The sequence below is a fragment of the Pseudomonas sp. G5001 genome (assembly GCF_013385475.1).
In the GTDB taxonomy this organism is placed as follows: domain Bacteria; phylum Pseudomonadota; class Gammaproteobacteria; order Pseudomonadales; family Pseudomonadaceae; genus Aquipseudomonas.
The window spans coordinates 1-56829 of record NZ_JACAPZ010000001.1 but is presented as its reverse complement, the minus strand read 5'-3'; the positions used below and the strand labels follow the sequence as shown (position 1 = coordinate 56829).

Sequence of the window (56829 nt, the reverse complement as noted above, 5' to 3'; positions counted from 1 at the left end):
TCGAAGTAGCTCAAGGCCTTGTTGAGGTCGCGTGCGGGGTTTTTACTGTCGTAGAAGTACTCGCCCAACTCGTATTGCGCCTGCGCATCCCCGCCATCGGCCTGTTTCTGGCACGCGCTCAGGGCCTCGGCCTGGCTTTCCGGCTGGGTATTGAGGGTGCAACGACCCATCGCTGGGATTAACAACGAGTTGCCGCCTGCCTGGGCATACGCCAGCAGCGGCTGAAGGAGCAACAGGCAGCCCAGAACCAGGGTGCGGCCGGTGCGTTTCATGGGAATCGACTTACCTCTGACGGGGCGCGGGACCCACGGGGGGATCCAATAAGCGCGCATTATGAAATAAGCAGGCACCTGCTTACAAAGTCTTTACTCGTTTTTCTGCTGCGTGGGCAAGTTATCTGCCGGATTGCAGGTGAATTCTCGAAAAAAGACGGAAATGCCTGTAAGCAAAGTAGCAAATCTGACGCCGCCAGGGGCGGCGCCTGATTTTTGATCCGCTTATTTCAAGGCGGCGAAGGCGCGTTCGGCAGCATCGAGGGTCAGTTTCAGCTCGGCATCGCCATGGGCGATCGAGGTGAAGCCGGCCTCAAAGGCGCTCGGTGCCAGGTACACGCCACCTTCCAGCATCAGATGGAAGAAGCGCTTGAACAGGTCGGCATCGCTGCCCATCACATCGTCGAAGGTGACGATGTCGTCGGCGCCGCTGAAGTACAGGCCGAACATGCCGCCCGCCTGGGTGGTCACGAACGGAATGCCGGCGGCATCGGCGCGCTGTTGCAGGCCGTCCAGCAGGCGAGTGGTGTAGTCGGTCAGCTCGGCGTGGAAGCCCGGGCGGCTGATCAGGCGCAGGGTGGTCAGGCCGGCGGCCATGGCCAGCGGGTTACCCGACAGGGTGCCTGCCTGGTACACCGGGCCCAGCGGCGCGATGTGTTGCATGATTTCGCGCTTGCCGCCGAAGCAGCCCACCGGCATGCCGCCGCCGATGATCTTGCCGAAGGTGCTCAGGTCCGGCGTGACGCCGTAGTAAGCCTGGGCGCCGCCGAGGGCAACGCGGAAGCCGGTCATCACTTCATCAAAAATCAGCACTACGCCGTGCTTGTCGCACTGTTCCCGCAGGCCTTCCAGGAAGCCCGGCGCCGGCGGCACGCAGTTCATGTTGCCGGCCACCGGCTCGACGATGATGCACGCCACTTCCTGGCCGACTTCGCTGAGCATCTGCTCGACGGCAGCGATGTCGTTGAACGGCAGGGTCAGGGTGTGTTTGGCGAACGCGGCCGGCACCCCGGCGGAGCTCGGTACGCCCTGGGTCAGCGCACCGGAACCGGCCTTGACCAGCAGGCTGTCGGAGTGGCCGTGGTAGCAGCCTTCGAACTTGATGATGCTGTCGCGGCCGGTAAACCCACGGGCCAGGCGAATCGCGCTCATGGTGGCTTCGGTGCCGGAGCTGACCATCCGCACCATCTCCATGGAGGGCACGATGGAGCACACCAGGTCAGCCATCTCGGTTTCCATGGCGGTCGGTGCGCCATAGGACAGGCCGTGTTGCAGCTGCTGGCGCACCGCGTCCAGTACTTCCGGATGGCTGTGGCCGAGGATCATCGGGCCCCACGAACCCACGTAGTCGACGTAGCGCTTGTCATCTTCGTCGGTGACGTAGGCGCCTTCGGCATGCTTGAAGAACAGTGGGGTGCCGCCAACGCTCTTGAACGCTCGCACGGGAGAGTTCACACCGCCGGGGATGTGTTTCTGGGCATTGGCAAACAGGGTTTCGGAACGGGACATGATCGTGTTCTCTGAATTCAAGATTTTAGAAGATCGTTGAAAGCGCGGGCGCGGCGCGTGACTTCCTGGGGGCTGTCGGCACCAAACAGGCCGTGGACCACTGCCAGCAAGTCGGCACCGTGGGCCACCAGCGGCTCGGCGTTTTCCAGGGTGATGCCGCCGATCACGCAGATCGGCAGGTGCAACCGCGCGCGGGCCTGGGCCAGCAGTTCAACGGTGGCTGCCGGCGCGCCGGGCTTGGTGTTGGAATTGAAGAAGCGGCCGAAGGCTACATAACTGGCACCTTCGCGGGCAGCCTGCTCGGCCAGTTCGATCTGGCTGTGGCAGGTGGAGCCGATGATCGCCTTGGAACCGAGCAGCGCACGGGCCGGGGTCAGCGGGCCGTCGGTCTGGCCCAGATGCACGCCGACGCCGAGGCGTGCGGCCAGTTCGGCGTCATCGTTGATGATCAGTTGGGTCTTGTAGCGCGAGCACAGCTCCCGCAGTTTTTCGGCTTCCCGCAGGCGGCGCGCTTCGTCGCTGCTTTTATCGCGGTATTGCAGCAGGGTCACGCCACCGTCCAACGCCGCTTCGACGTAGGCCAGGAACTTGCCGGCCAACAGTTGGCTGTCGGTAATGGCATAAAGGCCACGTAGTTTCATCGGGCAGGCCTCTTGGTGTTACGAGCAGAAATCCAACGGCAGACGACGAGGCACGAATTGCCCCTGGCCGAGTTGTTCAGCGTCACGCAGGGTGCGCCAAGTGTAGTTGAGGGCCGATTGCACCGCGCTGACCAACCCTTCGCCTTGTGCCAACCGACCGGCCAGCGCGCTGGCCAGGGTGCAGCCCGAACCGTGGTAGCTGCCGGGCAGGCGCTGGCAGGTAAAGGTCTGGTGCGTGCCGTCGCGGCTGTAGAGGCGGTTGTGCACTTCGTGCTCGTCGCCATGGCCGCCGGTGATCAGCAGGTGCTTGATGAACGGCAGCAGTTTCGCTGCGCATTCGTCCGCCGTGCCCTCGGGCAATTCGGCGAGGATGCGTGCTTCAGGCAGGTTGGGGGTGGCGATCATCGACAGCGGCAACAGCCGCTCGCGCATGGCGTAGCCGACCTCGTCCTTGCCCAGGCTGCCGCCGCCGCCGGCACGCAGCACCGGGTCGCAGACCACCGGCAAATGCGGGTGCGCCTTGAGCAGTTCGACCACGGTGTCGACCATCTCCAGGGAACCGAGCATGCCCAGTTTCACCGCGGCCACTTCGGAGTCACCGAGCACGGCGTTGGCCTGGGCCAGCACCCACTCGCGATCCAGCACGCGGAAATCGCTGACGTTGACGGTGTTCTGCACAGTCAGCGCGGTGACGGCCGGGGCCGCATGACAGCCCTGGGCGAGCAGGGCTTCGATATCTGCCTGCAAGCCGGCGCCACCACTGGGATCATGGCCGGAGAGACAGAGGACAACGGGGCGAGAGCTGTAGATATTCATGGTGCGCGAGCTTACCACCAAACGCTTTTTGGGTGGCTGTCGGGCGATGGTTGAATTTTTAGCGGAGGCGAAGGTGGAGATGGCTGTTTGCTATCATCGTGAAATGCAGGTCAAATGCCCTGTAATGCCCGCTCTAGAGCCTTTCAAAAAATTATTTCAATGGTGTCTTTTGGCCTGTAATGGCTATGCTAGAGTGGATTCAAACCAATAACTGTATCGCCGGTTTACGTCTGCTCAAAAGGAATGGAGGCTTTTGACATAACCGGACAGGTCACGCTGGGGCTCTATGCGCTATTTGCTGATGTTACTGTTGACCGGGCTGCCGATGCTGGCCGGCGCAGTCGAGTTCAACGAGACCACCACGCGGTTGCCCCTGGGCCAAGTGATGCAAGTCCTTGAGGACCCCAGTGGCGCCCTGACCATTGGCGATATCAGCTCGCCGGTCCTCGCCAGTCGTTTCAAGACCCACGACAAAGCCACATTGAATGCCGGCTATTCGCGCTCGGTGTTCTGGCTCAAGGTCGATTTGCATTACCGCGCACAGCGCCCGGATGCCCCGCGCCGCTGGCTGCTGGAACTGGCTTACCCGCCGCTGAACCAACTGGAGCTGTACGAGCCTGACAGTGTCGGCAACTATCGACTGGTGTCGCGCACCGGCAGCATCCTGCCGTTTTCCAGCCGCGAAATCCGCCAGAGCAACTACCTGTTCAAGCTCGACTTCGTCCCTGGCCAGCAGGAAACCCTGTACCTGCGCCTGCAAAGCCAGGGCTCGATCCAGGCACCGCTGACCCTCTGGTCCACCACCGCGTACCTCGAAGAACAGCCATTGCGCCTGTACGTGCTGGGTGTGATCTACGGCGTGTTGCTCGGCATGCTGATCTACAACCTGTTCATCTACCTGAGCGTGCGCGACACCAGCTACCTCTATTACATCCTCTATATCGCCTCGTTCGGCCTGTATCAGCTGTCGGTGAACGGCGTGGCCGTGCAGTATTTCTGGCCGAATAACCCGTGGTGGGCGAACGCGGCGGTGCCCTTCCTGATCGGTTCGGCGGCGCTGTTCGGCAGCCTCTTTGCCCGCAGTTTCCTGCACACCGCGCTTTACAGTCGCTGGATCAACCGGCTGTTGCTGGCCCTGGCGGTCAGCGGCGGGGTGGTGATGGTGCTGGCATTGTTCACCAGTTATGCGCTGGCGCTACGCCTGGCCACCGCCCTGGCGCTGGTCTTTACCGTGACCATCTTCGTCGCGGCCATCAAGGCCTGGTATTGCGGCCAGCGCATGGCGCGCTACTTCATCATCGCCTGGACCGCGTTCCTGCTGGGCGGTGTAGTCAATACGATGATGGTGCTGGGCTACCTGCCCAATGTGTTCCTCACGATGTACGCCAGCCAGATCGGCTCGGCACTGGAAGTGGCCTTGCTGTCCCTGGCGCTGGCCGACCGGATCAATTCGATGCGCGAGCAACAGGCGCAAATCCTGTTCGACGCCAGCCAGAAACTCGAAGTGCTCAACACGCAACTGGCCCACAGCAACCAGCTCAAGGATGAATTCCTCGCCACCTTGACCCACGAGCTGCGCACGCCGATGAACGGTGTGATCGGCTCCCTGGAATTGATGCAGACCGAGCCGCTGCCAGGCGACCTCGCGCAGTACCATCAAACCGCCTCCGGTGCGGCCCGCGAGATGATGCGCATGGTCAACGGCATCCTCACCCTCACCGAATTGCAGGCCGGGCGCCTCAGCCCGCAACCCCAAGTGTTCAGCCTGCGTGGGCTGCTCGACACCTTGCGCCAGCAGTTCGCGGCCAGCGCCCAGAACAAAGGGTTGGCGTTCTCCATTGATCTGGCAGAAGACCTGCCGGACCGCATCAACGGTGATCCCGGCAAGCTGGCGCAGTGCCTGGATTGCCTGTTGGACAATGCCTTCAAGTTCACCCACGAGGGCTCGGTGCGTGTGCGGGTGGTCGGTGTGCCCCAGGCGGACGGAACGCTGCGCCTGACCTTCATTGTCACTGACACCGGCATCGGCTTCGCCTACCTCGATGAGGCGACCCTGTATCAGCGCTTCTTCCAGCTCGATGGCTCGACCACTCGTCAATACGGCGGCATGGGCATCGGCCTGGCGATCTGCCGGCAATTGATCGAGTTGCTCGGTGGGCGCCTCACCCACAATTCCGAGCCGCGGCGCGGCAGTCGCTTCCAGCTGGAACTTGCAGTCAGCCCCGTCCAGCCAGAACCGGCTGCCGTGCGGCGAGTACCGCAGGCGCAACGCACGCCGCAGGAGTGCACGGTGCTGCTGGTGGACGACAACAGCGTGGCGCAACTGGTGGTGCGCGGCATGTTGCTCAAGCTCGGTTATCGGGTGAAAACCGTCGACAATGGGCCGGCCGCCCTGGCGTTGCTGCAGAGCCAAACCTTCGACGCAGTGTTGCTGGATGTGCCCGAGGGCGGCTTTTCGCTGTGCTGCCAGATCCGTGCGTTGCCCGGCTGTGGTGAGCTGCCGGTGATCGCCTTGAGCACCTCGTTACAAGCCCCGGAACGCGAGCGCTGCCACGGCGTGGGTATCACCGACCGAGTGGCCAAGCCGGTACGTTTCGAGGCCCTGCAACGGGTGCTGCAACTGCGGTTGTTGCATATGGTTGAGGGTGAAAGCGCCGCAAATTAGGCGTTTATGCCACTTTTTTAACCCGGGTGACGGTGCTTAACTGAAATTCAGGCCTCAATGAACGTGGCCTTTTTTCAGGAGGCCCGTCATGCACCTGCACCAGTTCGCCGAAACCCACGACGTCACCAACCAGCCACCGTCCCTGGACGGCACCAACCTGTACCGTATCGACTTGCCGCTGCAAGACTGGTCCCGGCGCTTCGGCGCCGGCTGGGCCGAGCAGCGCATCGACATCTATGGTGCGCTGGCGGGCGGGCCGCTGATGGAAGCCGGGTTCCTGGCCAACCAGAACAAACCGGTGTTCAACAGCCATGACCGGTTTGGCCATCGCATCGACCTGGTGGAGTTTCATCCGGCCTACCACGAGCTGATGCGCACCGCCGTCGAACACGGCCTGCCGTCGTTGCCGTGGGCCCATCCGCAATCCGGCGCCCATGTGGCCCGCGCGGCGATGACCTACCTGCACAGCCAGGCCGAAGCCGGCACCGGCTGCCCGCTGACCATGACGTTCGCCTGCGTCCCGGCCCTGCGCCTGCAGCCAGACCTGGCTGAAACCTGGCTGCCGAAAATCCTCGCCACCGAATACGACCCGCGCAACGTCGGCATCGCCCACAAGGCCGGCGCCACCATCGGCATGGCCATGACCGAGAAACAGGGTGGCACCGACGTGCGCGCCAACACCACCCGCGCTTACCCGGTGGGCGCTGGCGGCCCGGGCCAGGCGTATGAGCTGGTGGGGCACAAGTGGTTCTGCTCCGCGCCGATGTGCGATGGCTTCCTCACCCTGGCCCAGACCGACAAGGGCCTGACCTGTTTCCTGCTGCCCCGGCACCGCCCGGATGACACCCGCAACGAGTTCTACATCCAGCGCCTGAAAAACAAGCTCGGCAACTGCTCCAACGCTTCCAGCGAAGTGGAGTTTCGTGGCGCGCTGGCCTGGATGATCGGCGAAGAAGGGCGCGGCGTACCGACCATCATCGAGATGGTGGCGATGACCCGCTTCGATTGCATGGTCGGCTCCAGCGCCCTGATGCGCCAGGCGCTGACCCAGGCCAGCCATCATTGCGCTCACCGCCTGGTAGGTGGCCGGGTGCTCAGCGAGCAACCGTTGATGCAGAACGTACTGGCCGACCTGGCCCTGGAAAGCGAGGCGTCCCTGGCCTTGAGCATGCGCATGGGGCGCGCGCTGGACCATCTGGATAACGAACAGGAGGCCAAATTCGCCCGGCTGGTGACGGCGGTGGGCAAGTACTGGATCTGCAAGCGCGCGCCCGCGATGATCAACGAAGCCGCCGAGTGCATGGGCGGTGCGGGGTATGTCGAGGACAGTATCCTGCCGCGCTTGTACCGTGAGGCGCCGGTCAACTCGACGTGGGAAGGTTCCGGCAATGTGCAGTGCCTGGATGTGCTGCGGGCCCTGTCCAAAGAACCGGGCGTATTGGAGGCGCTGTTTGTCGAGCTGGGGGATGGTCATGGCCACAAGCACCTGGCGCGGCATATCGAGCAGTTGAAGTCGGCGTTCATGGACACCCAGGACATCCAATACCGTGCCCGGCAATTGACCGAGGACATTGCGGTGGCGTTGCAGGCCAAGCTGCTGCTGGAGGCGGGCAATGCCAGTGTGAGTGATGGCTTTATCGCCAGCCGACTGGGCGAGTCGTCGGGCCGGGTCTATGGCACCTTGCCGCGCGGTGTGGATGTGGAGGCCATCGTCGCCCGGTCGACACCTCAAATCCTCTGAATGAATGCGGGCAAAAATGTGGGAGCGGGCTTGCTCGCGAAGGCGGTGGATCAGCCAATACATGTGCTGACTGACCTAGCGCTTTCGCGAGCAAGTCGAATCGTCGCACCGCCGCTCCCACATTATTGATCGCATTCCAATTCCGGTGTTCCAGTGCGCCAGGGATACAGGCAAGATGAAGGCCTGCAAGTCAGAACACAGGATGCTTACCGTGACCGAAGCTTTTGTTGTCGTTCAAACCGCCGAAGAAGCCGTGGATCGGCTGGCGGCTCTCCATGAGCGTGCTACCGGCGCGCTCAATCAAGCCCTCAAGCGCTACCTCAAAGACCGCGTCGAACCCGACGCTGAACAACGTGCGATGTTTCGCTACCCGGAACTGCGCCTGACCTACCTGGTGCAGGGCGAAGTCCCACAGACCACCCGGGCGTATGCCAAGGTTCAGTTGCCGGGGACCTACAGCGTCACCGTCACCCATCCGTCGGCCTTCCGCAAATACCTGCTGGAGCAACTGGTGCCGTTGATGCACGACTTCACCGTGACGGTGGAAGTGGGCGTCAGCCAGCAGAACATTCCCTACCCGTACGTGGTGGAGCAGGGTGACGAACTGGCCGGCTCCGGTGTAACTGCCGCCACGCTGGCGCGGGTGTTCCCGAGTACCGACCTGTCTGCCGCCACCGATGGCATCGCCGACGGCCTATACGACTGGGAAAACACCGACCCGCTGCCATTGGCGTTGTTCGATGCCGCCCGCGTCGACTTCTCCCTGCGCCGGCTGGTGCACTACACCGGCAGCGACTGGCGCCATGTGCAGCCGTGGATTTTGCTGACCAACTACCACCGCTACGTTGACCAGTTCATCGTGCATGGCCTGGAACAGTTGCGCAGCGACCCGCGCTTTATCCGCATGGTGCTGCCGGGCAATGTGATCATCGACAAGAGCATGGACCACGGCGAAGCGTCTGCCATTGCTGCCGGCGTGGTCTGGCACCGCTACCAGATGCCGGCCTACCACTTGCAGGCCAGCGACGGCCATGGTGTGACCCTGGTGAACATCGGCGTCGGCCCGTCCAATGCCAAGAACATCACCGACCACCTCGCCGTATTGCGTCCGCATTGCTGGCTGATGATTGGTCACTGCGGCGGGCTGCGCCAATCCCAGACCATCGGTGACTATGTGCTGGCTCACGCCTACATGCGTCGCGACGGGATTCTCGACCGGGTAGTGCCGCCGAACATTCCGATCCCGGCCCTGGCCGAAGTGCAGATGGCCTTGCAGCAAGCCGCGGCCAACGTCACCGGCGAGAAAGGCGAAGAGCTGAAAAAACGCCTGCGCACCGGCACCGTGCTGACCTACGACGACCGCAACTGGGAGCTGCGCTGGGCCCAGGAGCGTCCGCTGATCAACCTGTCCCGCGCCGTGGCCGTGGATATGGAAAGCGGCACCATCGCCGCCCAGGGCTACCGCCTGCGGGTGCCGTACGGCACGTTGCTGTGTGTGTCGGATAAACCGCTGCACAGCGAGATCAAGCTGCCGGGATCGGCCAACGCGTTCTATGAGCGTGCGGTCAGCCAGCACTTGAAGATCGGCATCGAGGCGGTGGATCTGTTGCGCACCGAACTCAACTCGCTGCACTCGCGCAAACTGCGCAGCTTCGACGAGCCGCCGTTCCGCTAAACGGTTGGGATGGTTATTTAACGGTCAGGCCACTAGCATTGTCGGTCCTGACCGTTAGATGTTCCTTTGCCATGTCCCGTCCTGCCCGTCCTGTTTCCCGCCGCCCCGGTGTGAAAAGTCCGCAAACCTCGTCAGCCCCGCGTCGTGTCGCCAAGGCGCCACCGGCCGATCCCAAGTTGATCCTGTTCAATAAACCCTTCGATGTGCTGACCCAGTTCAGCGATGAAGGCGGGCGGGCGACCCTCAAGGATTTCATCGACATCCCCGGCATTTACCCGGCCGGGCGCCTGGACCGTGACAGTGAAGGCCTGTTGCTGCTGACCAACGACGGCCAATTGCAGGCGCGCATCGCGGACCCCAAGCACAAGCTGGCGAAAACCTATTGGGTGCAGGTGGAAGGCGAACCGACCGAGGAACAGCTGCAACGCCTGCGCGACGGTGTGGAGCTCAACGACGGCATGACCCTGCCCGCCGAAGCCCGGCAACTGGACGAGCCACAACTATGGCCACGTAACCCGCCGGTGCGGTTTCGCAAAAGCGTGCCGACCCATTGGCTGGAGTTGGTGATTCGTGAAGGGCGTAACCGCCAGGTGCGGCGCATGACGGCCGCCGTAGGCTTGCCGACGTTGCGTCTGGTGCGGGTGCGGATTGGTGACTGGTCAATCGACGGCCTGGACCAAGGCCAATGGAAAGAAGTGCCGGCGCGCTTATAAGGCGCCGGACTCGATCAGGCCGATCACCACGCTCTTGATGATGAACGCGGCAACGCCCAGGCCCAGCACGAAGAACAGGATCATCGAGCCAAAGCGCCCGGCCTTGGATTTCTTCGCCAGGTCCCAGACGATAAAGCCCATGAAAATGATCAGGATGCTGACCAGGCCGGTCATCATCCATTCTTCAAACACGGCGGGATCAATCGAGTTCATCGGGTCGTTTCCGGCTGGGGCAGGGCGCCGATTATACGCCAGGGCAATCGGCGCGACATTGACCTGCGTCGGTCTGCCGCAGACTTACCACCCTGCGGGAACACAGTCAAAATGTGGGAGCGGGCTTGCTCGCGAATGCGGTGGATCAGTCAGCACATTCGGTGCCTGGCACACCGCATTCGCGAGCAAGCCCGCTCCCACATTTGTTCCGCGCTGGTCTTAAGTGCGCAGGTGGGTCAGCGGCAGCTCGGTGCTGTTGAGCACCTGGTTCAGCACAAAGCTTGAACGCACGCTGGTGACGCCTTCGATGCGGGTCAGGTGGCCCAGCAGCAGCTTCTGGTAGTGATCCATGTCTGGCACCACCACTTTCAGCTGATAGTCGGCGTCCATCCCGGTCACCAGGCTGCATTCCAGCACTTGCGGCAAGGTGCGGATGGCCGCTTCGAAGTTCTCGAAACGTTCGGGGGTGTGTCGGTCCATGCCGATCAGCACGTAGGCCGTGAGACTCAGGCCGAGCATCTTGCGGTCGAGCAAGGCGACCTGGCGGGCGATGTAGCCGTCGTCTTCGAGTTGCTTGACCCGGCGTGAGCACGGCGAAGGCGACAGGCCGATGCGCTCGGCCAACTCCTGGTTGGAGATCCTCGCGTCGCGCTGCAATTCCGCCAAAATACTCAGGTCGTATCGGTCAAGTTTGCTCATGGGGCTGGCCTTTGTCGTAACTATTGCGGTGAATTATCTATCCAGGGTTAAAAATTGCGCAAGCACTGTTTATTGACGCAATCTTCGCAATCATCTGCCCGAGGCCGAGGCGTAGAGTTATCAACAGAATCACTGCCCGGACATACAGTCCACTGCAGCCCGCCAATAAGGCCGGCTGCGGCCGCCAACCCCACAGGGTTGCCCCGGCCCCCGGGCTGCACACTGTCCACAAGACGGCGTGAGGTGAGCCAACGTCAAAAGCGTTGAGCCAGGACGAAGTTCTCAAGGGGCGACCGACGGGTCGCCCCTTTTTATTGCCTGCGAAAATACTTCTCGTGACTGATAACCTCTCGCAGAACCGGGCCCCGGTTTACCAGTCTTACGTGTAGGCCCTAATCCGCAGTGAGGAATAGCATGAAGCGCATCTGGCGTTTGGCAGGTGTTGGTTTGCTGATGATGAGCGTTGGTGCGCAAGTGATGGCCGACGACCCGCCACGCCAGGAAGGCGGTGGTCAGCATGAAAGAGGCCCGGAAGGGCATCCAGGCAATAATCAGCCTCGGCCGCAGAACAACCAACCGCGACCACAAAATAATCAACCGCGTCCTGAAGCCCCTCGGCCCGAGAACAATCAGCCGCGTCCGCAGAATCAGCATTTCGAAAACAATCAGCCACGGCCGCAGAACCAGAATGTCGAGCGCCCGAATGGGGGTGGCCAGTGGCAAGGTCGTCCACAAGGCAACCAGCAGCAACCGCCGCACCCGGCGCCGCAGCCGGCCAATAACCTGCCGATCCAGGGTCGCCCGGATACCGTGCGCCAGACCCAGGAACCGCGTCAGGGCAATTACCAGGACATCCCGCGTCGCAACGACGGCAACCAGCATTGGCAGGCCGGCAATGGCGGCCAGGGTGGCCCGGGCCGGCCCGGCTTCAACGGGGGTAACGGCGGTGGCAATAACCACCCCAACGATCACCGCTGGCCAGGTCGCCCCGACGGGCACGGCAATGGCTGGGGGCCCGGCCCGCAATACCGTCCGGGTTATATCGTCGATCGCTTCCCCGACCGCAATTACCGCGTGCCGTATCGCGGCCAGGACTACTTCTTCTCGGGTGGCTACTGGTATCGCCCACAAGGCCCGCGCTATGTCGTCGTGACGCCGCCTTACGGGATTCGCGTGCAATACCTGCCCGACTACGCGCGGGAAGTGTGGGTGGGCAGTGCGCTGTTCTTCCTCGCCGCCGGTGCCTATTACACCTACGAAGAAAGCAGCCAGCAGTACGTTGTGGTGCAGCCGCCACCCGCCGCGCCAGCGCCGCAACCCGTGCCCCAGGGCAATGGTTATGACGTGGTGGCTTACCCGGCCAACGGCCAGTCACCGGCGCAGGTCCAGCAGGACGGTTACGACTGCTATCGCTGGGCGGTGCAGCAAAGTGGCTTTGACCCAAGGACCGTCACCTACGCCCCCGACCCGGCCGTGGTGCAAACCTACCGCCAGGCCCAGGGCAACTGCCTGAGCAGTCGCGGGTATCAGGTGCAGTACTAGGCCTTCGCGCCCTTGACCACTTCCTGCGGGTCGGCGTGCACCAGCACTTCGGCTCGCGGGTAGGCTTTGTGGATGGCATCGGCGGCTTGATCGCTGATGCCGTGGGCCACGGACAAACTCAATTCCCCCGGTAACTCCAGGTGCAACTGCACGAACCAGTGGCTGCCGGAAATCCGCGTGCGCAGGTCATGGGCACCCAATACACCGGGCACGCTGCACGCCAGTTCCAGCATGTGCTGGCTGACATCCGGCGGCAGTTCCTCGTCCATCAGCACCGAAAAACTTTCCCGGGCGATCTGGATGGCGCTCCACAAAATGTAGGCCGCGATGCCCAGCCCGAACCAGGCGTCCACCTGATGAAAACCAAACGCCGCCAGCACCAGCGCCACCAGGATGCTGCCGTTGAGCATCATGTCTGAGCGATAGTGCAGCGAGTCGGCGCGGATGGCGTTGGAGCCGGTTTCGCGGATCACCCGGTATTGCAGGATCAGCAGCGCCGCCGTCAACGCCAGGGACAGAACGATCACGCCAATACTCAGCCATGGCGCGCCCACAGGTTCCGGATGCTGCAAACGCTGGAACGCCTGGAAGGCGATCAACACCGCACTGCCGGCGATGAACAACGCCTGGGCCATGCCCGACAGGGATTCCGCCTTGCCGTGGCCATACCGGTGATCGTCATCGGCCGGGCGCAACGCGTAGTGCACGGCCAGCAAGTTGAGCAACGAGGTAACGCCGTCGAGCAGCGAGTCGGTCAACCCGGCGAGCATGCTCACCGAGCCGCTGAGCCACCAGGCGATGGCCTTGGTCACAATCAGCACACAGGCCACGCCGACGGAAGCGCGGGTGGCCAGGCGCAACAGCCGGGCGTGTTCGGGACTGGTGGTCATGGGGCGGGTCAGTCCTTAAGCGGCGGGTTGCAGGCCCAGGGTGGCGAGTTGTTGCACGCTGCCCTTGAACTGGATCATGCGCGGGTCGTCCAGCGGCAGATTGCGCCCGGTTTCTTTCTGGATGATGGTTTGCAGCTTGGCGTTATCGACCTTGCCGTCGGCGCCGATGGCTTGCTGGAGTTTTTCCGGAGCTACCTGGGCGGTTTTGCCCGGCTCGAAGTAGATCGCGCCGGTGGCGAAGTCGACACCAAAGGCGATCAGGCCCGGGATCACGTAGAACAGCAGGCCGACCGCATCGAGCACGGCAATTGCCGGGTCGATCTTGCCGTCGATCTGGCCCCGGCGGTCGGGGTAGAAAATCGAGCCGCAGGCCGTCAACTGGCTCAGCAGGGTGACGGCCAGAACACCGCCGATGACACGGGAAGCAACACGCATGGGACTCTCCTTGAACATAATGAAAGTGACTATAAGCCAGTCTACAAGGCGACGATGATCAAATGTGGGAGCTGGCTTGCCTGCGATGGCGGTGGTCCAGTGTCAGGTGTGTTGGCTGAACACCGCTATCGCAGGCAAGCCCGCTCCCACCGTTGACCGCATTCCAGTCAGTACGGGGCCGTGTCGTTGAGACCACCACCGACACCCGGCAGTTCGCCGTTATACTCGCCGCTCTGCTTTGGAGCCAGTATGAATTCGTTGCCAATCGATGATGTTTTACCTGCCCTGCGTGACGCCCTGGCGACGCGCCATGAAGCCGTGCTCGAAGCACCGCCCGGCGCCGGTAAAACCACACGGGTGCCATTGGCGCTGTTGAATGAACCCTGGCTGGCCGGGCAAACCATCCTGATGCTCGAGCCCCGCCGCCTGGCCGCCCGTGCAGCGGCAGAAAGGCTGGCCAGCGAGTTGGGAGAAAAGGTCGGCGAAACCGTCGGCTACCGCATTCGCCTGGACAGTAAGGTCGGCCCCAACACCCGTATTGAAGTAGTCACCGAAGGCATCCTCACCCGTCGCCTGCAGGATGACCCGGCACTCGACGGCGTGGGTTTGTTGATCTTCGACGAGTTCCACGAACGCAGCCTGGACGCCGATCTGGCGCTGGCCCTTAGTCTCAATGGTCGAGACCTGTTTCGCGACGAGCAGCCACTGAAGATCCTGCTGATGTCCGCCACCCTGGAAGGCGAGCGCCTGGCCGGGTTGCTGGACGACGCGCCGATCCTGCGCAGCGAAGGGCGCATGTACCCGGTGCAGATGCGCTGGGGCCGGCCATTCCAGCCCGGCGAATTTATCGAGCCACGGTTGGTGCAGACCATCCTTGAAGCCCTGCATGATGAAGCCGGCAGCGTGCTGGTGTTCCTGCCGGGGCAGGCCGAGATTCGTCGGGTTAATCAGCAATTGGCTGACGCGCTGGGCGATAACCCCGATGTGCTGCTATGCCCGCTGCACGGCGAACTGGACCTGGCCGCCCAGCGCGCCGCCATCGACCCGGCGCCCGCCGGCAAGCGCAAAGTGGTGCTGGCCACCAACATTGCCGAGACCAGCCTGACCATCAACGGCGTGCGCGTGGTGATCGACGCCGGGTTGGCGCGGGTCCCGCGTTTCGACCCGGGCAGCGGCATGACCCGTCTCGAAACCCAGCGCATCTCCCGCGCCAGCGCCACCCAGCGTGCCGGCCGGGCAGGGCGACTGGAGTCGGGGGTGTGTTATCGGTTGTGGTCCGAGGACCAGCATGAAGGGCTGGCGGCGTATTCCAGCGCGGAAATTCTCTCGGCGGATCTTTCCGGTTTGGCCCTGCAATTGGGTCGCTGGGGCGTGGCGCCTACTCAGTTGGTATGGCTCGACGTTCCGCCCACCGCGGCTTATGCACAGGCCCAGGATTTGCTCGAGCGCCTCGGAGCGTTGAGCGATACCAAGCTGACCGCCCACGGCCAGAAAATGGCCGGGTTGCCGGCGCACCCGCGAATCGCTCATTTGCTGCTGCGTGGTCAGGATCTGGGCCTGGCGAGCATGGCCTGTGACGTGGCGGCACTGTTGGGTGAGCGCGATATCCTGCGTGGTGCCGGTGCGGATTTGCACAGCCGCCTGGCCCTGTTATCCGGTGAAGAAAAGGCCCGTGGCACCCAGGGCGGCGTGCAGCGTGCCCGGCAACTGGCGCGGCAATACCGTGGCTATTTAAGAGGCAAGGCAGAGCAGCCGGTGGCTGATCCCGATCATCCGCGCTGGCTCGGCGCGTTGCTGGCGCTGGCCTACCCGGACCGCGTCGCCCAGCAACGGCGGGCGGGCGGTGCCGAATACCGCCTCGCCAACGGCCGTGCCGCGTTGTTCGCCGAAGCCGACAGCCTGATGAAGCAACCCTGGCTGGTGATCGCCGATCTGGGCAGCCGCCAGGGCCAGCGTGAAGAACGGATTTACCTCGCGGCGGATTTTGATCCGGCGCTGTTCGACTCGGTGTTGGCCGAGCAGGTGCGTAATGTCGACCAGCTTGACTGGGATGAGCGCGAGGGCGTGCTGCGGGCCGAACGCCAGCGCAAGGTCGGCGAACTGGTGCTCAGCCGCGAACCGCTGACCGGCCTCGACGAGTCCGCCCGCAGCCAGGCGCTGGTCAACCTGGTGCGGCGCAAAGGTCTGGAACTGCTGCCCTGGACCCCGGAGCTGCGCCAATGGCAGGCGCGGGTGATGCTGCTGCGTGGTCTGGATAGCGGCAAGGCCAGTGAATGGCCGGATGTCAGCGACAGCGCCTTGCTTGCCAGCCTGGAACACTGGTTGATGCCGTACCTGGGCAAGGTGTCGCGCCTGAGCCATTTTTCCACTCTGGATATTTCCAGCTTCCTGCATAACCTGCTGCCGTGGCCGTTGCCGGCGCGGTTGGACGAGCTGGCGCCGCACCATCTGAAGGTGCCGTCGGGCTCGTCGGTGCGGCTGGACTACAGCGAGCAGCCGCCGATTCTGGCGGTGCGCTTGCAGGAATTGTTCGGGCTGGCGGACACCCCACGGATTGCCGGCGGGCGGCAGGTGGTCAAGCTGCACCTGTTATCGCCGGCCAGACGGCCCGTGCAGGTGACGCAGGACCTGGCGAACTTCTGGCGCAGTACTTACGCCGAGGTGAAGAAGGATTTGAAGGGGCGGTATCCGAAGCATTACTGGCCGGATGATCCGTTGATTGCTGAACCGACTGCCCGGATCAAGCCGAGAAAGTAAGTACATCGCAGATCTAATGTGGGAGCTGGCTTGCCTGCGATGGCATCACCTCGGTCTGTCGGATAGACCGAGGTGCCTGCATCGCGGGCAAGCCCGACTCCCACACAAGCCAGCTCCCACACTGTTTCGCCGCGTGGCTTACTGCGCGGCGGGCAACAGGAACCGCGCAATCACCGGCAAATGATTGGAGATACGCACCGTATCGCTCTGGCGCACCTTGCTCTCAACCTTCTTGATGCGCGAGCTGTGGAACAGGTAATCCAGCGTACGATCCGGCCCCTCTACGGTTGGGTCATTCGGGAAATACGTCAGCCACTGGTCCCGGTCAATCCCGCTGGATTGGCTGTTGCTCGGGATCATCGGGTACTTTTCCCACAGCAGGTGCAGCTCACTGTCCGGCGAGTATTGCCCGCGCTTGCCGGGGTCCAGGCGCAGGAATTGCCCGAGCGGCAGCAGGTTGAAATCCCCACCCATCAGCCATGGCGTGCCACGGCTCTCGAATTTATCCACCAGCTTGACGGTCGCCTGCACCTGTTCCAGCACGGCGTTGTGCCCGGGGGCCGCGCCGTCCAGGCGAGTATTGAGCACGGCCAACTGGCCGCCATCGCTCAACGGCAGGTAGGTCAGCAATAACGCGGGCTTGGGCTGGAACTGACGGCTGATCAGGTTGGCGCGTGCCACCGGCAATTGCAGGCGCTCGGCGTGTTCGATCTGGTAGCGGCTCATGGTCACCAGCTTGCGGCCGACGCTGCCGAAGATATGCAGGTCGGGCACGAAGTCGGCTTTCCAGTCGAAGGCCTGGGCGCTGCACGGGTAGAGGTCGGCCAGGCGCTCCTGGAGCAAGGCCAGTTGGTCCTGGTAGCTGGAAGGCTTGGCGCCTTCGTCGACTTCCTGCAACAGCAGGATGTCGGGCTGCTCGTCGCGGATCACCCGCGCCACTTCGTCGAGGCTTGAAGCCATGTCTTCAACGGTCGGGCGGTCGTCCGGGCCGCTGCCGTCCGGGGTGTCGTACCAGAACACGTAGTTCTTGCCCGCCAGGTACTGCACGTTCCAGGTCATGACCTTTAGCGCCTGCCCAGGCAGCAGGGTCGGCGCACGGGGCGCGACGCAGCGGATGGGCAGGGTTTCCTTGTCGGCAGGGCGCCAGGTCAGGCTGTAGATCAAGCCGGTCAGCAGGGCCGCGAGGATCAGCAGGCCCACCAAGGTAATGCGCAGTAGTCGGGTCATCGGCTCGGCTTATGGCGTTGCAGGACAGGCCCGGAGCATATCACCGCGCGTCGGCGTCGCCACCAATCAACATGAACAGGCGGAACAACACCACGCTGGTGAACAGTTGCAGGAAGCTTTGTGCGCTGTCGATCAGCAGGCCCAGCAGCGGGTTCGGGTCCGGATAGACGGCCACGCTGGCGCCCTTGAGCAACCACAGCGGGGTCATCACGCACAGCAGGCACACCAGGATCCGCCAGAAATGCCCACGGGTCAGGCGCAGGCTTTCCTTCATGGCCGACAGCGCCGACATGCCCCGCAGCACCAGCAGGTATTCAGCGAAAGCCAGCACCACCATCAGCCACAGGCCGGGCAGGAAATACAGCGACAGGCCCAGCAGGATCAGCAGCGTGCTGATTGCCGTCAGCAGGGCAAAGCGCGGCCACAGGGTCAGGGCCATGGCCAGCACATCCAGGGTGCGCGGCGATTCACCCCGGGTGCGGGCGTCGAGGAACAGGATCAGTGCGCCGGTGTACAGCGGGTACACCAGCAGCCCGATCACCACGCTGTAACCGGGAAACGCATCTGGGCCGAGCGTGTGGTCGAGCACCTGTTGCAGCAGGGCTTCGAGGATCACCAGTGGCAGGCACAACTGCACGATGGCGCCCAGGTTGCGCTTGAAAAAGAAGAAGGAGTCGCGCAATACGTCTAACGGATTCATCAGGGTCTTCACAGGCCGAAAAGCAAGGGCGTTACTTTAACCGATCATGAGCAGATGCAAGCAAACGTAAACCTTGCGTAAAGACCATTGAAACAATCAGCAACAGCCCCATAACTGGGTTGTACCTTGCACATCGTGCGCAAGGCGAAGATTTCTACCGGCAATCTAACGAGGTCGCCATGAACAGCGAAGAACAAACCCTGATCGACGGACTGTTTTCACGGTTGCAGCAAGCCGAAACGGACTCAGCCCCCCGCGACGCCCAGGCTGAAGCGCGGATCAAGGAACACGTCACTCGCCAACCGGCCGCTGCGTACTACATGACCCAGTCGATTCTGGTGCAAGAGCACGCGATCAAGAGCCTCGATGCGCAGAACAAGCAGCAGGCCCAGCAGATCCAGGAGTTGCAGGACCAACTGCAACAGGCCAGGTCCCAGGCGGCGCAGCCTGCACCGAGCAGTGGCGGTTTCCTGTCGAGCATTTTCGGCGGCGGTTCCCGTGACCCGCAGCCGACCCAGAGCGCACCTGCGTCGTCGGGCGGTGGCTGGCGTGAACCAGCGCGTCCGTCGTTTGGCGGGCAACCTGCGCCGCAGCAGAACTACGGTGCTCCCCAGCAGAACTATCAGCAGCCCCAACAGGCACCCGCAGCGCCGATTGGCAGCGGTTTCCTCGGCGGCGCCCTGAAAACCGCAGCTGGCGTGGCCGGTGGTGTGATGCTGGCAGAAGGCATCAGCAGCCTGTTCAGCCACAACTCGCAACAACCGCAAGTGGTTGAAGAGATCATCCGCGAAGAGCCGGCCCCGGCCAGCGACAATGGCAACTGGGGCAACGACGACCAGAAATATGCCGGCAACGACAGCTGGGGCAGCGACAACGCCTCCGACAGCTTCGCCGACAACGACTATTCCGACGACTCCTCCTCCTTTGGCGACGACGACTCCTTCGTCTGACCCACACTCAACCGGGGCGCTTCGTCGCCCCGGGCTGATTTTTCTCGGAAACTCCCTTGTGGCTGGCATACTGGCAACCTTTCCGGGCCCTTGAGTCCGGGGTCCATGCGCGTGTCATGAGGATTTGCGGTGAAAAAGATAGCCGTGTTCGCCGATGTACAAAACCTCTACTACACCGTGCGCCAGGCGTACGGCTGTCACTTCAACTACGCCGCCCTGTGGGCTGATATCAGCCAGCGCGGGCAGATTGTCGAGGCGTATGCCTATGCCATCGACCGTGGCGACAGCAAACAGCAGCAGTTCCAGCAGATCCTGCGCAACCTGGGTTTTACCGTGAAGCTCAAGCCCTACATCCAGCGCAGCGACGGCTCGGCCAAGGGCGACTGGGACGTGGGCATCACCATCGACATCATGGACGCCGCCGCCCATGTCGACGAAGTGGTGCTGGCCTCCGGCGACGGTGATTTCGACATGCTGCTGGACCGCATCATCAGCAAGCACGGCGTCGAAGCCGTGGCCTACGGCGTGCCGGGGCTGACGGCCAACTCATTGATACGCGCCGCCAGCCGCTACGTGCCGATTGAAGGCGCGTTGCTGCTTAAATAGATTTTTGACGGAGTTGGAACAGGTTTGGAACGTATAGCGGTCATCGACTTTGAAACCACCGGCATCCAGCCGAGCAGCAGCTGCCGGGCCACGGAAATCGCCGTGGTCATCCTGGAGCAGGGCCAGATCGTGGACCGCTACCAGAGCCTGATGAACGCTGGTGTGCGTGTGCCGGGGTTTATCGAGCAACTGACCGGCATCAGCAACGCCATGCTGCGCACCGCACCGTCGGCGGAGCGGGTGATGAACGAGGTGAACGAGTTTGTCGGCACCACGCCGCTGCTGGCCCACAACGCCGCGTTTGACCAGAAGTTCTGGGATTTCGAGCTGGGGTTGATCCGGCGTACGCGTTTGCAGAAATTTGCCTGTTCGTTGCTGCTGGCGCGACGCTTGATGCCGGCGGCGCCGAACCACAAGCTGGGTACCCTGACCTCGTTTGCCCAACTGCCCCACACCGGCAAGGCCCACCGGGCGATGGCGGACGCGGAGATGGCGGCGAACCTTACCGCGCATCTGGCCGAGGAACTGCGTCGCACCCACGGGTTGCGGGAGTTGTCACACGAATTGCTGTGCAGCTTGCAGAAGGTTCCGGCGGCGAAGATCAATGATCATCTGAAGAAGCATCGCGGGTTCTAAGTCGCTTGAGCAGAACTCCATCTTCAACATGACGAAGATCCAAATGTGGGAGCGGGCTTGCTCGCGAATACGGAGTATCAGCAAACACATGCGCTGACTGACACACCGCATTCGCGAGCAAGCCCGCTCCCACATTAGTTTTGCGGTGTTATCGAGGCTGTAAGCAGTCCAGCGACCGATCCACCACCACCTTCGAATCAGTGAAGCTACTGACGTCATCGCAGGCAAGCCAGCTCCCACAGTTGAGCGAGGGTGTTTCAGGCAACTCGGTCAACTATGGCGAACGTTCCCACGCTCCGCGTGGGAATGCCGCCCTGGACGCTCTGCGTCCGCTCTTCAAGTTGTGACGCAGAGCGTCACCGGATGCGTTCCCACGCAGAGCGTGGGAACGAGCTGCAGAGCGGCGTGTTCAGTTGCCACTCTTCCCATTCCCTTCCAGCTGCCCCAACGGCACCCGCCGCTCTATCGCGCTCGACAAGATGATCGAGGTCTTGCTGAACCCGAATTTCGCCACCCGATTGATCAGGTTCTCCAGCTCCGGCATCGAGCCCACCGCCGCCTGCATGATCACGCATGGATCGCCCGTCACCCGATGGCATTCAGTCAACTCGGGAATTTCCGACAGCGCGTCGTAAACCTTCTGGCTCCCATGATTGGTCAACCGCAACTCAATCACGCACTGGATCGGCAACCCCACCTTCGACAGGTCGACCTTGGCCTGATACCCGGTAATCACACCACTGGCTTCCAGTTTCGCCACCCGCTCAGCCACGGCGGGCGCAGACAGGTTCACGGTGCGCGCCAGTTGCGCGTAGGACGCGCGGCCGTCTTCCAGCAGGGCGCTGAGAAGCATACGGTCGTATTTGTCCATGATAAGGCTCCGGGAATGCATAGCTTTCGAAAGCACGGTTTATAGCCTTGATAACCATGTTTTGAAAAGTGTACTGGCGCTTTAAACAGGTTTTGTAACTTATGTTTACGGCCGGGGATTTCTAAAATAACGCTCCCTTGTCCTGCCACAGAGCTGCCCAATGCCTGGCCCACGTCGCTTTCCCTTACCGTTGATCGCCGCCTTTTTTGCGTTGTACGTGATCTGGGGGTCTACCTACCTGGTGATTCGCATTGGTGTGGAGTACTGGCCGCCGCTGTTGCTGGCGGGGATTCGCTTTATGACGGCGGGCGCGCTGATGTATGCCTTCCTGCGCTGGCGTGGGGCCCCGGCGCCGACCTGGGTGCAGTGGAAGGCTGCCGCGAAGATCGGCATTTTGCTGCTGACCTTCGGCAACGGTGCGGTCAGTGTGGCCGAACATACGGGCGTGGCTTCCGGCGTGGCCGCGTTGGCGGTGGCGACGGTGCCGTTGTTCACCTTGCTCTGTGGTTATTTCTGGGGCGCGCGTAATACCCGTCTGGAATGGGCCGGGGTGGTGCTGGGGATTATCGGTATCGCCATGCTCAATATGGGCTCCAACCTGCAATCGAGCCCCACCGGTGCGGCCTTGCTGATTTTTGCGGCGGCGGCCTGGGCCTTTGGTTCGGTGTGGAGCAAGCATTTGCCGCTGCCTCAAGGCGCGATGGCCAGTGCGGCGGAGATGCTGATCGCAGGTTTCGTGCTGCTGTTGCTCAGTGCCGTCAGCGGCGAACACCTCCAAGCCATGCCGCCGCTGGAAGGCTGGCTGGCCCTGGCGTACTTGACCGTGTTCGGCTCGATCATCGCCTTCAATGCCTATATGTACCTGCTCAAGCACGTACGCCCGGCGGCGGCTACCAGCTATGCCTACGTCAACCCGGCGGTGGCGGTGTTGCTCGGGATTGTGTTTGTCGGTGAGACCATCGGCACGGAGGAAGCCCTGGCGATGTTGGTGATTATCAGCGCGGTGCTGCTGATCAGCCTGCCACAGTGGCGAAAGCCAAAACCGGAAATAAGGTAAACTGCCGCGCATTGCGACCTTGCGCTGACTTTTTCCTACGGTATTTCCATGACTTTCGCCACACTTGGCCTGATCGAACCCTTGCTGCGCGCCCTTGAGACGCTTGGCTACCAGACCCCGACGCCGGTGCAGGCGCAAGCCATTCCGGCGGTGCTGGCAGGCCGTGACCTGATGGCTGCGGCCCAGACCGGCACCGGCAAGACCGCCGGTTTCGCCGTGCCGCTGCTGCAACTGCTGACCATGGAAGGGCCGAAAGTCAGCGCCAACTCGGTGCGCGCGCTGATCCTGTGCCCGACCCGCGAACTGGCCGAGCAGGTTCATGCGAGCGTCGCCGAGTACGCCCAAAACGTGCCGCTGACCACTTACGCCGTGTACGGCGGCGTGAGCATCAACCCGCAGATGATGAAGCTGCGCAAAGGCGTTGATGTGCTGGTCGCCACCCCTGGCCGCCTGATCGACCTGTTCCGCCAGAACGCGCTGAAGCTCAACCAGCTGCAAACCCTTGTGCTGGATGAAGCCGACCGCATGCTCGACCTGGGCTTCTCCGAAGAACTGGCGAACATCTACCGCATGCTGCCGAAAAAGCGCCAGACCTTGCTGTTCTCCGCAACCTTCTCCGACGAGATCCGCCAGTTGGCCGGGCAGATGCTCAACGACCCGCTGACCGTCGAAGTCAGCCCGCGCAACGTCGCCGCCAACACCGTCAAGCAATGGGTGGTGCCGGTGGACAAGAAGCGCAAGGCGGAACTGTTTGTGCACCTGATGCGCAAGGGCCGCTGGAAGCAGGTGCTGGTGTTCGCCAAGACCCGTAACGGTGTGGACGCGCTGGTGGAAAAACTCCAGGGCCTGGGCATCAATGCCGACGGGATTCACGGCGACAAGCCACAAGCCACGCGCCAGCGTGCGCTGGATCGCTTCAAGAGCAGCGACGTGCAGATCCTGGTGGCCACCGACGTGGCGGCCCGTGGCCTGGATATCGAAGACTTGCCGCTGGTGGTCAACTTTGACCTGCCGATCGTGGCCGAGGACTACATCCACCGCATCGGCCGTACCGGTCGTGCGGGCAACACCGGTGAGGCGATTTCCCTGGTGTGCGCCGATGAAGTGAACATGCTGTCGGCCATCGAGATGCTGACCCGTCAGACGTTGACCCGGAAGATGGAGCAGGACTTCGAACCGGAGCACCGTGTGCCTGATACCGATGCCACTGGTCAGGTGGTGAAGAAGCCGAAAAAGCCGAAGAAACCCAAGGCTTCGGGCGGCGGTGGTGGCAAGCGCAACCTGGGCAAGTGGGTGGACAGCGGGGAGGCGACGCCGGTCGAGCCTTCGATCAAGCCAGTGCGTAAGGTGCCCGTGTTTAACACCGGGCCGCGGAAAAAGAAGTAGGGCTTGTTGGTTATCAAGTAAACGCATAGTGACTATCGTGAGCGGAGCAATTCCGCTCGCGTCAAGTTGTGCCTCGTCATCCTTGATGAGTTATTGCTTGTGATTTGGATATTTTTTGTAATTGTCGCCGTGTTTAAGTGCTGGAACTTAAAATGCTTCATTTCCACTGAGGTTGAGTCAGAAACTGATTTCTGAATGACGAACTTAGATGGAGATGTAGATATGGCTGTGTTTTTAGTACCTTTTGTTTTGCCGGTCCTGGCGGCGGCGGGCATTATCGGCGGCGTTGTTGTAGACGGCGAAATCAAGAAAGGCAAGGCCGCTGACGAGAAAGCTTTCAAGCAGGTAGAGTTGCGTGTGGCCGAATTAAGGTCCCGGGTTGAAGATCATGCGGCGCGCGGCGAGTATGGGCAGGCAATCCATTCGTTCAGAGAGTTGATGTCGTTGTATGAGGCTAATTATTCGATCAGTCCTGAGATAAGGGCGCCATTGGATAAGTATCTACAGGATATGCTTTATACCAGTCAGGAAGAGGGCCAGAAACTCAGCTACGCCTTCAAGCAGGAATGGAACGATTTGAAACACGGCGATCCTTCCAGACTCTTCAGTGCGTATTCAGGTTATATAGAAAATCTGAAAATTTTACTGCCTGAAGAGGATGCTTTCCTGCAGAAGCAAGTAACAGCTTTTAAACGTGCCTATCCCGATCTAACAGCCAGTTGAGTCAGAGGTAACTTTGCTGCCGGGCGGTGATGGGGTGAGTGGGTCATGCCGGGGTGGCCGGCCTCAACCACTCAAGAACACCGCGCCCTGCCGCCTGCCCGCTGGCAAAACACCCCGTCAGCAAATACCCGCCCGTCGGCGCTTCCCAGTCCAGCATCTCGCCTGCGCAAAAAACGCCCGGCAATTGCTTGATCATCAAGCGTTCATCCAGCGCCTCAAACGGCACGCCGCCTGCGGTACTGATGGCTTCATCCATTGGCCGGGTTTTCACCAGCGTCAGCGGCAGCGCCTTGATATCCACCGCCAGCTGCGCCGGATCATTGAAGTGCTCCGCCGGTGCCAGTTCGCGCAAAAGCGCCGCCTTCACCCCATCCAGTCCCAACTGACTGTGCAAATGCTTGCTCATCGAGCGTGAGCCGCGCGGCTTGCTCAGCGCTGCGATCACCTTGTCCAGTGGCTTACTCGGCAACAGGTCAATGTGCACCGTGGCCGATCCATCCCGGTTGATCGCCTCACGAATCGGTGCCGACAACGCATAGATCAGGCTGCCTTCGATGCCCGTGGCGGTGACCACACATTCCCCCAGCCGTGGCTTGTCGTCTGCCAGGCCAATGGCGACGTTTTTCAGCGGTGCCCCGGCGAATTTGCTGACCATCAACTCGCTCCAGGCCGACACCTCGAAGCCACAGTTGCTCGGTTGCAACGCCGCGTAAGGCACGCCTTTGTCTTCCAGCAACTTCAGCCACGCCCCATCCGAGCCCAAGCGCGACCAACTGCCGCCGCCCAAGGCCAGCAACACCGCATCACCGCGTACGCTTTTGTCGCCCTCGGGGCTGTGGATAAGCAGGCTGCCGTCGGCATTCCAGCCCAGCCAGCGATGGCGGGTGTGGATAACTACGCCGTGGTCGCGCAGGCGCTTGAGCCAGGCCCGCAGCAGCGGGGCGGCTTTCATGTCAGTAGGAAACACCCGGCCGGAGCTGCCGATAAAGGTTTCAATCCCCAGCCCGTGTATCCATTCGCACAACGCATCGGCACCGAACTGGCGCAGCAACGGCGCCATGCACGGCGCCCGTTCGGCATAGCGCGCCAGAAACGCCGGGTACGGTTCGGAATGGGTGATGTTCATGCCCCCCACGCCCGCCAGCAGGAACTTGCGGCCTACCGAGGGCATACCGTCGTACAGGTCGACCCGGATCCCGGCCTGGCTCAACACTTCGGCGGCCATCAGCCCGGCCGGGCCGCCGCCGATGATGATGACGTGTTGAGATGGGGTTTGAGTCTGGGGCATGGGGATAACTGCGGTTCGGCAAAGTAGGCCGAGCATTCTACCCGAGGATGCTCATGCTGCCTGATCAAAAAACATACAGCCTTCTGCAGGCCAGGCGGCTTATGGCCTGCAGGGGCTTTCACTCAGGTTATCCACAGGCAGTTCCACAGCGATTGTGGGTAACGCGCATAACTCAATGACAGCCTGATGACGTCCAGACGCGCTGCGCGCTGTGGTGCAGGATCCCGTGGCGACGGGCCAGGGCAGGGCGGTCTTTGCTGTAGCCGCCGCCGATCACCCCGACCACCGGAATATCGCGGCCCAGGCAGTGGCGCATCACGCTTTCATCGCGGGCGGCGACGCCTTGGTCTGTCAGCTTGAGGTAGCCGAGGGCGTCGTCCTTGTGTACATCCACGCCGGCGTCATACAGCACCAGGTCGGGCTGATACAGCGGCAGCAGGTAGTTGAGGGCATCGTCGACCACCTTGAGGTAGTCCGCGTCGCCCATGCCCATGGGCAGCGGGATGTCCCAGTCGCTTTGCGCCTTGCGCGCGGGGAAGTTCTTTTCGCAGTGCAGGGACACGGTGATTGCATCCGGGGTGTCGTGGAGGATGCGTGCGGTGCCGTCGCCCTGGTGCACGTCGCAGTCGAAGATCAGCACCCGGCTGACCCGCCCGCTGGCCAGCAGGTAATGGCTGATCACGGCCAGGTCATTGAAGATGCAGAAACCCGCCGGGTAATCGTAGTGGGCGTGGTGGGTGCCGCCGGCCAGGTGGCAGGCCAGGCCGTGTTCCAGGGCCTGCTCGGCGGCCAGCAACGAACCGCCCACCGCGCGCACGGTGCGCCGGGCCAGGGCTTCGCTCCAAGGCAGGCCAAGGCGCCGTTGGTCTTCGCGCGACAACTCGCCGCTCATGTAGCGTTCGATATACCCAGGTTCATGGGCCAGGGCCAGAATCTCGGCGGGGCAGAGTTCCGGGCGCAGCAGTTGGCTGTCCCGTGTCAGGCCGCTCTCCACCAGATGGTCACGCAACAGGCGGAATTTATCCATGGGGAAGCGGTGGTCTGCCGGGAACTCGGGGCTGTAGTCGTCGTGGTAGATCAATGGCAAGGGCATGGCGATTTCTGACGGGAACCAGCGACGGATCTTAACAGCGCGTTACACTCACGCACATGGCAAGGGAGGGGGACCAATGGAGCCGATACTGCAATTGGAAAGCGCACGCCTGGTGCTGCGCCAATGGAGCGATGCCGACTTGCCGGAGTTTGCGCGCATGTGCGCCGACCCGCAGGTGATGCGGTATTTCCCGGCCACCTTGAGCCGCCTGGAAAGTGCCGCGCTGATCGGGCGTATTCGCGGCCATTTTGCCGAGTACGGTTTTGGCCTGTGGGCGTTGCAGCGCAAGGACAGCGGCGAATTCATCGGCCTCACCGGCTTGCTGAATGTGAGCTTCGAGGCCCCGTTCACTCCGGCGGTGGAGATCGGCTGGCGCCTGGCCAGGGAACACTGGGGCCTGGGTTACGCCAGCGAAGCCGCCTGGACTGCCCTGCGCTGTGGTTTCGACCGGCTGAAGCTGGACGAAATCGTTTCGTTTACCACTGAAGCCAATCTGCCATCACAAAAAGTCATGCAGGCCATCGGTATGCATTACGATCCCCTGTCAGATTTTGAACACCCCAAGGTCGCAGCCGATGACCCCTTGCGGCATCATGTGTTGTATCGCATCACCCGCGCCCAATGGTTGGACACGCTGCACGGATAAGCAGCCCGGAATGCCCAATAGATTGTTGTAGGAGATGCTCTATGAGCCAAGTGTTGGAAGATCTGGTGGACCTGCTGACCCTGGAACCGATCGAGGAAAACCTCTTTCGCGGCCGCAGCCAGGACCTGGGCTTTCGCCAGCTGTTCGGCGGCCAGGTGCTCGGCCAGTCGCTGTCGGCGGCCAGCCAGACCGTTGAAGAGACGCGGCATGTGCATTCGTTGCACGGTTACTTCCTGCGCCCCGGCGATGCGGCGTTGCCGGTGGTGTATTCGGTTGACCGGGTGCGCGATGGCGGCAGTTTCAGCACGCGCCGGGTGACGGCGATCCAGAAGGGCAACCCGATCTTCACCTGCAGCGCTTCGTTCCAGTATGACGAAGAAGGCTTCGAGCACCAGACCACCATGCCCGTGGTGGTCGGCCCGGAGAACCTGCCGTCGGAGCTGGAACTGACCCAGCAGCGCGCGCACCTGATTCCCGAGCACATGCGCGAAAAGCTGCTGTGCCCCAAGCCAATCGAAGTAAGGCCGGTGACCGAGAAAGACCCGTACAACCCGCAGCCGTCCGACCCGGTCAAATACGTGTGGTTTCGTGCGGACGGCGCCCTGGCCGACTCGCCGGCGCTGCACAAATACCTGCTGGCCTACGCTTCGGACTTCGGCCTGCTGACCACCTCGCTGCTGCCCCACGGCAAGACCGTGTGGCAGAAAGACATGCAAGTCGCCAGCCTCGACCACGCGCTGTGGTTCCACGCCGACCTGCGTGCCGATGACTGGTTGCTCTACGCCATGGACAGCCCATGGGCCGGCAATTCCCGTGGGTTCTCCCGGGGCAGCGTGTACAACCGCGCCGGGCAACTGGTGGCATCGGTTACCCAGGAAGGCTTGATTCGTCATCGCAAGGATTGGGCATGAGCCTCAGTGATGTGAAGCACTGGGTGTTCGACATGGATGGCACCCTGACGGTGGCCGTGCATGATTTTGCGGCGATCCGCGTGGCCCTGGATATTCCGGCGACTGACGACATTCTTACGCACCTGGCGGCGTTGCCCGCCGATGAAGCAGCGGCCAAGCATGCGTGGTTGCTTGCGCATGAGCGTGAGCTGGCGCTGGGTTCGGTAGCCGCTACCGGTGCCGTGGAGTTGGTGCGGGAATTGGCCGGGCGGGGTTATCGCCTGGGCATCCTGACGCGCAATGCGCGGGAGCTGGCCCATGTGACATTGCAGGCGATCGGCCTGGAGGACTGCTTTGCAGCCGAGGATGTGTTGGGGCGTGATGATGCGCCGCCCAAGCCTGACCCGGGTGGTTTGTTGAAGCTGGCGCGAGCGTGGGAAGTGGCGCCGCAAGAGATGGTGATGGTCGGTGATTACCGGTTTGATCTGGATTGCGGGCGGGCGGCGGGGACGAAGACTGTGCTGGTCAATCTGCCGGAAAACCCGTGGCCGGAGCTGGCGGATTGGCATGCTGAAGATTGCGCGGTATTGCGCCGGATGATTTAGTCCGGTCGATGAAAATCCAATGTGGGAGCGGGCTTGCTCGCGAATGCGGTGTGTCAGTCAATACATAGGCTGACTGATCCACCGCATTCGCGAGCAAGCCCGCTCCCACATTTTTGATCCGGTTTCTTCAGTGGTTATTGGAACAGTACTTTCTGCCCTTCAGGCGACGTAAACATCTTGTCCCCGTTATGCCCAACCCCCGGCACTTCCACCAGCTTGTGGCCCAGCTGCGGGTGCCGCTGCTTGAGGTAGTCAAAATAATTGTGCCCGCGAATCAAGCGATACGCGCCCTGGGTTTCAGCGCCGCAGCTCTTGTCCAGCGCCGGGTGATTCGGGTCGGTATCCTGCTGGCCCAGCAAGTAAGTGACATTACGCGAAACGTAAGCCTGCTCCAGCTGCTCGGCACTTTGCCCCTTGGCGTAGGCCGGCAGGTTTTGCATGCCGTACTTCCAGTCGTTGAAGCCCGGGCAACTGGCAACATCGAATTTCACCGGACGCTGTGGGCTGAAGTACGCGTAGGACGACGGGTTGGCCACCACATAACGCAGGCTGATGCCCTCGGTTTGCAGCAGCGGGTGATCATGCCCGGTCAGCGCAAAACGCTGCACCACCTGGCCGCCACCGGAATGGCCGGCCACCACGATTTCCTTCAGGTTCGGGAACAGCTTGCGGTTGCCCAGGTGCTTGATGATCTGGTCCAGCGCGCCGTAGGAGCTGATCTGGCCCGGGCCTGTGGACGGCTCGCCGGCCATCCAGTCGTTACTGTTCCAGCGCAGGGTCTGGCTGTCGATCTGGTTGCGCTTGAGGTCGGTCTGGTTGAGGAACTGTGGCGCAATCACCAGGGTATTGGCGTTTTGTCCTGCGGCTTCGGCCGCTTTTTCGCCGCTGTCCAGGTAGGTCATCGCGTTGCGCAGGCGACCATGCACGATGATCAGCGCGCGGGTAACTTGAGGCAGCGGCTGGCGCCAGTCCTGGCTCAAGCCGACGCTCAGGTCGCCGGCATCCAGGTGAAAACGATCGGGACTGACCACCTTGACGCCATGTTCGGCAGCCCAGGTGGAGGAGGAACAGGTGATCAACAAACCTAACAGCAGACCCAGTCGTTTATTCATTTAAAGGCTCTTGGCGGTAAAGGTGTCGCATTGAGTGATCTGGCCCTGGGCGAAGCCGGTCTTGAACCAGCGAACCCGCTGTGCCGAGGTGCCGTGGGTAAACGAGTCAGGCACCACGCGGCCCTGGCCCTGTTGCTGCAAGCGGTCATCGCCAATCGCGTTGGCCGCATTCAGTGCTTCTTCAATGTCGCCGGGCTCCAGCCAGTTCAGGCGCTTTTGCGCGCGGTTGGCCCACACCCCGGCGAAGCAGTCGGCTTGCAGCTCCTGGCGCACCAGCAGGCCGCCGTCGCCTTGCATCTGCCGGCCTTGCTGGCGGGCTGCCTGAATCTTCGCCGAGATGCCCAGCAGCGTCTGCACGTGATGTCCGACTTCATGAGCGATCACGTAGGCCTGGGCGAAGTCGCCGGCGGCCTTGAAGCGCTGGGACATTTCCCGGAAGAAATCCAGGTCCAGGTATACCTGTTGGTCTGCCGGGCAATAGAACGGCCCGCTGGCGGACGTGGCGCCACCGCAGGCGGAGTTCACCCGGCCGCGGAACAGGATCAGTTTGGGGTTCTTGTAGGTCAGGCCGTTTTCCTGGAACACCTGGGCCCAGGTGTCTTCGGTGTCGCCGAGGACGGCGCGCACGAAGTCGGCTTGTTCATCATTGGCCGGCGGCGCCTGGCGGGTTTGCGGGCTGACGGAGGGCGCTTGCTCGGTGAGCTGGCCGCTGAGTTGCCCGAGGATCTGCATCGGGTCCTGGCCGGTCAGCCAGCCGATGCCGACGATCAGCACGATGGCCGTCAGGCTCAGGCCCTTGCCGCCCCCAAAACGCATGCCACCGCCACCGCCGCCGCTGTCATCGCGGGCGTCTACCACGTTGTCGCTGCGTCGGCCTTTTTTCCATAGCATGTGGCAATCCTCTTTGTGAACCTGCAGCTCAGTGTTGTTGGTGTGTAGGGTTGGCGCCAGTCCGGCTGTCTGACGATGCTAAACGCTGCGTCGTCCGACCTGTATGAAGCTTGTGTCAGTCGCGGCAATAACCTTCGCCGGTGTCGACGATCAGGCAGTCCTTCTTGTCGGCCAGCCATTTCAGGCCAGTGGCTTCGCCGTCGCCAGCGCTCAGGATCTGCGGGCCGTCCGGGCGTTCAAAGGTGATGCCGTCTTCGGATGCCTGGCCCTTGAAGGTGCCGGAATCGTCGTCATCCAGGCCGTATTTCATGGTCAGTACATAGTGGCCGCGGCCGATGCTGTCGTCCTTGGCGATGGTCAGGTTCAGGCCTTCGACGCCAATCCACTTGCCGACCCATTTGTCGGTGGGCAGCACCTGCGGTACCAACGTTGCCTGGACAGACGGCGGGGCGGGCGCCTTGGCGGTCTCGGCTTGCTTGTCGCAGGCGCTGAGCAGCGTCAGGGTCGAAAGAATCAACAGGGTTTTTTTCATGGTGAGAAGGCCTTGGTTAAAAAACGCGCAGTGGGCGGGGCGGCGTGAAGCGTTGGACTGGAAAACCGCAATTTAGTGCGCTGTTCGAACAGTGTTTGGTTATGCTCTTGAGCGAGGCGCTTTACCCGTTCTAGATTATGCCGCGGTATGCGGCGGTCATTTCAGCCTGCCACTCAAGAGAATGCAATGACCCTCAGTACCCCACTTTCCGGCGTCAACCACCCGCTCAAAGGCATTTTGCTGATTGTGGTGGCGACCTTTCTGTTTTCCAGCCACGACGCGCTGTCCAAATACCTGGCCGGGTTCTACCCGATCGTGATGGTGGTGTGGGCCCGCTACCTGGTGCACACGTTGTTGATGGCCGGGATCTTCCTGCCGCAATCGGGCCTGCGGGTACTGCGCAGCAAACGCCCTTTACTGCAAGTGGCGCGGGCCTTGTGCCTGCTGGGCACCAGCCTGTTCTTTACGGCGGCGCTGCACTTTATCCCGTTGGCCGAGGCCACGGCGGTCAACTTTCTTGCGCCGATCCTGGTCACCGCGTTGTCGGTGCCGCTGTTAGGCGAACACGTGACCCGCGGCCAATGGCTGGCGGTGATTTGCGGGTTTATCGGGGTGCTGATCATTGTGCACCCGGGTGGTGAGCTGTTCACCCCGGCGGTGTTGTTGCCGCTGACGTCGGCGTTGTTCTTCTGCTTCTACCAACTGCTCACCCGCATCCTCAGCAAGTACGACACGCCCACCACCAGCAACTTCTTCGCCGGGTTGTGCAACACCTTGGTGATGAGTGCGCTGGTGCCGTTCTTCTGGCAGGTGCCGAGCCTGTGGCACGGGGTGCTGATGCTGGCGCTGGGCACTTGCGGGATGACCGCACACTTGATGCTGACCCAGGCCTTCCGCTTCGCAGCGCCGGCCCTGCTGGCGCCGTTCGGCTATTGCCAGATCGTGTTTGCGGGGTTGTTGGGCTGGCTGGTGTTCAACCACACCCCGGACCTGACCACCGTGGTCGGGATCGGGGTGATTTGCCTGAGCGGGTTGGCCGCTGCCTGGCAGCAGCGGCGCAGGTAGGAAACTCAGACCTCGACGGTCGGAATCTTGCGCGGCGCCATGAAGTACATCCAGATCAGCGCGATGAAGTACATCGCCGGAATCAGGGTGAACAGCACGGTGTAGTTGTTGTTGGTCACGGTCAGGATATGGCCGACGATTTGGGTCATGAACATCCCGCCGATGGCCGCGCACATGCCGCCAAAACCAAACACCGTACTCATCATGTGCTTGGGCGTGTAGTCCATCACCAGGCTCCAGATGTTGGCGGTCCAGGCCTGGTGCGCGCCGATGGCCAGGGAAATCGCAAACACCGCGACCCACAGGTGGCTGGAGCCGGCGGCCATGATCACTCCGACGATGCAGCAGGCAAACAGCAACATCGACAGCAGCCGCGCCTTGATCGGGTTCATCCCGCGTCCGATCAGGAACGAAGACAGGATCCCGCCGCCGATGCTGCCGAAGTCCGCCGTCAGGTAAATGATGATCAGCGGGATGCCCATTTGGGTCACGTTGATGCCCAGGTTGTATTGCTGATTCAGGAACGGCGGCAGCCAGTACAGGTAGAACCAGAACACCGGCGCGGTCATCGAGTAGGCGAGGGCGAAGGCCCAAGTGCCGCGCATCCGCAGGATCCGGCTGAACGGTACGCGGGGTTGTTCCGGTTCGACTTCCTGTTGCACGTAGTCCAGTTCCGATTGCTTCACGCTTGGATGGTCTTCCGGGTTGTAGTACTTCAAGCCCCAGAGCACCAGCCAGATCCCGCCCAGTGCCGACATGCACAGGAACGCCGCCTGCCAACCCCACACGTGGAGGATCAGCGGCAGCAGCATCGGCGTCATCATCGCGCCGACGTTGGTGCCGGCGTTGAAGATCCCGGTGGCCACGGCACGCTCGCCAGCGGGGAACCACAGGCGGGTGGTCTTGACGCAGGCCGGGTAGTTGGCGGCTTCGGTCAGCCCGAGAATGAACCGGCAGACCATAAAGCCCACCGCCGAGGTGGCCAGGCCGTGGGCGCCAGTGGCCAGGCTCCACAGCAACACCGCGCAGAAGAACACGCGCTTGACGCCGACCCGGTCGATCAACCGGCCTTGCAGCACAAAGCCGATGGCGTAACCCACCTGGAACCAGAAGTTGATGTTGGCGTAGTCCATCGCCGTCCAGCTCATTTCCTTGGCCAGGATCGGTTGCATCACGCCGAGGGCGGCGCGGTCGATGTAGTTCAGGGTGGTGGCAAAAAACACCAGGGCCAGCATGCCCCAGCGGGTTTTACCGACAGCCATGGCGCCACGGATTTTGTCACCGATGCCGCTATGGGGATTGCTGTGGCCCACGGCCACGGCGGGATTTTGCGAAGGCATGAGGAAGTACCCGTTTTTTTGAAATTTTTATGGTGTGTTCAGGGTCTTGGTTAACCGAGGCCGCTCAATGGAAGCGGGGCTCAATGTGCTGTCGATGGTGCGCAGCGGCTAAAAAATCGTCAATTCGCCGATTGCCATTCTGTTCGATAATCGCCCATAAAACTAACCGGTTCGTACATTTCAATTGCTGTGATGAACCTGGCGGCCAATAATTTGCCGTAAACAAGACATGCCTCAATGCCGGGAGTCGCCCCATGCAACGCTCCATCGCCACCGTTTCCTTGAGCGGAACCTTGCCGGAAAAACTCGAAGCCATCGCGGCTGCCGGGTTTGATGGCGTGGAAATCTTCGAAAACGATCTGCTGTATTACGACGGCAGCCCGCGTGAAGTTAGGCAAATGTGCGCCGACCTTGGCATTGCCATCACCTTGTTCCAGCCGTTCCGGGACTTTGAGGGCTGCCGCCGCGACCGCCTGGCACGCAACCTGGAGCGGGCCGAGCGCAAGTTCGACTTGATGCAGGAGCTGGGCACCGACCTGGTGTTGGTGTGCAGTAACGCGTCAGCCGATTCCGTGGGCGATGAAAGCATTCTGCTGGATGACCTGAGCCTGCTGGCCGAACACGCTGGCCGCCGGGGCTTGCGCATCGGCTATGAAGCGCTGGCCTGGGGCCGGCACGTCAACACCTGGCAGCAGGTGTGGAACCTGGTGCGCAAGATCGATCATCCGAGCCTGGGCGTGTTGCTCGACAGCTTCCACACCCTGTCTCTCAAGGGCGACCCGAGTGCGATTGCCGAGATTCCCGGCGACAAGATTTTCTTTGTGCAGATGGCCGATGCACCGATCCTCGCCATGGATGTACTGGAATGGAGCCGGCATTTCCGCTGCTTCCCAGGCCAGGGCGAGTTCGACCTGGCGGGCTTTCTCGCCCCGATCATCAAGAGCGGCTACACCGGGCCGTTGTCCCTGGAAATCTTCAACGACGGCTTCCGCGCCGCGCCGACCCGGGCGAATGCCGCCGACGGCCTGCGCTCGCTGCTGTACCTCGAAGAGAAAACCCGCCAGCGATTGGAGCAAGAAGCGAAGCAGGTCCCCGAGATCCTGTTTGAAACCCCGGCCGCCAGCGAATACGACGGCATTGAATTCCTGGAATTTGCCGTGGATGAAAACCTCGGTGCCAAGCTCACTTCATGGCTGGAGCGCCTGGGCTTCGTCAAGGCCGGGCAGCATCGATCCAAGAGCGTCAGCCTGTTGCGCCAGGGCGATATCAACCTGATCCTCAATTGCGAACCCTATTCCTTCGCCCATAACTTCTTCGAGGCCCACGGCCCGTCGTTGTGCGCCACGGCGATCCGCGTCAAGGACAGCGCCAAGGCCCTGGAGCGGGCGGTGGCCTACAAGGGCCAGCCGTATCGTGGGCTGGTCGGCCCCAACGAGCTGGAGCTGGCAGCGGTGCGCGCACCGGATGGCAGCCTGATCTACCTGGTGGACCAGCACGAAGGCGGCCTCTACGACACCGACTTCAACCTGCAACCGGCGAACGCCGCCAGCGGCGGCCTGCTGCGCATCGACCACATGGCCATGGCCTTGCCCGCCGACAGCCTCGACAGTTGGGTGTTGTTCTACAAAAGCTTGCTGGATTTCGAAGCCGACGACGAAGTGGTGCTGCCGGACCCCTATGGCCTGGTGAAAAGCCGGGCACTGCGCAGCCGTTGCAGCTCGATTCGCCTGCCGCTGAATATTTCCGAGAACCGCAACACCGCGATTTCCCACGCGTTGTCGAGCTATCGCGGCTCGGGTGTGCACCACATTGCCTTCGACTGCGCGGACATTTTCGCCGAGGTCAGCCGGGCCAAGGATGCGGGCGTGCCGCTGCTGGATATCCCGCTGAACTATTACGATGACCTGGCGGCGCGGTTTGATTTCGATGACGAGTTCCTCAGCCAGCTCGCGTATTACAACGTGCTGTACGACCGCGATGCCCAGGGCGGTGAACTGTTTCACGTTTATACCGAACCGTTCGAGGGCCGGTTTTTCTTCGAGATCATCCAGCGCAAGAACGGTTACGCCGGCTACGGTGCGGCCAACGTGGCGGTGCGCCTGGCGGCCATGGCCAAGTCCCGCAGCGGTGCGGTGCGCCAGGCCAGGTTGTAAGGTGCCGGCGCTTCCTTCGGCGTGCGGCGCGGCCCATAATCAGCGCCTGCACCTAAGGCCGTGAGCGCACCATGACCCTGACCTCCGAGCTTCCCGCCGCGGCCACCGCACCGCGCAAGAGCCGCAAGAACAACCCGGAAAAGACCCGCGAGAACATTCTCCAGGAAGCCATCGTCGAGTTTGTCACCCAGGGCCTTTCCGGCGCCCGAGTGGACGCGATCGCGGAGCGTATCCAGACCTCCAAGCGCATGATCTATTACTACTTCGGCAGCAAGGAACAGCTCTACGTCGAGGTGCTGGAGAAACTCTACGGCGACATTCGCAACACCGAGACACGGATGAACCTGACGGCCCTGGAGCCCCGGGAAGCGATCCGCCGGCTGGTGGAATTCACCTTTGATCACCACGATCAGAACGTGGATTTTGTGCGCATCGTGAGCATCGAGAACATCCACAACGCCGAGTATGTAAAGCAGTCGACGTCGATCAAGGCGATGAACAGCAACATCCTCGAAGCCCTTGGCACCACGTTGCGCCGGGGCGCCGAGTTGGGGTTGTTCCGGGAAGGGCTGGAGCCGCTGGACGTGCACCTGCTGATCAACTCGTTCAGCTTTTACCGGGTGTCCAACCGCCACACCTTCAGCGAGATCTTTCAGATCGAGTTGTCGGATGAGGCGGTCAAGCAGCGGCATCGGGCGATGATCTGCGAGTCGGTGTTGCGCTACCTGCAGGCTTGAGTTCAACACCGAGCAAAATGTGGGAGCGGGCTTGCTCGCGAATGCGGTGGGTCAGTAAAACATCCGGTGGCTGACACTCCGCATTCGCGAGCAAGCCCGCTCCCACATTTTTGATCCGGTTTCTACAGTTGGGTGGTCATGCTCTGGAAGTGCGCGAGCATGCGCTCTGCATCCGCCACTTCGCCAGTGAACAACTCAAACGCCTTCACCGCCTGAAACACCGCCATGTTGCCGCCATCCAGGGTGCGGCAACCCAGGGCGCGGGCGTTGCGCAGCAGTTCGGTTTCCAGTGGGAAGTAGACGATCTCCGCTACCCACAAGTCGGCGCGCAAGGTGCCCAACGGCACGGGCATGCCCGGCACCTTGGCCATGCCCATCGGCGTGGTATTCACCAGGCCATCGGCCTCGGCCATGGCGCTTTCCAGGTCATTGCCGGCCTGCGCCCGGCCGGTACCAAAATGCTGGTTGAGGTTGTTCGCCAGGCTGCGGGCACGTTCGGCGTCCATGTCGAAAATACTCAAGCGTTCCACGCCTTCACCCAGCAGCGCATGGGCGACTGCCGCCCCGGCGCCGCCCGCGCCCATCTGCACCACGAACTTGCGAGCCACATCATTCAAGCCGCGACGAAAGCCTTCGGCAAAGCCCAGGCAGTCGGTGTTGTGGCCGATGCGTTTACCGTCGCAAAGCACCACGGTGTTCACCGCGCCGATGCCCCGCGCTTCGGGTGACAGGTCATCCAGCAGCGGCAGGATCGCCTGCTTGCACGGGTAGGTGATGTTCAAGCCGGTGAAGTTCATCTGTTCGGCCGCCATCAACAGGTCGGGCAGGGCTCGGGTATCCGTCTGCAACTGGTCGAGGTCGATCAGGCGATACAGGTAACGCAAGCCCTGTGCATCGCCTTCGCGCTCGTGCAAGGCCGGGGTGCGGGAAGCCTGGATGCCGGCGCCTATCAGGCCGGCCAGAATTCGACGTTTGGACACCGCGCTCATCCCTTCAAGGTCTTGCTGAAATGTTCGAGGGCGAGGTGATAACCGTGGCTGCCAAACCCGGCCAGCACCGCCTTGGCAATCGGCGACACGAACGAGTGATGACGGAACGCTTCCCGGGCATGCACGTTGGACAAGTGCACCTCGATCACCGGTACTTCACTGGCCACCAGCGCGTCGCGGATCGCCACCGAAGTGTGGGTCCAGGCTGCCGGGTTGATCACGATGCCGGCGCAACGGGCGCGGGCGCCGTGGATCCAGTCCAGCAATTCGCCTTCGTGGTTGGTCTGGCGGAATTCGACTTTCAGGCCCAGTTGCTCGGCGCTGCGGCCACACAGGGCAGCAAGGTCGGCCAGGGTTTCATGGCCATAAGTGGCAGGCTCGCGAGTGCCGAGCAGGTTGAGGTTGGGGCCGTTGAGCACCAGCACGATGGGCGGCATAGAGGGTTCTCCACTGTTGTTTTTATGTATGCCGATAAAATGTACTGAATGGTTAATTTGGTCAATCGCGTGGGTGGGAACCGTTCGATTACCGAACGCAGAATGAAAACCACCGTTGTGTGGATCAGAGTTGATATCAATTGAAAATCATTCTCGACAACGCTTAAGATGCCCGCCTGTTTCCTTAACATTCCAGGGAGTCGGTTTGTCGGACGTGGATCTCAAAGGCCTGTTTCTCAAGCACGCCGATACTCTGCGCGGGTATCTCGCACGCAAGGTACGGGACCCGCAGTTGGCCGCAGACCTGGTGCAGGAGAGTTTCCTGCGCCTGGCGCAAAAGCCGGCCGGCGAGCGCATCGACAATTCCCAGGGCTATCTCTATCGCACGGCCGGCAATCTGCTGATCGACCATATCCGCCAGGAGGCGCGGCGCAAGACCGACTCCGTGCCCCATGAGGCGCTGGCCGAGATTGAAGATGAAATGGCCGGGTTGGAGGCTCAGGCGATGGCGCAGCAACAGCGGCAGGCATTGAAGCAGGCACTGGCGGAATTGCCGGAGCGTACCCGGCAGATTTTCCGTCTCAACCGGATCGAGGGCATGACCCATGCCCAGGTCGCGCGCCACCTGGGCATTTCCGACAGCTCAGTGCAAAAGCACCTGGCCAAGGCGCTGGCGTATGTCATGCAGCGTTTGCAGGAAGGTGAGGCGGGGCCGTCCGACGAATGAATTACCGACAAACCTGGGGTCAGACGTCACAGCGTTATATAACGAAAAATTCGAGATTCACACGTGAATAGCCCGGGTCCGCAACAGCACAGCATTACCGAGGCGGCTGCCGATTGGGCGGTGCGCCTGCACGCCGGCGCCCTGACCGATCAGGAGCAGGCCGAGCTGCGCCAATGGATCGCCAGAGACAGCCGCCATGAAGCGGCGCTGCGTTTTGCCGAGCAGACGTGGGCGGCGCTGGGCGAGGTGCATCGCGATGAGACGGTGCATCGCCAGCGGCCGCCCGCTACCGCTGCGCCGGTGCGCGGCCCTCGTCGGCGCAGGCCGTGGCGCATGGCGGCGAGTGTTGCGCTGTTGCTGGTAGTGGCGGGCGTCGGCTGGGTGCGCGGGCCTGAGGCGCTGCTGCAGATGCAGGCCGATTACCTCACCCAAAAAGGCGAAGTGCGCACCGTGCACCTGGCGGACGGCAGCAGCGTGCAACTGGATTCTGCGAGTGCGATCAAGCTGGATTTTGACGGTGTGCAGCGGCGCATCAGCCTGATCAAAGGCTCGGCGATCTTTGATGTGGCGCCCATGGCCGGTGAGGAAAAAAGGCCGTTCGTGGTGCACAGCGCCAGCGGGCAAACCCGTGCCTTGGGCACGCGGTTTGTGGTCGAGCGTGAGGACGACCGGCAGGCCTGGGTCGGGGTGTTGCAACACAGTGTGGCCGTCACGCTGCAGGCGCTGCCGCAGAAAAAAACGGTGCTCAAGGAAGGCCAGGCTGCGCGCTACAGCCCGGAGAACGGCGTGGTCGCCCTCGACGACTTCGACCTGGAGCGCGCCACCAGTTGGCGTCGCGGTGTGCTGATCTTCGACCGCTTGCCGCTGGCCAAGGTCATCGAACAGCTCAACCGCTACCGGCCGGGCAAGGTGGTGCTGACCAATGCCGACCTCGGCACCCGTGAAGTCAGCGGCGTGTTCCGCCTCGATATGCTCGACACGGCCCTCGGCACCCTGACCGAAGAATTACAGGTGCAGCGCTTTGATCTGGCGGGGCTGAGCCTGATCTATTGATGGGGTCGCCGGGCCCCGTTTACGCCCTTTGAAAAAACTTTCAAAAAAACCTTACTGAGTTCCGACGCCTGACACGTCCTGTTAAGTGAGAAGTATTCGCATAAACAAGAATGGTCAGCGAAGGGATAACGTCGATGTCTGCAATCACCAAGGGGCGCAACACCGGTAGCCGGTTGGCCCTTGCCATCCACCTGGGGCTGTTAGCCTCCGCCTGCCAGGTGCAGGCCGCCGAGGCGCCAGTCGGTGAATCACAGCCTGTCACGTTGACGTTTGATATTGCGGCGCAACCCTTGGGCCTTGCCGTACTGACGTTCGCCGACCAGGCCGGGTTGCAAGTGTTGTTCGACAGCGCGCGCCTGCAAGGCCTCACCAGCACCGCGCTCAAGGGCCGTTACAGCGCCCAGGAAGGCCTCGGCCGATTGGTGGGCAGTGCACCGGTGGAATACCGCTTTACCGGGGACCGGCAGGTGACGCTGACTCGCGTCGGCGCCGACCATGACGGTGCGCTGACCGTGGGCACCACCACCATCACCGGCAACACCAACGGCAAGCCAAGCGACTGGGTGTACGACACACCGCGCTCGGTGGCCGTGATCAGTCGCGAGCAGATCGACAAACGCCCACCACGCCACGCCGCCGACATGCTCGAAGAAACCGCCGGCGTGTACACCGCCGTCAACCAGCGTGACCCGGGCCTGTCGGTGAACATCCGCGGCGTGCAGGACTACGGCCGGGTCAACATGAACATCGACGGCATGCGCCAGAACTTCAACGTCAACGGCCACCAGCAGCGCAACGGCACGATGTTGATCGACCCGGAATTCATCTCCAGCATCGAAATCGACAAGGGCAGCCAGTCCGGGCAGGGCGGTGCTGCCGTGTTGGGCGGGATTGCATCCTTCAAGACCCTGGAGGCCAGTGAGTTCCTGGCCGATGGCAAGGACTATGGCGGGCGTCTGCGTGCCGGTAGCGGGATTGGTGAACTGGGTAACGGCACCTATTTCAACGGCAGCGGTGTGTTTGCCTTTGGCGACGAGCGCGGCGACGTGCTGCTGGGGTACAGCGAACGGCATTTTGGCGACTACCGCGCCGGTACCCACAACGACCAGAAACTGGGCACTCATTTGCGCGCTCGTGACTCCCAGCCTGCGGCCTTCGACGATTGGCTGAACAGTGAGGTCGGTGACACCGGCAGCGTGACCCGCTCGCAAATCGTCAAGTTCGGCCTGAACCTGCCCAATGACCAACGGGTGCAACTGAGCTACCTGGAAAGTGACAGCGACAGCAATGACGCGTGGGCCTACACCGCCCCGGATAACCAGAGCGTGTACTACCAGCGCGTCAGCAAGAACAACCTCAATGCCAGGAACGTCGGACTGGATTATCGCTACACGCCGGATAACCCGCTGATCGATTTCAAGGCCAAGGTCTACTACGTCACCACACAGATGGACCGGGACAATGCGCCCAACACCGCGTCGCTGACCTCCGGCAACTATGTGGCGGGCTACACGGATCATTTCCAGACCGATACCTGGGGTGTACAGGGCGACAACACATCGCGGTTCGACTTCGATGCGTTGGGGCATGTGAGTTGGAACTACGGCGTGGAGGTGTATCAAGACAAGTTCAAGCCCAGTACCAACAAGGTCGAGGCCACCAACCTTTCCGGCCTGTTGCCTTACGTTGAAGGCGGGACGCCCGGTGGCAAACGCACCATCGCCAGCCTGTTCAACAACCTGCAGTACGAATATGGCGACTGGCTGACGCTGGATGCGGGCTTGCGGTACGACCGCTATCGGCTGGAAGGGGTCACCGGGATGACGCTGTACCGGCGCGATCGGTTCTACAGCAGCACGGTAGGTGCCAAGCGTGTCGAGGAAGTGTTCGAAATTGATAGAGAAGAGGGCCAGTTCTCTCCCACGTTCGGTATCGGCATAAAGCCGGGGCTGGACTGGATGCAACTTTACGCCCGCTGGGGCAAGGGCTGGCGCCCGCCGGCGGTAACGGAAACCTTCATGACCGGGCGTCCTCACGGTGGCAGCTCATCAGAGCGGGTGTTTCCCAACCCGTTCCTGAAACCCGAAGAGTCGCGGGACTGGGAAATGGGCGTGAACGTATTCAAAGAGGGACTGCTGTTCGGTGACGACCGCCTGGGCATGAAGGTGGCTTACTTCGATACCCGGATCGAGAACTTCTCTTTCCTCAATCACAGCGTCAGTTTGCCGGAGACCTCCGTCGGCGGTTTTCTCGGCACGATGGCGTACGTCAATAACACCAACCCCACGCGCTTTCGGGGGGTGGAGTACCAGCTCAACTACGACACGGGGCGGGCGTACGCCAACCTTAGTTACACCCACATGATCGGCAGTAATGAGTTCTGCTCGAAGAACTATTACATGGGCGGGGCGAAGAAGAACGGGCCGTCCACCACACGCTATGAACGCTACACCCGGCCAAACGGCACGACCGGCCTGCGCCCGGTGACCACGTATGAGGTGCTGGACGACGATGTCGCCAACAACAAGGAAAGCTGTGGCCGGATCATGGGCAACGCCACCTATATGCCGGCTGATCGCGGCTCGCTGACCCTGGGCGCGCGCTTCCTGGAAAAGCGACTCGATATGGGCGTCCGCGTGCGCTACAGCTCAGGCAATGGCGAGAACCTCGACTCACAAGGTTATGACTTCATCGACCAGGCGCTATGGCCCCAGTACACCCTCTATGACCTGTACGCCAGCTACTGGATGACCGACCAATTGAACATCGCCCTGGCGCTGGAAAACGCCACCGATGAGGCCTACTTCGTTGCCATGGGGGACGCCAATAACCTGAGCCTGGCGCGCGGGCGAACGTTGAGCGGGATGCTCGAATACAAGTTCTGATCAAGGTGCCACGGCACTTTATCAACCAACGGTTTTGCCCAAGGGTGGGCAAAAAGTGCGCTGTATGAGCGTGCTGATCAATCGTGTTGTTTATAACGAGGTTAAGTGATGACTATTTCTGTTAGTTACGAAGCTGCGCTCGGTGCTTACTCCGTCTCGGACTACCTGACCGACTGGGCACTGGGGTTCAACACTGCGGGTCACGGCAGCAGCAACACCGGCGGCTTCAGCAACGGCTCCCTGAGCGGCGACCAGTATTCGACCCACGGCGCCAACAATTCCGACTACGCCTTCATTGCCGACAGCAACACCAGCAACGGCCTGCACTACGTATTCAACCCGGCGCTGCCAGCCAGCCACAACGAAAACCACTACCTGTGGGGCAACCTGGATAACGTTCAACTGGGCACCGGCCTGGGCGGCGGCAATGGCAGCGACTTCACCCTCGATGCGTTCAAAGTGGCTTTCAACGGCCTCGACTTGAGCGCGGCACAAGGTGCAGGCCGCGTCGGCAATGACGTTCAGAACGTGATCTACAGCCTGATGCAAGGCAACACCTCGGCACTGGAAACCGTGCTCAACAACCTGCTGGACGACTTCGGCCTGTCCACCGCCAACACCTTCGACGAGATCTCGGCCGGCCTGGCAGCACACGCTACGGCAACCACCACCGACGTCGCCCTGGTAGGCGTGCAGGACGTTGCACAGGACTGGGCACTCGCTGCCTGATGTTGCTGCGCAATGAAAAAAGCGAATGGAAGATCGCTCTCCCATTCGCTGCGTAAACCCCGTCGTCGCCGTGAGTTTCGAAGGCCAGGGCGACGGCGGTGACAAATTCTGCGCAGCGGCGCGTGGCGTGTCAAACGCGGGCGGCGCTTCCCGATTTCCCCCATGAGACTCCCTCGATGCGCCATGCCGGCAACGAAACCCTGGCCGCTCTCACGGCCTATAAAAGTGGCTTCCTCAACATTGGCCTGTTTTCGGCAGTGATCAACCTGTTGATGCTGGCCCCGGCGCTGTACATGTTGCAGGTCTACGACCGGGTGCTGGCCTCCGGCAACTCGATGACACTGTTGATGCTGACGCTGATGATCCTTGGCTTGTTCGGCTTGATGGGCGCGCTGGAGTGGGTGCGCAGCCAGGTGGTGATCCGCCTTGGCACACAGATGGACATGCGCCTGAACCAGCGGGTGTACGACGCCGCGTTCGAGGCGCAACTCAAGGGCGGTACCCAGGCGGCCGGGCAGGCGTTGAGCGACCTGACGACCTTGCGCCAGTTCGCCACCGGCCAGGCGCTGTTCGCATTTTTTGATGCGCCGTGGTTTCCGGTGTACTTGCTGGTGATCTTCCTGTTCCACCCCTGGCTCGGCGTCCTGGCGCTGGCCGGTGCGCTGATGCTGATGGCGCTGGCGTGGGCCAACCAGCACATCTGCCAGGCACCGTTGACTCAGGCCAATCAGCTGTCGATCAGCGCCAGCCAGCAGGCCACGGCCAACCTGCGCAATGCCGAAGCCATCGAAGCCATGGGCATGCTGGCAACCCTGCGTGCGCGCTGGTTTGCCCAGCACCAGGCGTTTCTGGCGGCGCAGAACCTGGCCAGTGAAAAGACCGCTGCCATCAGTGCCTGGTCCAAGGGCGTACGCCTGGCGTTGCAGTCATTGGTCCTCGGTCTGGGTGCATTGCTGGCGGTGCAGGGGGCGATTACGCCGGGCATGATGATCGCCGGCTCGATCCTGATGGGGCGGGTACTGAGCCCTATCGACCAGCTGATCGGCGTGTGGAAACAGTGGAGTTCGGCGCGCCTGGCCTATGACCGTTTGACCCTGATGCTGGCGGCCAACCCGGCGCGCACCGAGCGCATGAGCTTGCCGGCGCCCAGCGGCCAGTTGACGGTCGAGCAGGTAAGCGCGTGTGCGCCCGGCAGTCGTCGGCCCGCGTTGGCCAACCTCGGGTTCAGCCTGCCTGCCGGTGACGTGCTGGGCGTGATCGGGCCTTCCGGTTGCGGCAAGTCGACCCTGGCGCGGTTGCTGGTGGGGGCCTGGGCGCCCTTGGCCGGCAAGGTGCGGCTGGACGGCGCGGACCTGGCGCAATGGGACAAGCAGCAACTCGGCCCGCACATTGGGTATCTGCCCCAGGACATCCAGCTGTTCGCCGGCAGCATTGCCGACAACATCGCGCGTTTCGACACCGTGGATTCGGACAAGGTGCTCGCTGCCGCGCAAATGGCCGGCGTGCATCAACTGATCCTGCAGTTGCCCCAAGGCTACGACACCCAACTGGGGGAGGGCGGTGCCGGGTTGTCCGGCGGGCAGAAGCAACGTGTCGCGCTGGCGCGAGCGCTGTACGGCGTGCCTGCGCTGATCGTACTGGATGAGCCCAATTCCAATCTCGATGAGGCCGGCGAGCAGGCCTTGCTCCATGCCATCACCTTGCTCAAGGCGCAGCGTCGCACGCTGGTGCTGATCACCCACAAGACCCCTGTGCTGGCGTTGACGGACCAATTACTGATTCTGCGGGACGGCCAGTTGCAGGCGTTCGGGCCCACGGCGCGGGTGCTGGAGGCCACGCAGAAACCGGCGGCCGCGCCGCCCAAACCGGTGTCGGCGATGAGCATGAGCTACCGCCTCGGTGAAGGAAAAAAAGCATGAGCCGACCTGTGCTTGTGACGGACAACAGCGTGCCGCCGGTGAACAACGTGCTGGCGCTGGACGATAAAAAATACGCGCGCCTGGGCTGGTTGCTGGTGCTCGGCGGGTTTGCCGGGTTCCTGGGCTGGGCCGCGCTGGCACCGTTGGACAAGGGCGTGGCGGTGTCCGGCAAGGTCATGGTGTCGGGGCACCGCAAGACGGTGCAGCACCCCGCGGGCGGGATCGTCGAGCGGATCGAGGTGCGCGATGGCGAGGTGGTGAGCGCCGGCCAGGTATTGATCCGCCTGAAGGAAACCCCGTTGCGCGGGCAGATGCAGTCTTTGCGCAGCCAGTTCATTGCGTCCCGGGCCAGCGAAGCGCGCTTGAGTGCCGAGAGCGAAGGCTTGTCGGCCATCGTCTTCGGTCCCGAACTGCTGAACGAGCCTGAGGCCGCCGCCACCTTGAGCCTGCAACGGCAACTGTTCAGCAGTCGCGCCCAGGCCCTGGCCACGGAGCAGCAAGGCCTGCGGGAAACCATCGCCGGGGCCGAGGCACAATTGCGCGGCACCCGGGAATCCCAGGCCAGCAAAGTGCTGCAACGCACCGCGATGAATGAACAACTGCAAGGCCTGCGCGAGCTGGCGCGGGACGGCTACATTCCGCGCAATCGGCTGCTGGAAAATGAACGGCTGTATGCCCAGCTCGACGGTGCGATTGCCGAGGATTTCGGCCGCATCGGCCAGTTGCAACGGCAAGTCCTTGAACTGCGCCTGCGCATCCGCCAGCTCGGCGAAGACTTCCAGAAAGACCTGCGCGGCCAACTGGCCGAAACCCGCACCCGCAGCGACGACTTGCGCAACCGGTTGGCCTCGGCCGAATTCGAACTGGCCAACAGCCTGGTGCGCGCGCCGGCGACTGGCGTGGTGGTGGGGCTGGAGGTGTACACCGAAGGCGGCGTGATCAAGCCCGGCCAGGCGCTGATGGACATCGTGCCCCAGGGCGAACCACTGCTGGTGGAAGCGCGGGTGCCGGTGCAGATGGTCGACAAGGTGCACCCGGGCTTGCCGGTGGAGTTGCTGTTCTCGGCGTTCAACCAGAGCACCACCCCACGCATTGCCGGTGAAGTGACGCTGGTGTCGGCCGACCGCCAGGTCGACGAGCGCACCGATGAGCCGTATTACACCTTGCGCGCCCAGGTCAGTGCAGCTGGCATGCGCCAGCTCGACGGCTTGCAGATTCGCCCGGGCATGCCGGTGGAAGCGTTCGTCAAAACCGGTGAGCGCTCGATGCTCAACTACCTGTTCAAACCCTTGATGGATCGGACTCACATGGCGTTGGTGGAAGAATGAAGGCGCTGTTATTCGGTCTGTGTTGTGCCTGCAGTGGATCGGTTCAGGCGCTGGGATTGCTCGACGCCTATGACTTGGCCCTGCGCAACGATCCGACGTTTCAGGCGGCAATCCAGGAGCGCGAGGCCGGCGAGGAAAACCGCATCATCGGCCGCGCCGGGCTGTTGCCGAACCTGTCCTGGAGCTACAACAACTCGCGCAATGAGTCCGAAGTCACCCAGTCGACGGCGGTGGGCAACGTCACCAGCGACCGCGATTACCGCAGCTATGCCTCGACCCTGACCCTGCAACAACCGCTGCTCGATTACGAAGCCTATGCGCGCTATCGCCAGGGTGCAGCGCAGGCGCTGTTTGCCGATGAACGCTTTCGCAGCAAGAGCCAGGAACTGGCCGTGCGGGTGTTGAGCGCCTACAGCCAGGCATTGCTGGCCCAGGAGCGGATCGAGCTGAGCCGCGCCCAGAAACGCGCGTATGCCGAGCGCCTGCAACTCAATGAACGGCTGCTCAAGGGCGGCGAGGGCACCCGCACCGATGTGCTGGAAACCCAGGCACGCCTGAGCCTGGCCCAGGCCGAAGAGATCGAATCCCTGGACACCCAGGACGCAGCCTTGCGCGAGCTGGAAGCGATTGTGGGCCAGCCGTTGCAGATAGACGAGTTGGCGCCGCTGACTCGCCAGTTCGAGATCCCGCCGCTGGAGCCCAACCGTTTCGAGACCTGGCGGGAAATGGCGATGGCCAACAACCCGGAGCTCAAATCCCAGCACCACGCGCTGGACGTCGCCGAATACGAAGTGGAGCGCAAGCGCGCCGGGCACATGCCCAAGGTCAGCCTGTATGCGAGCAGCCGCCAGACCAGCTCGGATTCGGAAAGCAGCTACAACCAGAAGTACGACACCAACAGCGTCGGCATCCAGGTCAGCCTGCCGCTGTTCGCCGGTGGCTCGGTGTCGGCGTCAACCCGTCAGGCCGCCAATCAACTGTCCCAGGCCCAATATGAACTGGACGCGCAGACCGCCAGGACGCTGATCGAACTGCGCAAGCAATTCAACCTCAACACCAGCGGCGCGGCCAAAGTGCGGGCGTATGAAATGGCGGTCAGCTCGGCCACCGCCCTGGTGACGGCGACGAAGAAAAGCGTGACCGGTGGCGAGCGCGTCAACCTCGATGTGCTGGATGCCGAGCAGCAACTGTTCACGGCACGCCGCGACCTGGCGGATGCGCGGCATGCGTATCTGCTGGCGCGGATACAACTGAAGTATTTTGCAGGGTTGCTCAACGAGCAGGATCTGCGGGCGTTGGCGGGATATTTCCAGCCATCGGCATGATGGCTATATCGGCTAACACACCGATCCACTGTGGGAGCTGTCGAGCCTTGGCGAGGCTGCGATGGCGGCGGGACTGATGACATTTTTCTGTCTGACCCACCGCCATCGCGGCCTCGCTAAAGCTCGACGGCTCCCACATTTTGATCTTTGCAGTGCTGGGGATTTAACGCCGGGTCAGTAACACACCCGATTCCATGTGGTGCGTCCACGGGAACTGGTCAAACATCGCGCACTGGGTAATCCGGTGCGTGTCATGCAGTTGCGCAATGTTCGCCGCCAACGTCTCCGGGTTGCAGGAGATGTACAGGATGTTCTCGAAGCGCCGGGTCAGCTCGCAGGTGTCCGGGTCCATGCCGGCACGCGGCGGGTCGACGAACACGCTGCCAAACTCGTAGCTCTTGAGGTCGATGCCGTGCAGGCGACGGAACGGCCGCACTTCATTCAAGGCCTCAGTCAGCTCTTCGGCAGACAAACGCACCAGGGTGACGTTATCCACCGCGTTTTCATCGAGGTTGCTCAGCGCCGCGTTCACTGAAGTCTTGCTGATCTCGGTGGCCAGCACTTTGCGCACGCGAGTGGCCAGGGGCAGGGTGAAGTTGCCGTTGCCGCAGTACAGCTCCAGCAGGTCATCACTGCGATCGCCCAGGGCTTCGAATGCCCAGTTGAGCATCTTCTGGTTCACCGTGCCGTTGGGCTGGGTGAACGCGCCTTCAGGCTGGCGATAGCTGAAGGTGCGACCGCCGACGTCGAGTTTCTCCACCACGTAATCGCGGCCGATCACATCGCGCTTGCCCTTGGAGCGGCCGATGATGCTGACGTTCAGGTCTGCCGCCAGCTTGTTCGCCGCCGTATGCCAATGCTCGTCCAGCGGTCGGTGATAGCACAGGGTGATCATCGCGTCGCCGGCCAAAGTGGTGAGGAACTCCACCTGGAACAGCTTGTGGCTCAGGGCGGCGCTGGCTTGCCAGGCGGCCTTGAGTTGCGGCATCAATTGGTTGATGCGCAGGCTGGCAATCGGAAACTCTTCAATGAGGATCGGTGTGCGCTTGTCGTCCTGGGAGAACATTGCGTAGTGGCGCTGACCCTCTTCGCGCCACAGGCGGAACTCCGCCCGCAGGCGGAAGTTCTGCAACGGCGAGTCGAAAACCTGAGGCTCTGGCGCGTCGAACGGCGCCAGCAGGTCACGCAGGCGCGTGACCTTTTCTTCCAGTTGAACGGTGTAGCTTGCGGCGTCAAAAGTCATGCGTTGAACCAGCCCAGCTTGATCACAAACAGAATCGACAGGATCACCAGCGCCGGGTTCAGCTCACGGTAGCGGCCCGAAAGCAGCTTGATGGCGGTCCAGGCGATGAAACCGAAGGCAATGCCGTTGGCGATGGAATAAGTGAATGGCATCGCCAGGGCGGTGATCACCACCGGTGCGGCGACGGTGATGTCGTCCCAGTCGATTTCGGCCAGGCCCGAGGTCATCAGCACGGCGACGAACAGCAGCGCCGGTGCGGTGGCGAAGGCCGGAACGCTGGCCGCCAGTGGCGAGAAGAACAGCGCCAGCAGGAACAGGATCGCGACCACGACGGCGGTCAAACCGGTACGGCCACCGGCGCTCACGCCCGCCGCCGATTCGATGTAGCTGGTGGTGGTCGAGGTGCCCAGCAGCGAGCCGGCCATGGCCGCCGTACTGTCAGCGATCAGCGCACGGCCCATTTTCGGCATGTGGCCGTCCTTGCCCATGAGGCCCGCGCGCTTGGCGACGCCGATCAGGGTGCCTGAGTTGTCGAACAGGTCGACGAACAGGAACGCGAAGATCACGCTCACCAGGCCGATGTCCAGGGCGCCCTTGATGTCCAGTTGCAGGAAGGTCGGGGCCAGCGAAGGTGGCATCGACATCACGCCGCCGAACGGGGTGAAGCCCAGCACGATGGAGGCGATGGTCACCACCAGGATGCCGATCAATACCGCGCCGCGCACTTTCAGGGCTTCCAGCGCAACGATCAGCGCGAAGCCGAGGGTGGCGAGGATCGGCGCGGGTTGTTTCAGGTCGCCCAGGCCCACCATGGTGGCCGGGTTGCTGACCACGATGCCGGCGTTGTGCAGGGCGATCAGCGCCAGGAACAGGCCGATACCCGCCGCAATCGCCGAGCGCAGGGGCAGCGGGATGCTGTTGATGATCCATTCACGGATGCGGAAGATCGACAGCAGGAAGAACAGCACTGCCGAGATGAACACCGCACCCAGCGCCACTTGCCAGGTGTGGCCCATGTGCAGGACCACGGTGTAGGTGAAGAATGCGTTGAGGCCCATGCCCGGTGCCAGGGCAATCGGGTAGTTGGCGATCAGGCCCATCACGGTGGAACCGATGGCCGCCGCGAGGCAGGTCGCGACAAAGACCGCGCCCTTGTCCATGCCGGTCTCGCCGAGAATGCTCGGGTTGACGAACAGGATGTAGGCCATGGCCAGGAAGGTGGTGACGCCCGCGAGAATCTCGGTGCGCACATTCGTGTTGTGTGCCTTGAGTTGAAACAGCTTTTCCAGCATGCCTGCTCCCTGTGACGCTATCTTGCGTCGTTATTTGTTGACCTCTAAGTCAAAGCACAAACTGCGCCAAGCGCCTGTGGTTCCAGAGAGGATCGGAAAAAGCGGCGCATCATACCAGCAGCCGAGGGCCAGTGGCGCATAGGCTTGATCATGGCCTTGAGGCATACTGCGCCGACGTTTATTACAGGGTCATCGACAGCATGAAAAAAGCCAGCGCCTGGAGTCTAGCTCTGTTCGGTTGCATCGGCCTGTGGCTCGGTGCGGCACCGGCGTGGGGCGCGCCTGCACCGGCGTTGAGCGAGGTGCGGGTATTCAAGGTTCAGTCGGCCAAGTGCACTGAAACCATTCCCGAGCGGGCCGACAGCACCCAGATGTGCACGCACCGCGGGCAGACACTGGTGTACGTGATGGAAGTCGGCCTGGGCAACAGCCCACAGGCATTTTTCGACGGCGCGTCGGTGCCCCGTATCAGCACCACCGCCGTCTGCCAGGTGGGTTCCATCAGCCAGCCATGCAGCGGCGCGGGAACGTTGATGGGCTACATCTATACGTTCCAGCTGGATATCGACGCCGGCGGTACCTTCCAGTACAGCAACACCTCGATCAACCCGCCGCGCAACCAACTGGTTACCACCCTCAGCATTCGCTGATCGCCACCCATCAATTGCCTTGAACGCTCATAACCCCGGGAAGTCGTACCGCTAAGACGGCGACTTCCCAGAACGCCGCGATTGCACACCAATCCGTGAGGTGTTTATGAGCGCAACCCCCAATGGCGCGGCGGCCAAGCCGTTCGTCAGTCATCCGATACGCCTGACCCTCAATCGGGACCCCATCCAACTGGATGTATTGCCCTGGACCACCCTGCTGGACCTGCTGCGCGAGCAACTGGACCTGACGGGCACCAAGAAGGGCTGCGACCACGGCCAGTGCGGTGCCTGCACCGTGTTGCTCAACGGTAAGCGGGTGAACGCCTGCCTGACCCTGGCGGTGATGTGCGACGGTGCCGAGTTGACCACCATCGAAGGCCTGGCCTCGGGCGACGACCTGCACCCGATGCAACAGGCGTTTATCAAGCACGATGCCTTCCAGTGTGGCTACTGCACGCCGGGGCAAATCTGCTCGGCGGTGGGCCTGGCCCGTGAAGGCCGTGCCCACGACACCGCGCAGATCCAGGAACTGATGAGCGGCAACCTTTGCCGCTGCGGCGCCTACAACAACATCCGCGATGCCATCGAAGAAGCCTTGCCGGCGTGCCGCGTGCAGGGAGGTGAGCAATGAATCCCTTCCATTACAGCAAGCCGGCCGACGTGCAGGAGGCGGTGCACCTGGTCAGCCCGGCGTCGCGGTTTATCGCCGGTGGCACCAACCTGCTGGACCTGATGAAAGAGAACATCAGCCGCCCGGAGCACCTGATTGATATCACCGGGCTGCCACTTCGCGACGTGGAAGAAACTCCCGGGGGCGGCTTGATGATCGGTGCCCTGGTGAGCAACGCCGACCTGGCCTGGCACCCGCTGATCGAGGAACGTTACCCGCTGCTGTCCCAGGCCATCCTCGCCGGCGCCTCGCCGCAATTGCGCAATATGGCCAGTACCGGCGGCAACCTGCTGCAACGCACCCGTTGCTACTACTTCTATGACGCCGCCGTGCCCTGCAATAAACGCGAGCCCGGCAGTGGCTGCCCGGCGCGGGTCGGTTTGAACCGCATCCACGCGATCCTCGGCGCCAGCGACCAGTGCGTCGCCACCCATCCTTCGGACATGTGCGTGGCCCTGGCCGCCCTGGATGCGCGGGTGCATGTGCAGGGCCGGGGTGGTGCGCGGGTCATCGAGTTCGCCGACTTCCACCGGCTGCCGGGCGATGCGCCCCAGCGGGATAACCAGTTGGCCGACGACGAACTGATCACCGCCATCGAGTTGCCTGCCGACCACCTGGCTGCCCACAGTCACTATCTGAAAATCCGTGACCGGGCTTCCTACGCCTTCGCCCTGGTATCCGTCGCGGCGGCGCTGGAGCTGGATGGCGATGTGATCGTCGACGCCCGCCTGGCCCTGGGCGGCGTCGCCCACAAGCCATGGCGTGATCGCGCGGTGGAAGCCGCGCTGATCGGCCAGTCCGTCAGCCGCGAAACCTTCAGCACTGCCGCCGAAACCCTGCTGCTGGACGCCGAGCCGCTGGAGCACAACGGCTTCAAGATCAAACTGGCACGCCGCGCGATCATTCGCGCCCTGAGCGATGCCGCTGTTGCAGGAGCCACGTCATGAGCGCAATCGGCAAACCGTTGGACCGGGTCGACGGTCTGCTCAAGGTCACCGGGCAAGCGCGCTATGCCGGTGAGTTTCCCGAGGATGGCTTGCTGCACGGCAGCGTGGTGTCGAGCAACATCGCCAAGGGCCGGGTCATCCGCATTGATGCGTCCCAAGCCCTGGCGCTGCCCGGTGTGGTGATGGTGCTTGATCACCTCAACCGCCCGAAACTGGCCAGCTACGACGACAGCTACGCGGATGCCGATGCTGCCGACGGCTCGCCGTTTCGCCCGCTGTACAACGACCGCGTGCTCTACAGCGGCCAGCCGTTGGCATTGGTGATTGCCGACAACCTGGAGCTGGCGCGCCACGCCGGTTCCCTGGTGCAGATTGAATACGCCGCCGAGCCTGCCGAGACCGATCTGCTGGCCTTGCAGGAGCAGGCGCACCCGTCGCCGCAAACACCGCCCAAGCCGCGCGGCAACTTCCAGGCCGAATGGACCGGCGCCGCCACGAGCCTGGACCTGCACTACAGCACGCCCATCGAACACCATAACCCCATGGAACCCCACGCCAGTACCGTGCTGTATCAGCCGGACGGCACCCTGCATATCCACGACAAGACCCAGGGGCCGCAGAACTGCCAGGCCTATGTGCAGAAAGTCTTCGGCCTGGATAAAAGCCAGGTGCGGATCTTCGCCGCGTTCGTCGGCGGCGCCTTTGGTTCCGGTCTGCGCCCGCAGTACCAGTTGCCGCTGGCAGTGATGGCATCGCTGGCCCTGAAGCGTTCGGTGCGCGTCACCCTCACGCGCCAGCAGATGTTCACCTTCGGTTATCGCCCGCGCACCTTGCAGCGCCTGCAACTGGGTGCTGCCGCCAATGGCCGCTTGCTTGCCCTGGGCCACACCGCCATCGGCCAGACCTCGCGCTTCGAGGACTTCAGCGAACACGTGGTGGAATGGAGCGGCATGCTCTATCACTGCGATAACGTGCTGCTGACCTACAAGCTGGTGCCGCTGGACGTGTTCACACCGCTGGACATGCGCGCTCCCGGCGCAGCGCTGGGGGTGATCGGCCTGGAATGCGCCATGGATGAACTGGCCTGCGCCCTGGGCATCGACCCGGTGCAATTGCGGCTGATCAACTATGCCGAGCGCAATCAGAACGAAGACAAGCCCTGGTCCAGCAAAGCGTTGCGCGAATGCTACAGCGAAGGTGCCGAGCGTTTTGGCTGGAGCCAGCGCAACCCGGAGCCGCGAAGCATGCGCGATGGTCGCCAACTGGTTGGTTGGGGCATGGCCGGCGGGGTGTGGGAGGCCCTGCAAATGAAAGCCAGCGCCAAGGCTCGGATCGACCACCTGGGCAAGCTCACGGTCAGCAGCGCCACTACCGATATCGGCACCGGCACCTACACGGTCATGGCGCAGATCGCCGCCCAGGCCAGCGGCGTGCCGGTAGGCGATGTGACGTTCCTGCTGGGGGATTCATCGCTGCCGACGGCGCCATTGCAGGGCGGCTCGTTTACCGTGTCGTCGGTGGGCAGTGCGGTGCAACAGGCCTGTGAAGCGTTGAACGCCAAGCTGTTGGACATTGCGCGCAAGACTTACCCGGCGTTCAAAGACGCTGAGTCGGCGCGGTTTGAGAATGGCCAGCTGCACGCCGGTGACCAGCGCATCTCCCTGGCGCAATTGGTGCAAGACAGCGGCGAGCAGGCGCTGGAAGTGCAGGTGGATTGCGAGCCGGGCAAACAGCGCGAAGGCTATGCCTCTGCCACGCATTCGGCGGTGTTTGTCGAAGTGCGGGTGGATGAGGACCTGGGCACCATCAAGGTCAGCCGGGTGGTCAGCGCGATTGCGGCCGGGCGGGTGGTCAATCCGAAGATGGCCCGTAGCCAGATTCTCGGCGGTGTGGTCTGGGGCATCGGCATGGCGTTGCATGAGGAGACCCAGGTCGATCACGCATTGGGTCGCTCCATGAACCACAGCCTGGCCGAATACCACATTCCGGTAAACGCGGATATCGGCGAGATTGATGTGCTGTTTGTCGAAGAACACGACGAGATCGTCAACGCCCTTGGGTCCAAGGGCGTCGGCGAGATCGGGATTGTCGGGGTGGCGGCGGCGGTGGCCAACGCGGTGTATCACGCCACCGGCAAGCGGGTGCGGGACTTTCCCATCACCCTCGACAAGGTCTTCTAAACCCTGGCGGGCTCTTCCACCGGCATATGCATGCGGTCGCGGTTGGCCAGGGTCGGGAACAGTTTGATCCAGACCCCGGTCACCACCAGCGTGCCGATGCCGCCCATGACCACGGCGGGCACGGTGCCGAACCAGTGGGCGGTGATCCCGGACTCGAACTCGCCCAACTGATTCGACGCGCCGATAAACAGCCCGTTGACCGCGCTGACCCGGCCGCGCATTTCGTCCGGGGTTTCCAGTTGCACGAACGAGGCGCGGATCACCATGCTGATCATGTCCGCTGCGCCCAATACCACCAGCACCGCCAGGGAGAACCAGAACGAGGTCGACAGGCCGAACGCGATGGTGGCTACGCCAAACACCCCGACCGCCGTAAACATGATCCGCCCCACATGCCGGTCGACGGCAAACCGCGCCAGCCACAACGACATCAACAACGCCCCGACCGCTGGCGCCGAGCGCAGCAGCCCAAGGCCCCACGGCCCGGTCAGCAAAATGTCCTTGGCAAACACCGGCAGCAAGGCCGTGGCGCCGCCCAGCAATACGGCGAACAGGTCCAGGGAAATCGCGCCGAGGATGTCCGGCCGACTGCGGATAAAACGAATCCCGGCCAGCAACGAATCCATGGTCGCCTTGGCCTTGTTCAGCGGCGTCTGGCGCGCGGGCAGGTTGAGGGTCAGCACGCAGGCGATCAGGTACAGCACCACCGTGGGGCCGTAGACCCAGACACTGCCAAAGGCGTACAGCAGACCGCCCAGCGCCGGCGCCACGATGGTGGCCAATTGCTGCGCCGACTGCGACGACGCCACGGCGCGGGGAAACAGTGCCGTGGGCACGATGCTCGGCAGCAGGGCCTGGGTGGTGGGCATTTCAAACGAGCGGGCTGCGCCCAGCAGGAATGCCAGGATAAAAATCATCTCGCGGGTGACATTGCCGGTCAGTCCGCCGATTGCCAGGGATAGCGCGATCAACGCTTGAACGGTCTGGCAGATGGCTGCGACCTTGCGCCGTTCATAGCGGTCGGCCACATGGCCGGTGTGCAGCATGAACAGCACCCGCGGTACGAACTCCACCAGGCCGACCAAACCCAGGTCCAGCACGTTGCCGGTCAGTTGGTAGAGGTTCCAGCCGATGGCCACGGTGAGCATCTGGAAACCGCTGGCGGTGAAGATCCGCGCCAGCCAGAACGCGATGAAAGGGCGGTGGTGACGTAACAGCAGCGCGGGTTCACTGGGCATCGGGGAGACGGGTCTGGGTGGGGGAACGGTGAGGTTATCACCAACTTGTAACCAATAGTTGCGTGGTGGGTTGGGGGGATGAGATATGTTCAGTCTGGCTGAGTACATATCCGTTTCTTCGGTAACGGCCACTTATGGTTC

The 56829-nt window shown here is 62.5% G+C and carries 51 protein-coding genes (1 of these 51 only partly in view); 29 read left to right on the top strand and 22 right to left on the bottom strand.

Annotated features, from left to right (window positions below; all coding sequences use genetic code 11):
• From HX805_RS00255 to HX805_RS00240, 4 genes are all read right to left on the bottom strand, one after another.
• Positions 1-272 carry the beginning of a tetratricopeptide repeat protein gene (locus tag HX805_RS00255; RefSeq protein WP_177008851.1) on the bottom strand. Its footprint begins 295 nt before the window's first position, so the window shows 272 of its 567 coding nt (coding positions 1-272); its start codon is at positions 270-272; its stop codon lies off the left edge, out of view.
• A 225-nt stretch (positions 273-497) separates the two neighbouring features.
• A complete protein-coding gene (gene hemL / locus HX805_RS00250) occupies positions 498-1781 on the bottom strand; it encodes a glutamate-1-semialdehyde 2,1-aminomutase (protein ID WP_003215470.1) in 1284 nt (427 codons plus the stop codon).
• 17 nt (positions 1782-1798) lie between these two features.
• Entirely contained in the window at positions 1799-2422 is a 624-nt protein-coding gene (gene thiE / locus HX805_RS00245) for a thiamine phosphate synthase (RefSeq protein ID WP_177045757.1), read from the bottom strand.
• Between the two features lie 18 nt (positions 2423-2440).
• Positions 2441-3238, bottom strand: a complete 798-nt coding sequence (locus tag HX805_RS00240; protein WP_177008849.1) for a hydroxymethylpyrimidine/phosphomethylpyrimidine kinase — start codon at positions 3236-3238, stop codon at positions 2441-2443.
• A gap of 286 nt (positions 3239-3524) precedes the next feature.
• Between HX805_RS00240 and HX805_RS00235 the strand changes: the two genes are divergently transcribed.
• From HX805_RS00235 to HX805_RS00220, 4 genes are all read left to right on the top strand, one after another.
• Entirely contained in the window at positions 3525-5903 is a 2379-nt protein-coding gene (locus tag HX805_RS00235) for a hybrid sensor histidine kinase/response regulator (RefSeq protein ID WP_008436587.1), read from the top strand.
• Between the two features lie 88 nt (positions 5904-5991).
• Positions 5992-7644 carry an acyl-CoA dehydrogenase family protein gene (locus HX805_RS00230; RefSeq protein WP_177116497.1) on the top strand — a complete coding sequence of 551 codons (1653 nt, stop codon included), beginning with the start codon at positions 5992-5994 and terminating at the stop codon, positions 7642-7644.
• A gap of 175 nt (positions 7645-7819) precedes the next feature.
• Positions 7820-9319: an AMP nucleosidase gene (gene amn / locus HX805_RS00225; protein WP_172834544.1), complete on the top strand. Its 1500-nt coding sequence runs from the start codon at positions 7820-7822 to the stop codon at positions 9317-9319.
• A gap of 71 nt (positions 9320-9390) precedes the next feature.
• Complete coding sequence (locus tag HX805_RS00220) at positions 9391-10032, top strand: pseudouridine synthase (protein WP_003215483.1); 642 nt, start codon at positions 9391-9393, stop codon at positions 10030-10032.
• On the opposite strand, the gene HX805_RS00215 is transcribed toward HX805_RS00220, so the two are convergent.
• Positions 10027-10236 carry a DUF2788 domain-containing protein gene (locus HX805_RS00215; protein WP_026077819.1) on the bottom strand — a complete coding sequence of 70 codons (210 nt, stop codon included), beginning with the start codon at positions 10234-10236 and terminating at the stop codon, positions 10027-10029. The two genes, HX805_RS00220 and HX805_RS00215, sit on opposite strands and share 6 nt — an antisense overlap.
• A gap of 228 nt (positions 10237-10464) precedes the next feature.
• Positions 10465-10944, bottom strand: coding sequence for an Lrp/AsnC family transcriptional regulator (locus HX805_RS00210; protein ID WP_003194418.1), 480 nt, complete (start codon positions 10942-10944; stop codon positions 10465-10467).
• 414 nt (positions 10945-11358) lie between these two features.
• Here HX805_RS00210 and HX805_RS00205 point away from each other — a divergent pair, with 414 nt between their 5' ends.
• The gene (locus HX805_RS00205; protein ID WP_102604764.1) at positions 11359-12486 is read left to right on the top strand and encodes a DUF6515 family protein; all 1128 of its coding nucleotides are present in this window, start codon (positions 11359-11361) and stop codon (positions 12484-12486) included.
• Here the strand turns inward: HX805_RS00205 and HX805_RS00200 are convergent.
• Positions 12483-13376 carry a cation diffusion facilitator family transporter gene (locus HX805_RS00200; RefSeq protein WP_008436590.1) on the bottom strand — a complete coding sequence of 298 codons (894 nt, stop codon included), beginning with the start codon at positions 13374-13376 and terminating at the stop codon, positions 12483-12485. The two genes, HX805_RS00205 and HX805_RS00200, sit on opposite strands and share 4 nt — an antisense overlap.
• A 15-nt stretch (positions 13377-13391) precedes the next feature.
• The gene (locus HX805_RS00195; protein WP_003215492.1) at positions 13392-13811 is read right to left on the bottom strand and encodes a hypothetical protein; all 420 of its coding nucleotides are present in this window, start codon (positions 13809-13811) and stop codon (positions 13392-13394) included.
• Positions 13812-14060: 249 nt separating this feature from the next.
• On the opposite strand from HX805_RS00195, the gene hrpB reads away from it, so the two are divergent.
• Positions 14061-16568: an ATP-dependent helicase HrpB gene (hrpB, locus tag HX805_RS00190; protein WP_177116496.1), complete on the top strand. Its 2508-nt coding sequence runs from the start codon at positions 14061-14063 to the stop codon at positions 16566-16568.
• Positions 16569-16706: 138 nt separating this feature from the next.
• On the opposite strand, the gene HX805_RS00185 is transcribed toward hrpB, so the two are convergent.
• Together HX805_RS00185 and HX805_RS00180 are read right to left on the bottom strand one after the other, a co-directional pair.
• Complete coding sequence (locus HX805_RS00185; protein WP_177021499.1) at positions 16707-17795, bottom strand: endonuclease/exonuclease/phosphatase family protein; 1089 nt, start codon at positions 17793-17795, stop codon at positions 16707-16709.
• A 40-nt stretch (positions 17796-17835) separates the two neighbouring features.
• Entirely contained in the window at positions 17836-18495 is a 660-nt protein-coding gene (locus HX805_RS00180) for a YciC family protein (protein ID WP_003215498.1), read from the bottom strand.
• Between the two features lie 179 nt (positions 18496-18674).
• Between HX805_RS00180 and HX805_RS00175 the strand changes: the two genes are divergently transcribed.
• The 3 genes from HX805_RS00175 (at position 18675) to HX805_RS00165 (ending at position 20687) form a co-directional block, all read left to right on the top strand.
• Entirely contained in the window at positions 18675-19445 is a 771-nt protein-coding gene (locus tag HX805_RS00175) for a DUF2076 domain-containing protein (protein ID WP_008436594.1), read from the top strand.
• 129 nt (positions 19446-19574) lie between these two features.
• The gene (locus HX805_RS00170; RefSeq protein WP_003215502.1) at positions 19575-20051 is read left to right on the top strand and encodes an NYN domain-containing protein; all 477 of its coding nucleotides are present in this window, start codon (positions 19575-19577) and stop codon (positions 20049-20051) included.
• A 24-nt stretch (positions 20052-20075) separates the two neighbouring features.
• On the top strand, positions 20076-20687 hold the full coding sequence (locus HX805_RS00165) for a PolC-type DNA polymerase III (protein WP_003215504.1): 612 nt from the start codon (positions 20076-20078) through the stop codon (positions 20685-20687).
• Positions 20688-21096: 409 nt separating this feature from the next.
• Here the strand turns inward: HX805_RS00165 and HX805_RS00160 are convergent, their stop codons facing one another.
• Positions 21097-21558: an Lrp/AsnC family transcriptional regulator gene (locus tag HX805_RS00160; protein ID WP_003215506.1), complete on the bottom strand. Its 462-nt coding sequence runs from the start codon at positions 21556-21558 to the stop codon at positions 21097-21099.
• A 160-nt stretch (positions 21559-21718) separates the two neighbouring features.
• On the opposite strand from HX805_RS00160, the gene yedA reads away from it, so the two are divergent.
• The 3 genes from yedA (at position 21719) to HX805_RS00145 (ending at position 24724) form a co-directional block, all read left to right on the top strand.
• Positions 21719-22615 carry a drug/metabolite exporter YedA gene (gene yedA, locus HX805_RS00155; protein WP_008436601.1) on the top strand — a complete coding sequence of 299 codons (897 nt, stop codon included), beginning with the start codon at positions 21719-21721 and terminating at the stop codon, positions 22613-22615.
• A gap of 48 nt (positions 22616-22663) precedes the next feature.
• Complete coding sequence (locus HX805_RS00150; RefSeq protein WP_003215511.1) at positions 22664-24001, top strand: DEAD/DEAH box helicase; 1338 nt, start codon at positions 22664-22666, stop codon at positions 23999-24001.
• Between the two features lie 195 nt (positions 24002-24196).
• A complete protein-coding gene (locus HX805_RS00145; protein ID WP_238544249.1) occupies positions 24197-24724 on the top strand; it encodes a hypothetical protein in 528 nt (175 codons plus the stop codon).
• A gap of 43 nt (positions 24725-24767) precedes the next feature.
• Here the strand turns inward: HX805_RS00145 and HX805_RS00140 are convergent, their stop codons facing one another.
• Both HX805_RS00140 and HX805_RS00135 read right to left on the bottom strand, forming a co-directional pair.
• Entirely contained in the window at positions 24768-26012 is a 1245-nt protein-coding gene (locus HX805_RS00140; protein ID WP_177116495.1) for a TIGR03862 family flavoprotein, read from the bottom strand.
• Between the two features lie 172 nt (positions 26013-26184).
• A complete protein-coding gene (locus HX805_RS00135; RefSeq protein WP_177116494.1) occupies positions 26185-27105 on the bottom strand; it encodes a histone deacetylase in 921 nt (306 codons plus the stop codon).
• A gap of 76 nt (positions 27106-27181) precedes the next feature.
• Between HX805_RS00135 and HX805_RS00130 the strand changes: the two genes are divergently transcribed.
• Genes HX805_RS00130 through HX805_RS00120 form a run of 3 tightly spaced genes read left to right on the top strand, consistent with a single transcriptional unit; the run spans position 27182 to position 29246 of the window.
• On the top strand, positions 27182-27751 hold the full coding sequence (locus tag HX805_RS00130; protein ID WP_134327353.1) for a GNAT family N-acetyltransferase: 570 nt from the start codon (positions 27182-27184) through the stop codon (positions 27749-27751).
• Between the two features lie 41 nt (positions 27752-27792).
• Entirely contained in the window at positions 27793-28662 is an 870-nt protein-coding gene (gene tesB / locus HX805_RS00125; RefSeq protein ID WP_010174840.1) for an acyl-CoA thioesterase II, read from the top strand.
• Positions 28659-29246 carry an HAD family hydrolase gene (locus HX805_RS00120; protein WP_087693557.1) on the top strand — a complete coding sequence of 196 codons (588 nt, stop codon included), beginning with the start codon at positions 28659-28661 and terminating at the stop codon, positions 29244-29246. Before tesB ends, HX805_RS00120 begins: the two co-directional genes overlap by 4 nt.
• A gap of 134 nt (positions 29247-29380) precedes the next feature.
• Here the strand turns inward: HX805_RS00120 and HX805_RS00115 are convergent, their stop codons facing one another.
• The 3 genes from HX805_RS00115 to HX805_RS00105 all read right to left on the bottom strand — a co-directional run bounded on the left by HX805_RS00115 (position 29381) and on the right by HX805_RS00105 (position 31781).
• Positions 29381-30358 (bottom strand): hypothetical protein, encoded by a 978-nt coding sequence (locus tag HX805_RS00115; RefSeq protein WP_003215523.1) that lies wholly within the window; start codon positions 30356-30358, stop codon positions 29381-29383.
• Positions 30359-31249 carry a neutral zinc metallopeptidase gene (locus tag HX805_RS00110; protein WP_003215526.1) on the bottom strand — a complete coding sequence of 297 codons (891 nt, stop codon included), beginning with the start codon at positions 31247-31249 and terminating at the stop codon, positions 30359-30361.
• Positions 31250-31364: 115 nt separating this feature from the next.
• Positions 31365-31781: a hypothetical protein gene (locus tag HX805_RS00105; protein WP_008436613.1), complete on the bottom strand. Its 417-nt coding sequence runs from the start codon at positions 31779-31781 to the stop codon at positions 31365-31367.
• Positions 31782-31967: 186 nt separating this feature from the next.
• On the opposite strand from HX805_RS00105, the gene HX805_RS00100 reads away from it, so the two are divergent.
• Positions 31968-32846, top strand: a complete 879-nt coding sequence (locus tag HX805_RS00100) for a DMT family transporter (protein WP_003215531.1) — start codon at positions 31968-31970, stop codon at positions 32844-32846.
• 5 nt (positions 32847-32851) lie between these two features.
• On the opposite strand, the gene HX805_RS00095 is transcribed toward HX805_RS00100, so the two are convergent.
• Entirely contained in the window at positions 32852-34186 is a 1335-nt protein-coding gene (locus HX805_RS00095) for an MFS transporter (protein WP_003215533.1), read from the bottom strand.
• Positions 34187-34440: 254 nt separating this feature from the next.
• Here HX805_RS00095 and quiC point away from each other — a divergent pair, with 254 nt between their 5' ends.
• Both quiC and HX805_RS00085 read left to right on the top strand, forming a co-directional pair.
• Positions 34441-36339, top strand: coding sequence for a 3-dehydroshikimate dehydratase QuiC (gene quiC / locus HX805_RS00090; RefSeq protein ID WP_177116493.1), 1899 nt, complete (start codon positions 34441-34443; stop codon positions 36337-36339).
• 71 nt (positions 36340-36410) lie between these two features.
• On the top strand, positions 36411-37076 hold the full coding sequence (locus HX805_RS00085; RefSeq protein ID WP_003215538.1) for a TetR/AcrR family transcriptional regulator: 666 nt from the start codon (positions 36411-36413) through the stop codon (positions 37074-37076).
• Between the two features lie 122 nt (positions 37077-37198).
• On the opposite strand, the gene HX805_RS00080 is transcribed toward HX805_RS00085, so the two are convergent.
• Positions 37199-38065 carry a shikimate dehydrogenase gene (locus HX805_RS00080; RefSeq protein ID WP_177116492.1) on the bottom strand — a complete coding sequence of 289 codons (867 nt, stop codon included), beginning with the start codon at positions 38063-38065 and terminating at the stop codon, positions 37199-37201.
• On the bottom strand, positions 38062-38502 hold the full coding sequence (gene aroQ, locus HX805_RS00075; RefSeq protein ID WP_087693554.1) for a type II 3-dehydroquinate dehydratase: 441 nt from the start codon (positions 38500-38502) through the stop codon (positions 38062-38064). Before aroQ ends, HX805_RS00080 begins: the two co-directional genes overlap by 4 nt.
• A 205-nt stretch (positions 38503-38707) precedes the next feature.
• On the opposite strand from aroQ, the gene HX805_RS00070 reads away from it, so the two are divergent.
• The 7 genes from HX805_RS00070 (at position 38708) to HX805_RS00040 (ending at position 48468) form a co-directional block, all read left to right on the top strand.
• Positions 38708-39229, top strand: a complete 522-nt coding sequence (locus HX805_RS00070) for an RNA polymerase sigma factor (protein ID WP_003215543.1) — start codon at positions 38708-38710, stop codon at positions 39227-39229.
• Positions 39230-39292: 63 nt separating this feature from the next.
• Positions 39293-40282 carry a FecR family protein gene (locus tag HX805_RS00065; protein WP_177116491.1) on the top strand — a complete coding sequence of 330 codons (990 nt, stop codon included), beginning with the start codon at positions 39293-39295 and terminating at the stop codon, positions 40280-40282.
• A gap of 134 nt (positions 40283-40416) precedes the next feature.
• Positions 40417-43167, top strand: coding sequence for a TonB-dependent receptor (locus HX805_RS00060; protein ID WP_177116490.1), 2751 nt, complete (start codon positions 40417-40419; stop codon positions 43165-43167).
• Between the two features lie 108 nt (positions 43168-43275).
• On the top strand, positions 43276-43896 hold the full coding sequence (locus HX805_RS00055; RefSeq protein ID WP_003215551.1) for a heme acquisition protein HasA: 621 nt from the start codon (positions 43276-43278) through the stop codon (positions 43894-43896).
• Between the two features lie 176 nt (positions 43897-44072).
• Positions 44073-45815 carry a type I secretion system permease/ATPase gene (locus tag HX805_RS00050; protein ID WP_102369947.1) on the top strand — a complete coding sequence of 581 codons (1743 nt, stop codon included), beginning with the start codon at positions 44073-44075 and terminating at the stop codon, positions 45813-45815.
• Positions 45812-47143, top strand: a complete 1332-nt coding sequence (locus tag HX805_RS00045) for an HlyD family type I secretion periplasmic adaptor subunit (protein ID WP_177035970.1) — start codon at positions 45812-45814, stop codon at positions 47141-47143. Before HX805_RS00050 ends, HX805_RS00045 begins: the two co-directional genes overlap by 4 nt.
• The gene (locus HX805_RS00040) at positions 47140-48468 is read left to right on the top strand and encodes a TolC family outer membrane protein (RefSeq protein WP_177020964.1); all 1329 of its coding nucleotides are present in this window, start codon (positions 47140-47142) and stop codon (positions 48466-48468) included. Before HX805_RS00045 ends, HX805_RS00040 begins: the two co-directional genes overlap by 4 nt.
• A gap of 163 nt (positions 48469-48631) precedes the next feature.
• Here HX805_RS00040 and trmA read toward each other — a convergent pair whose 3' ends face one another.
• Both trmA and HX805_RS00030 read right to left on the bottom strand, forming a co-directional pair.
• Positions 48632-49711 carry a tRNA (uridine(54)-C5)-methyltransferase TrmA gene (gene trmA / locus HX805_RS00035; RefSeq protein WP_003215555.1) on the bottom strand — a complete coding sequence of 360 codons (1080 nt, stop codon included), beginning with the start codon at positions 49709-49711 and terminating at the stop codon, positions 48632-48634.
• Positions 49708-51003: an NCS2 family permease gene (locus tag HX805_RS00030; protein ID WP_003215557.1), complete on the bottom strand. Its 1296-nt coding sequence runs from the start codon at positions 51001-51003 to the stop codon at positions 49708-49710. Before HX805_RS00030 ends, trmA begins: the two co-directional genes overlap by 4 nt.
• A gap of 200 nt (positions 51004-51203) precedes the next feature.
• On the opposite strand from HX805_RS00030, the gene HX805_RS00025 reads away from it, so the two are divergent.
• The 4 genes from HX805_RS00025 (at position 51204) to HX805_RS00010 (ending at position 55450) form a co-directional block, all read left to right on the top strand.
• Positions 51204-51653: a DUF4879 domain-containing protein gene (locus tag HX805_RS00025; protein ID WP_177116489.1), complete on the top strand. Its 450-nt coding sequence runs from the start codon at positions 51204-51206 to the stop codon at positions 51651-51653.
• A 106-nt stretch (positions 51654-51759) separates the two neighbouring features.
• A complete protein-coding gene (locus HX805_RS00020) occupies positions 51760-52284 on the top strand; it encodes a (2Fe-2S)-binding protein (RefSeq protein WP_003215562.1) in 525 nt (174 codons plus the stop codon).
• Positions 52281-53270, top strand: coding sequence for a xanthine dehydrogenase family protein subunit M (locus HX805_RS00015; protein ID WP_177045455.1), 990 nt, complete (start codon positions 52281-52283; stop codon positions 53268-53270). Before HX805_RS00020 ends, HX805_RS00015 begins: the two co-directional genes overlap by 4 nt.
• On the top strand, positions 53267-55450 hold the full coding sequence (locus HX805_RS00010) for a xanthine dehydrogenase family protein molybdopterin-binding subunit (RefSeq protein ID WP_177116488.1): 2184 nt from the start codon (positions 53267-53269) through the stop codon (positions 55448-55450). The genes HX805_RS00015 and HX805_RS00010 overlap by 4 nt, the downstream gene beginning before the upstream one ends.
• On the opposite strand, the gene HX805_RS00005 is transcribed toward HX805_RS00010, so the two are convergent.
• Entirely contained in the window at positions 55447-56688 is a 1242-nt protein-coding gene (locus tag HX805_RS00005; protein WP_177116487.1) for an MFS transporter, read from the bottom strand. The genes HX805_RS00010 and HX805_RS00005 overlap by 4 nt on opposite strands.
• Between the last annotated feature and the right edge of the window lie 141 nt (positions 56689-56829).

What these genes read in the sequence shown, in the direction of transcription:
- HX805_RS00220 (WP_003215483.1), top strand. Translation starts at nt 9,391, where the DNA reads ATGTCCCGTCCTGCCCGTCCTGTTTCCCGCCGCCCCGGTGTGAAAAGT.
- HX805_RS00235 (WP_008436587.1), top strand. Translation starts at nt 3,525, where the DNA reads ATGCGCTATTTGCTGATGTTACTGTTGACCGGGCTGCCGATGCTGGCC.
- amn (WP_172834544.1), top strand. Translation starts at nt 7,820, where the DNA reads ATGAAGGCCTGCAAGTCAGAACACAGGATGCTTACCGTGACCGAAGCT.
- HX805_RS00025 (WP_177116489.1), top strand. Translation starts at nt 51,204, where the DNA reads ATGAAAAAAGCCAGCGCCTGGAGTCTAGCTCTGTTCGGTTGCATCGGC.
- HX805_RS00130 (WP_134327353.1), top strand. Translation starts at nt 27,182, where the DNA reads ATGGAGCCGATACTGCAATTGGAAAGCGCACGCCTGGTGCTGCGCCAA.
- HX805_RS00020 (WP_003215562.1), top strand. Translation starts at nt 51,760, where the DNA reads ATGAGCGCAACCCCCAATGGCGCGGCGGCCAAGCCGTTCGTCAGTCAT.
- HX805_RS00085 (WP_003215538.1), top strand. Translation starts at nt 36,411, where the DNA reads ATGACCCTGACCTCCGAGCTTCCCGCCGCGGCCACCGCACCGCGCAAG.
- quiC (WP_177116493.1), top strand. Translation starts at nt 34,441, where the DNA reads ATGCAACGCTCCATCGCCACCGTTTCCTTGAGCGGAACCTTGCCGGAA.
- HX805_RS00200 (WP_008436590.1), bottom strand. Translation starts at nt 13,376, where the DNA reads ATGACCACCAGTCCCGAACACGCCCGGCTGTTGCGCCTGGCCACCCGC.
- trmA (WP_003215555.1), bottom strand. Translation starts at nt 49,711, where the DNA reads ATGACTTTTGACGCCGCAAGCTACACCGTTCAACTGGAAGAAAAGGTC.
- HX805_RS00060 (WP_177116490.1), top strand. Translation starts at nt 40,417, where the DNA reads ATGTCTGCAATCACCAAGGGGCGCAACACCGGTAGCCGGTTGGCCCTT.
- HX805_RS00135 (WP_177116494.1), bottom strand. Translation starts at nt 27,105, where the DNA reads ATGCCCTTGCCATTGATCTACCACGACGACTACAGCCCCGAGTTCCCG.
- HX805_RS00180 (WP_003215498.1), bottom strand. Translation starts at nt 18,495, where the DNA reads ATGAATCCGTTAGACGTATTGCGCGACTCCTTCTTCTTTTTCAAGCGC.
- HX805_RS00005 (WP_177116487.1), bottom strand. Translation starts at nt 56,688, where the DNA reads ATGCCCAGTGAACCCGCGCTGCTGTTACGTCACCACCGCCCTTTCATC.
- HX805_RS00230 (WP_177116497.1), top strand. Translation starts at nt 5,992, where the DNA reads ATGCACCTGCACCAGTTCGCCGAAACCCACGACGTCACCAACCAGCCA.
- HX805_RS00110 (WP_003215526.1), bottom strand. Translation starts at nt 31,249, where the DNA reads ATGCTATGGAAAAAAGGCCGACGCAGCGACAACGTGGTAGACGCCCGC.
- HX805_RS00030 (WP_003215557.1), bottom strand. Translation starts at nt 51,003, where the DNA reads ATGCTGGAAAAGCTGTTTCAACTCAAGGCACACAACACGAATGTGCGC.
- tesB (WP_010174840.1), top strand. Translation starts at nt 27,793, where the DNA reads ATGAGCCAAGTGTTGGAAGATCTGGTGGACCTGCTGACCCTGGAACCG.
- hemL (WP_003215470.1), bottom strand. Translation starts at nt 1,781, where the DNA reads ATGTCCCGTTCCGAAACCCTGTTTGCCAATGCCCAGAAACACATCCCC.
- HX805_RS00160 (WP_003215506.1), bottom strand. Translation starts at nt 21,558, where the DNA reads ATGGACAAATACGACCGTATGCTTCTCAGCGCCCTGCTGGAAGACGGC.
- HX805_RS00095 (WP_003215533.1), bottom strand. Translation starts at nt 34,186, where the DNA reads ATGCCTTCGCAAAATCCCGCCGTGGCCGTGGGCCACAGCAATCCCCAT.
- HX805_RS00240 (WP_177008849.1), bottom strand. Translation starts at nt 3,238, where the DNA reads ATGAATATCTACAGCTCTCGCCCCGTTGTCCTCTGTCTCTCCGGCCAT.
- HX805_RS00055 (WP_003215551.1), top strand. Translation starts at nt 43,276, where the DNA reads ATGACTATTTCTGTTAGTTACGAAGCTGCGCTCGGTGCTTACTCCGTC.
- HX805_RS00150 (WP_003215511.1), top strand. Translation starts at nt 22,664, where the DNA reads ATGACTTTCGCCACACTTGGCCTGATCGAACCCTTGCTGCGCGCCCTT.
- HX805_RS00195 (WP_003215492.1), bottom strand. Translation starts at nt 13,811, where the DNA reads ATGCGTGTTGCTTCCCGTGTCATCGGCGGTGTTCTGGCCGTCACCCTG.
- hrpB (WP_177116496.1), top strand. Translation starts at nt 14,061, where the DNA reads ATGAATTCGTTGCCAATCGATGATGTTTTACCTGCCCTGCGTGACGCC.
- HX805_RS00175 (WP_008436594.1), top strand. Translation starts at nt 18,675, where the DNA reads ATGAACAGCGAAGAACAAACCCTGATCGACGGACTGTTTTCACGGTTG.
- HX805_RS00140 (WP_177116495.1), bottom strand. Translation starts at nt 26,012, where the DNA reads ATGCCCCAGACTCAAACCCCATCTCAACACGTCATCATCATCGGCGGC.
- HX805_RS00210 (WP_003194418.1), bottom strand. Translation starts at nt 10,944, where the DNA reads ATGAGCAAACTTGACCGATACGACCTGAGTATTTTGGCGGAATTGCAG.
- HX805_RS00100 (WP_003215531.1), top strand. Translation starts at nt 31,968, where the DNA reads ATGACCCTCAGTACCCCACTTTCCGGCGTCAACCACCCGCTCAAAGGC.
- HX805_RS00015 (WP_177045455.1), top strand. Translation starts at nt 52,281, where the DNA reads ATGAATCCCTTCCATTACAGCAAGCCGGCCGACGTGCAGGAGGCGGTG.
- HX805_RS00045 (WP_177035970.1), top strand. Translation starts at nt 45,812, where the DNA reads ATGAGCCGACCTGTGCTTGTGACGGACAACAGCGTGCCGCCGGTGAAC.
- HX805_RS00010 (WP_177116488.1), top strand. Translation starts at nt 53,267, where the DNA reads ATGAGCGCAATCGGCAAACCGTTGGACCGGGTCGACGGTCTGCTCAAG.
- yedA (WP_008436601.1), top strand. Translation starts at nt 21,719, where the DNA reads ATGCCTGGCCCACGTCGCTTTCCCTTACCGTTGATCGCCGCCTTTTTT.
- HX805_RS00105 (WP_008436613.1), bottom strand. Translation starts at nt 31,781, where the DNA reads ATGAAAAAAACCCTGTTGATTCTTTCGACCCTGACGCTGCTCAGCGCC.
- HX805_RS00080 (WP_177116492.1), bottom strand. Translation starts at nt 38,065, where the DNA reads ATGAGCGCGGTGTCCAAACGTCGAATTCTGGCCGGCCTGATAGGCGCC.
- HX805_RS00145 (WP_238544249.1), top strand. Translation starts at nt 24,197, where the DNA reads ATGACGAACTTAGATGGAGATGTAGATATGGCTGTGTTTTTAGTACCT.
- HX805_RS00205 (WP_102604764.1), top strand. Translation starts at nt 11,359, where the DNA reads ATGAAGCGCATCTGGCGTTTGGCAGGTGTTGGTTTGCTGATGATGAGC.
- HX805_RS00050 (WP_102369947.1), top strand. Translation starts at nt 44,073, where the DNA reads ATGCGCCATGCCGGCAACGAAACCCTGGCCGCTCTCACGGCCTATAAA.
- HX805_RS00115 (WP_003215523.1), bottom strand. Translation starts at nt 30,358, where the DNA reads ATGAATAAACGACTGGGTCTGCTGTTAGGTTTGTTGATCACCTGTTCC.
- thiE (WP_177045757.1), bottom strand. Translation starts at nt 2,422, where the DNA reads ATGAAACTACGTGGCCTTTATGCCATTACCGACAGCCAACTGTTGGCC.
- HX805_RS00185 (WP_177021499.1), bottom strand. Translation starts at nt 17,795, where the DNA reads ATGACCCGACTACTGCGCATTACCTTGGTGGGCCTGCTGATCCTCGCG.
- HX805_RS00120 (WP_087693557.1), top strand. Translation starts at nt 28,659, where the DNA reads ATGAGCCTCAGTGATGTGAAGCACTGGGTGTTCGACATGGATGGCACC.
- aroQ (WP_087693554.1), bottom strand. Translation starts at nt 38,502, where the DNA reads ATGCCGCCCATCGTGCTGGTGCTCAACGGCCCCAACCTCAACCTGCTC.
- HX805_RS00040 (WP_177020964.1), top strand. Translation starts at nt 47,140, where the DNA reads ATGAAGGCGCTGTTATTCGGTCTGTGTTGTGCCTGCAGTGGATCGGTT.